Source organism: Streptomyces sp. 8N706 (genome assembly GCF_052245415.1).
GTDB lineage: Bacteria > Actinomycetota > Actinomycetes > Streptomycetales > Streptomycetaceae > Streptomyces.
Genome location: NZ_JBQQBW010000042.1, coordinates 1 through 55,441, shown reverse-complemented (window position 1 = coordinate 55,441; position 55,441 = coordinate 1). Strand labels below are relative to the sequence as shown.

Below are 55,441 nucleotides of genomic sequence, written 5' to 3'. Positions count from 1 at the left end.
GGCTCGTCGGCCGCCGCCCGTCCGCCGGGCAGAGCGACCAGGCGGACCGTGTCTTCCGCAGGGCGGGCCGGGGCCTGGCGTACGAGCCGGGCACGCAGGGCCTGCTCGGCCAGCACCTCGCAGCGGTGCAGCAGCACACGCCGGCCCTCGCCCTCGGCTCCCGCGGCCGGTCCGGCCGGGGCCGCGCAGAGTCCGCGCAGTGCGGCGAGATCCTCGGCGCCGGGGATATAGCCGGCCGACAGGGCGTCCTGGAGCCGCTCCACATAGCCGCCGGCGGCGCCGGGGAGGGCGGCGCGGTAGCGGGCGAGGTCGGCGATGAGAAAGGCGCGCAGCCTCCCGCCCTCACGGACCGCCTCGTCCACGGCTTCGGCGAGCCGGAACAGCTCCTGCACCTCCCCCTCCCGGCCGGGTCCGAGGGGAGCGGAGGCGGGCTGCAGGGCGAGCGCGAGGGCGCGGCGCAGGACGCGCAACTCGTCTGCGCTGAACGCCATGGCACCGCGGGAACCGTAGGGCGTGGGCATGGACCGACTTTAAGTGCTAAGCGGACAAATTTCTCATAGCGCAGCACGTCGGGGGTGTCGGCCGCCCCCTGGGCGGGGCGGGTCGAGCGGAGATCGCTGATGCGGCGCAGGGCTGTGGCGCCCGCGGGCGGCGACGACCCCCGCCGCGGCAGCCCGGCACAGGTGGTTCGCCGCCGAGCCCACAGCGATCGGAGCGACACTGCTGGCGGTCGTACGGGGCGGGCAGCCCTCCGGCCGACCGCTGCCCGGCTAAGGAGCCGCCCGGCGCGGCGGGGCCTGCCGAAAGGCCAACGGGGCGGGGCCTGCCGAAAGGCCAAGGGCGTACTCGGGCTGCCCCGAGGGCCCGCCGGCCGGTCGGAGCGCCGTGGACACCCTGGGCAACAAGCACCCAGACATCCCCAGCCACCTCCTCAGTCACCCCAGCCACCCCAGCCACCCCAGGCACCAACGGTCGGCACGGTCGCCGGACCAGGGCCTAACTGCGGGACACGTTGCGCTGGTAGACCAGGCGGAGCCCGATGAGCGTCAGCCAGGGCTCGTGCTCGTCGATGACCGAGGACTCGCCGAGCACCATCGGCGCGAGGCCGCCGGTGGCGATCACGGTGACCTCGTCCGGGTCATCGGCGAGTTCGCGCGCCATGCGCTCCACGACGCCGTCGACCTGGCCCGCGAAGCCGTAGAGGATGCCGGACTGCATGGCCTCGACGGTGTTCTTGCCGATCACGCTGCGCGGGCGGGCCAGTTCGATCTTGCGCAGCTGGGCACCGCGCACACCCAGGGCGTCCACGGAGATCTCGATACCGGGCGAGATCACACCACCGACGTACTCACCGCGGGCCGAGACCGCGTCGAACGTCGTGGCCGTACCGAAGTCGACGACGACGCACGGGCCGCCGTAGAGCTCGATGGCCGCCAGGGCGTTGATGATCCGGTCGGCCCCGACCTCCTTCGGGTTGTCCATGAGGATCGGGACGCCGGTCTTGACGCCCGGTTCGACGAGGACGGCGGGGACGTCGCCGTAGTAACGGCGGGTGACCTCGCGCAGCTCGTGGAGGACGGAGGGAACCGTCGAACAGATGGAGATGCCGTCGATGCCGTCGCCCAGCTCGTCCCCCAGCAGGGGGTGCATACCCATCAGGCCCTGGAGGAGCACGGCGTGTTCGTCGGCGGTGCGGCGGGCCTCGGTGGAGATGCGCCAGTGCTCGACGATCTCCTCGCCGTCGAACAGGCCGAGGACGGTGTGGGTGTTGCCGACATCGATGGTGAGCAGCATCAGCCCTGCTCCTCGCACAGGTCCAGGCCGATGTCGAGGATCGGCGAGGAGTGGGTGAGCGCGCCGACGGCGAGGTAGTCGACCCCGGTCTCCGCGTAGTCGCGGGCGGTCCGGAGGGTGAGGCGGCCGGAGGACTCCAGACGGGCCCGGCCCGCGACGAGCTCGACGGCCTCGCGCGTCCCCTCCGGGGAGAAGTTGTCGAGCAGGATGAGATCCGCGCCTTCCCGGAGCACGGGCTCGATCTGGTCGAGGCGGTCCACCTCGACCTCGATGGGCACGTCCGGGAACTCTGTCCGTACGGCCTTGAAGGCCGCCGCGACCCCGCCCGCGGCGACGACGTGGTTGTCCTTGATCAGCGCGGCGTCGGACAGCGACATCCGGTGGTTGACGCCGCCGCCGCAGCGGACCGCGTACTTCTCCAGGGAGCGCAGGCCCGGCGTGGTCTTACGGGTGTCGCGGACGGCCGCGCCGGTGCCTTCCAGGACGTCGGCCCACGCGCGCGTGGCGGTGGCGATGCCGGACAGACGGCAGAGCAGGTTGAGGGCGCTGCGCTCGCCGGTGAGGAGGTCGCGGGTGCGGGTACGGACGGACAGCAGCTTCTGGCCGGGCACGACGCGGTCGCCGTCCTCGACGTGCCGCTCGACCTCGAACTCGTCGGTGCAGACGACGGAGAGGATCGCCTCCGCGATGCGCAGGCCCGCCACCGTACCTGCCTCGCGGGCCGTGAAGTCCCCGGTGGCGACGGCGTCCTCGGGGATGGTGGCGACCGTGGTCACGTCCACCCCGTGGTCGAGGTCCTCCTCGATCGCCATATGCGCGATGTCCTCGATCTGGACCGGGTCGAGGCCCGCGTCCACGAGCAGTTCCGCGAGAGAGGGGTCGAGACCGCACTCCATCGGGTCGAGGCCGAAGGCGTCGTCGTCCCCCTCGCAGCCGCAGACGTCACCGCAGCCTCCGCCTCCACTGGACAGGCCGTCGTCGGCCGGGGGGCCGCCGATCTGGAGCAGGGGGAGGTCCACAGGCTGTGGACGGTCGTCGGCGGTGCTCACGTTTTACGACTCCCTCGCGGGGTTGATGGGTCGGTCCGATGGGACAGCGGAGAACGCCGTCCGGCTGCCTGCTGCGGGGTGGTGGCCGGAGCGGGCGTGGGCCTGTCCCGGTCCGCGGTTCCGTCGTCGGCGCCCGGCGGCGGGGTCACCGGCGGGAAGTCTGCCGTTCCTGTGGTGCTGATCACCAGTTCTGCCGACGGAGTGAGCCGCGCCGCCAGGTGGCGGCGCCAGCGCTCGTCGTCGCGGTCGGGGTGGTCCTCGCGCCAGTGGCAGCCGCGGGTCTCCTCGCGCCGGCGGGCCATGGCGACCAGAACCCGCGAGACGAGCAGGAGGTTCGTGGCCTCCCAGGTCTCGACACAGGGTTCGGCGGTCTTCCCGTCCCGGCCCAGGTCTGCCACGGCCTCGGTGTGCAGGGCGTCCAGGGCCAGAGCCGCCGACGCGAGACTGTCGGCGCTGCGGAGGACGCCCGCCCCGTTGGTCATGATCCGCTGGATCACGAAGCGGGACTCCAGGCCGAGGAGGGGTAGGGCCGAGTGCCCGCCGGAGGCGTGACCGGAGCCGCGCTCGCCGGTCGCCGGGACCGTGGCGGGGGTCTCGGAGGCCGCTTCCGGTGCGGAGGACGCCGGGTGATCCGCGTGCTCCGCTCCCGGGCCGCTCCCGGCAGGCGGCGTCTCCCGTGCGGAGGCCGCCGCCCGGTCCGCACCCGCACCCGAAGCACCGTCGGAAGTGATGTCGGCGGCGATGCGCTCGGCGAAGACCAGGCCTTCGAGGAGGGAGTTGGAGGCGAGGCGGTTCGCGCCGTGCACCCCGGTGCAGGCGACTTCGCCGCACGCGTAGAGACCGGGGACGGTCGTACGTCCGCGCAGATCGGTCCGTACGCCACCGGACGCATAGTGCGCGGCGGGCGCGACCGGGATGGGCTCGGTCACCGGGTCGATGCCATGGGCGCGGCAGGCGGCGAGGATGGTGGGGAAGCGGTTCTCCCACATCCGGGCACCGAAGTGACGGGCATCCAGATACATGTGGTCGACGCCCTGCTCCTGCATACGCCGCATGATCCCCTTGGCGACGATGTCGCGGGGGGCCAGCTCGGCCAGCTCGTGCTGACCGCGCATGAAGCGTTCACCGTCCGCGTCGACGAGGTACGCGCCTTCGCCGCGGACGGCCTCGGAGACCAGCGGCTGCTGTCCCTCGGCGTCCCGGCCCAGGTAGAGGACGGTGGGGTGGAACTGGACGAATTCGAGGTCGCTCACCTCGGCTCCGGCACGCAGCGCGAGGGCCACACCGTCTCCGGTGGAGACAGCGGGGTTGGTCGTGGCGGAGAAGACCTGCCCCATGCCCCCGGTGGCGAGGACGACGGCGCGGGCGTGGACGGCCCCGACGCCGTCGCGCTGCCCCTCCCCCATGACGTGCAGGCTGACGCCCGCGGTACGGCCCTCGTCGTCGGTGAGCAGATCCAGGACGAGGGCGTTCTCGACGGTCTCGATCCTCCCCCGTCCCTCGTCGGACGCGTCGGGAGCGGCTCCGGCGTCGCGCACGGCTTCGACGAGCGCCCGGGAGATCTCCGCACCCGTCGCGTCGCCCCCCGCGTGCGCTATCCGGCGCCGGTGGTGGCCCCCTTCACGGGTCAGCGCGATCTCACCGGTCTCCTCGGACGTGTCGAAGTGCGCGCCCGTCGCGATCAACCGCCGTACGGCGTCGGGTCCTTCGGTGACCAGGGTGCGTACGGCCCGCTCGTCACAGAGCCCCGCGCCCGCGACCAGGGTGTCGTCGAGGTGCTGTTCGGGGGTGTCGCCCTCGCCGAGCGCGGCGGCGATGCCTCCCTGTGCCCAGCGGGTGGAGCCGTCGTCGAGCCGCGCCTTCGTCACGACGACGGTCCTCCGGCCGGCGGCGGCACAGCGCAGCGCCGCGGTGAGACCGGCGACACCGGATCCCACGACGACCACATCGGCCTCGATGGCCCAGCCGGGCGCGGGGGCACGCAGGGTGAGCGGATGCGCCTCGGGTGCGGCCGGGGGTATGTGGGCGGCGGTCATCGATCGCTCCAGGAGAAGGCGGGCGCCGCCGCGGTCAGGGGCGCGACGGCCGCCAGGCCTCGCTGCGGGGTGGGGTGAGGCCTCATCGGGCGGCTCCGAACTGCAGACGGACGTTGTCGATCAGGCGCGTCGTACCGACCTTGGCCGCCACCGCCAGCACGGCCTCCCCGCGGAAGTCCGGCGGGACGTCGGTGAAGTCGGCGGCGTCGACCAGCGCCAGATAGTCGACGTCGAGCGGCGGGTCGAGGCGGGCCGCCTCGTCGAGGACGGCCTGCCCGGCGGCGCGTACGGCATCGGGGTCGGCGACGGCCGCGGGGGCGCCGGAACCGTCGGCGCGGGCGGAGCGGTCCACGCCACCTCCCGCGTGCGTGGGTGCGACGGCGCCGCCCGCGTCCGGCTGTGCGACGGCACCGCTCGGGTCCGGCTGTGCGGCGCTCGGGTCGGGCGGTACGAGGTCGTCGCCGCCCCCCTCCTCCGGTACGGCGACGCCGCCCGCGGCGAGCCGTCCCGCCTCACGGGCCGCGAACAGCGCCCGGGACAGTGAGAGCGCCGTTTTCCGCTCCTCCCCGGAGAGGTAGCGGTTGCGGCTGGAGAGCGCGAGGCCGTCCGATTCCCGGACCGTGGGGACGCCGATGATCTCTACGTCCTGATCCAGCCCCAGATCGAGCACCATCCGCCGGATCAGCGTCAGTTGCTGTGCGTCCTTCTCGCCGAAGACGGCGTAGTCGGCGCCGGTGATCCCCAGGAGCCGGTTGACGACGGTGAGCATGCCGTCGAAGTGGCCCGGGCGGGTGGCGCCTTCCCAACGCTCGCCGATCGGGCCCGCGGCGATCCGTACCTGCGGCTGTCCGTGCGGGTAGACGGTGTCGACGGTCGGGGCGAACACCACGTCGGCGCCCGCCGCCCGGCACACCTCCACATCCGCGTCCAGGGTCCGCGGGTAGCGGTCGAAGTCCTCGTTCGGGCCGAACTGGAGCGGATTGACGAAGACGGTCACCACGACCATGCCCGTCTGCCCCGCGCGGCGGCGGGCCTCACGGATCAGCGTGGCGTGGCCCTCGTGCAGGGCGCCCATCGTCATCACCACGACGGTGCGGGTGTTGTCCTCGAACCAGTCGTCCTCGACGTCCTCGAGTTCACGGCGGGTGCGCGCCAGATGGACCTGGCGCTCCTTCACCGCGGCGCGCTTGCCGAACATCTCAGCGACCTCCGTCCGAGAGGACACCCAACAGGTCCTCCGCCAGCTCCGGCTTCAGCATCCCGTGCGCGAGGGCGCGGTCCGCGGTCGTACGGGCCATCGCCAGGTATCCGGCGACGGCCTGGGGCGCGTGCTCGCGCAGCTCCGCGATATGGGCCGCGACCGTGCCGGCGTCACCGCGGGCGACAGGCCCCGTGAGGGCGGCGTCACCGGAGCGCAGAGCGTTGTCCAGCGCGGCGCCGAGGAGCGGGCCCAGCATCCTGTCGGGGGCCTCCACACCGGCTGTACGCAGCAGTTCCATGGACTGGGCGACCAGGGTGACGAGGTGGTTCGCACCGAGTGCGAGGGCCGCGTGGTAGAGCGGGCGGGCCGCCTCCTCGATCCACTCGGGCTCCCCGCCCATCTCGATGACCAGCGCCTCGGCGGCCAGCCGCAGCTCCTCGGGCGCGGTGACCCCGAAGGAGCATCCGGCCAGCCGCTGCACATCGACGGCCGTGCCGGTGAAGGTCATGGCGGGGTGCAGGGCGAGGGGGAGGGCGCCGGCGCGCTGGGCAGGTTCGAGGACGGCGGTGCCGTAACGGCCGGAGGTGTGCACCAGCAGCTGCCCGGGGCGTACGGCGCCGGTCTCGGCCAGCCCTTCGACGAGGCCCGGGAGGGCGTCGTCGGGCACGGTGAGGAGCACCAGCTCGGCATCGGCCAGGACCTGGGCGGGCGGTACGACGGGGACCTCGGGAAGCAGGGCCGCGGCCCGCCGCAGAGAGGCGTCGGAGACCCCGGACACGGCGACCGGGCGATGCCCGGCGAGCTGCAGGGACGCGGCAAGCGCGGGCCCCACACGGCCCGCCCCGACAACGCCGACAGTGAGCCGCGCGGGGCGGTCCTTGGGATCTGGGTGATGTGGTGCGTTCACGCGGGGACGGCCTTCCGTTCCAGTCCGCCAGGGGTACCGGACGTGTCCTGGCCATGCTACGCGAGTGTTTCCGGAGGATTCTGCGCTGTCCACCGCCTGTGGACAGACGCCTCACGGGAGTCCGCCGGCCCCGTGACGGGCGGGCTGGACCGGGAACCGCCGCGGCTGCCTGAGTACGTGGCCCACGCCAAGGTCGTCGCGAAGGCGCTGCGGGACGCCCTGACGGCCGTTTTCCGGATCCCAGCCGGAGCCCCCTCACACCCCTCAGTTCCAGGTGTGGCTGCCCACCGGGCGGAGGTGCTGAACGAAGCCGGGGTGCGGCAGCCGGCGAAGACCGGGACGGCGCTGTGCCGGGTGTGGGGCGACGCACCGGTACCGGCCTCGCGGCGACGGAGGTGACCGTGGCGGCACCCGGGCTGGAATGGACGGCGACGGATGTCGCGGAGGCGGTCACGGGCTTCCTGGAGCGGGATAGCCCCGTTCCTGAAGAGGGCGGCGGTGCAGGGGTGCTGACCGCGGGCGCCCGAGCGCGGAGCCGCTACGGGGCGCCCCCGCCGCCCGCCCGGACGAGCCCCGTCTCGTACGCCAGCACCACCGCCTGCACCCGGTCCCTCAGGTCGAGTTTGGCGAGGATACGGCCCACATGCGTCTTCACCGTGGCCTCGGAGAGGACGAGCCGCGCCGCGATCTCGCCGTTCGACAGGCCCTGCGCGACCAGGAGCAGCACCTCCCGCTCCCGTTCGGTCAGCCTCTTCAGCCCGGTGAGCGCAGGTTCCGAACCGGCGCTCGGAAGCATGGGGCTGAAGCGGTCCAGGAGCCGGCGGGTCGTGCTGGGCGCCACCACGGCGTCCCCGCTGTGCACGGCACGGATCGCGGCCAGCAGCTCGGCCGGCGGCACGTCCTTGAGCATGAAGCCGCTGGCGCCGACCTTCAGTGCGGAGAAGGCGTACTCGTCGAGGTCGAACGTGGTCAGGATCAGAACGCGCGGGGCGCCGGTGCCGTCCCGGCCGGAGCCGGCGCAGATACGGCGGGTCGACTCCACCCCGTCCATCCTCGGCATCCGGACGTCCATGAGGACGACGTCCACAGTCGTGCCGCGCAGCACCTCCAGGGCCTCCGTGCCGTCCCCGGCCTCGGCGACGACCTCCATGTCGGGCTGCGCCTGCAGCACCATGCGGAACCCGGTGCGCAGCAGCACCTGGTCATCGACGAGCATCACGCGGATCGACATCTGCGATGTTTCCCTTTCGTGCCTTCGTGCCTTCGTGGCTGGGCAGTTGAACCGTGGTGGGCCGGTCTTCCGGCCGCGGGTTCGTCCGGGCGGGTCGCCGTTGTCGCCGACGTCGCCGGTGTTCGGTCGTACGGTCATGCGGTCGCGGGCCGACGGGCAGCGCGCCCGCACCCGGACCCGGGTCAGTGGGCCGGCTTCAACGGCAGCACCGCGCTGATCCGGAATCCCCCTCCCGGTCGCGGCCCCGCGTCGAGCCGACCGCCGACCATACCGACGCGCTCCCGCATCCCGATCAGCCCATGGCCGAGGCCGTCCGCGCCGCCCTCCTGGTACAGCTCCTGCTGCGCCCCTCGCCCGTCGTCCTCGACGAGCAGGTCCAGTTCGGCGTCGCCGTAGGTGAGGCGGACGATCGCACCGGCTTCCGGGCCGCCGTGCTTACGGGTGTTGGTGAGCGCCTCCTGCACGATCCGGTACGCGGTCAGCTCGACGCCGCTGGGCAGCGGCCGCGGGCTGCCCTCGACCTTGAAGTCCACGGCGAGCCCCGCGCCCCGCACCTGCTCGATGAGGTCGTCGAGCTGTCCGACGTCGGGCTGCGGCACATAGTCGCCGCCCTCCCCGGGCTCCCCCGTGCGCAGCACCCCGAGCAGCCGCCGCATCTCGGCGAGCGCCTGGCGGCCGGTGCCGGAGATGGTCTCCAGGGCCTGCTTGGCCTGCTCGGGCGCCGCGTCGAGGACGTACGCGGCACCATCCGCCTGCACGACCATCACCGACACATTGTGGGCGACCACATCGTGCAGCTCCCGGGCGATCCGGGCCCGCTCGGCGGCGACGGCCATCTTCGACTGCGCCTCCCGCTCCTTCTCCAGGCGCGCGGCGCGCTCCTCGAGCTGTGCGTAGTACGCGCGGCGGGTGCGGAGCGAGTCGCCGAGCACCCAGGCGAGCGCGAAGGGGACGGTCATGAAGACCGTGGCGACGGTGTGCTCCCAGCCGCTCATATACCCCTCCGACCAGCGGAGGTTGGCGATCGTCGGGGCGGTGAGGCCGCCGATGAGAGCGAAACGGGAGGCCCAGAGGGCACCGTTGGCGGCCGCGGTGTAGATGGCCACCAGCATCGCGAAGTCGGCCGGGAACTTCCCGACGTCCGTGACCAGCTGGGCGACGCCCGCTCCGGCCGCCAGCAGCAGCGCCCTCTCCGGGGCACGGCGGCGCTGGGAGATCACGGTGCACAGCGCGAGCGTGATGACGACCGCCGCGATCCGCTGCCCCCGGCCGAGGCCGTCCTGCAGCATCCACAGGCTGCTGGGCCCGAGCAGGAGGACGGCCCAGAGAGTATCGACCTCCGTCGGATGCCTGCGGAGGAAGGCGTAGAGGCGCTGCACGTCACCCAGCGTAGGTATGGCACATACGTGCAGGGGTCAACCGGAGGGCCGATCCTGCGCCGGAGGCGTACTCCGCAAGGTGGATGGATCCGGCGTACGCCCTCGCCCCTACGGTGGGGGCGTGGTGAGCGACACGGGACGGTGGCGGGGCTGGCGAGAAGCGGCCGAAGAGGCGCTCTACGGCGCGGAGGGCTTCTTCGTACGGGAGCGGCCCGCGAGCCACTTCCGTACCTCCGTGCACGCGTCCCCGCTCTTCGCCTCGGCCGTCGCCGAGCTGCTGCGCCGGGTGGACCGGGCGCTGGGCGGGCCGGACGAGCTGGCGCTGGTGGATGTCGGGGCGGGCCGAGGTGAGCTGCTGGAAGGCGTCCTGGCGGCGGCGGACCGGAACCTGCGCGCACGGCTGCGGCCGTGCGCCGTGGAGCGCTCGGCGCGGCCGGCGGGGCTCGACCGGCGCATCGACTGGCGCGGTGAGCTCCCGGAGGCGGGGTCCGTGACAGGGCTGGTGTTCGCGAACGAGTGGCTGGACAACGTGCCCGTGGACATCGCCGAGACGGGGACGGACGGCACGCTCCGGTATGTGCTGGTCCGGGCGGACGGCGCGGAGACCACGGGCGGGGCCGTCTCGGACGAGGACGCCGCGTGGCTGAACCGCTGGTGGCCGCTGACAGGGGAACCGGGGCTGCGCGCGGAGATCGGCCGCCCGCGGGACGAGGCGTGGGCACGGGCCGTCCGCTGTCTGCACCGCGGTCTCGCCGTCGCCGTCGACTACGCCCACACCCGCGCGGACCGGCCGCCCTTCGGCACGCTGACGGGCTTCCGCGACGGCCGTGAGGTCCGGCCCGTACCGGACGGGTCGTGCGACATAACGGCGCATGTGGCGCTCGACGCGTGTGCGGAGGCGGCGGGAGCCGGGGCGGGTACGGACCCGGACGGGCGGGCGGCGGACTCCCGACCCGCCACGCGCGCGTGGGCACCCGGACCCACCCCGCTGCTGCCCGGTGGCCCCACCGGACCCGCACTGATCACGCAGCGCGATGCCCTCCGGGACCTGGGCGTGGCCGGCGGCCGTCCACCGCTCCTGCTCGCGTCCAGCGACCCCGCCGCCTATCTACGGGCCCTGAGCTCGGCCGGTGAGGCAGCGGAACTCACCGACCCGGCGGGCCTGGGGGCGTTCGGCTGGCTGGTCCAGCCGGTGGGTGTGGCGGGAGAGGACCCGGCGGTTGCCGCGCGGGAGCCGTCGGAGGCGGGTCGCGGCGGAACGGCGGCCGGGCCTGCCGGACAGCGAGATGCGTGATCGATCCCGGTCCGTGGCCGGCCACGGCTGGTGACACGTCTCGACGTAGCCGGGTGGGGTCGTGACCGGACGGAGGCGGTAAGGGACCGCCCTGGTTCGGACCTCGGGGTGGGAGGTACACGGCCGTAACCGACCACCGGCGTGGGTACGGCCGCAACCGACCACCGGCATGGGCGGACCCGGCCGTGGCCCGACCACCGGCGTCGTCAGGACCGGGTCGTCATCGGGTGAGCAGCACTCGCCGGTGCCGTGCTCATCGTGTCGCGGCCTGAGGACAACGGCGTGAGGGCGGAATGATCGGACGCAGCGGCGACCGTACGCAGCGCTGACCGGGCGGCGCCCCACGTGACCAGCACGGTCGTCGGCAGCGGTGGGACGTTCAGGCCTGGTTCTCCGTCAGCCAGCGGTCCGGGAGGGCCTCGCGGCGGCCCGTCCGGGAGCGGTCCGCCTGGGCCTCGGTGATCCCGGCGGCCTCGCCGACGTCACGGAGGCGGGCCGTCACCGTCTTGTTCGCGCCCGTGTCCACATGGACGTCCGCCAGCCCATACCGGCGCGCCCACGGACCCTGAGCGCGCCGTACGCTCTGCACCTTCGCGTGCGGGACCAGGGCCAGCGAACGGCCGAGCAACCCGTGCCGGGCCGCGAAGACCTTCCCGTCGGCCGCGAAGCCGTGGCCGCGCCACCACACCGGCACGCACCAGCGGGCACGCCGCGGCGGCGGCTCCAGTGCGGCCGTCACCGCACGCAGATCGACGCCCGGCAGGACACGGCCGATGATCTCTTCCGCGACGGCCCGTTCGGCGACCGGCAGCAGCACGCCGTTGTCGGAACCGGCCACATCCAGCTCGACACGGACCCACCCGCGCCGGCGCCACAGCAGCGGCTCGACGATCCGTACGGTCTGCACCCGCCCCGGCGGGACCGTCTCGTGCTCGCGGTCGAGCAGCCCGTGGTCGAGCCGGAGGCCGTCCGGGGACTCGCCCACCGTCCAGTCGTACTCCGCGATGTAGCGGCCGGCGCTGCTCGCCCACACCGCGCCCAGGAAGGGCAGTGCGGCCGCGAGGGCCGCCCACAGGCTGTCGCTCACCAGCCACACCACCGGCGGTCCGACGGCCGCCGCCGCCAGGGCGCCCCAGACGCCCGCCATCAGCAGCAGCGACAGGGCGAGGGTCTTCGGGTCGACCCGCACCAGCTGCCGTACGGGCGCCTCGCCCGCGGCCCGCACCGCCTCCGGCGCGATGCCCGCGGCCCGTGCCAGCAGCTCGGCCCGCAGTGCCCGCGCGTCCTTCTCGCTCAGGAAGGCGAGCTCGTCCTTGTCCTCCGTGCCGATGACGTCGAGCTTGAGTTTGGCGACACCGATGAAGCGGGCCAGCAGCGGCTGGGTGACGTCCACGGCCTGCAGACGGTCCAGCCGGATGTGCGCGGAGCGCCGGAAGAGAAGGCCGGTGCGGATACGCAGCTCGGTGTCGGTGACCGCGAAATGGGTGAACCACCAGGACAGGAAGCCATAGGCAGCGGCCGACGGCACCAGCACGGCGAGGCCGGTCAGCGCCGGCCCCACTGACAGCCGACTGATCCACTGGTGGGCCTGGTCCAGGTCGTGGACCGCGAATCCCGCCACGACGGCGACGGGCGCCCAGGCCCGGCGCAGCGGTGTGACCGGGTGCAGCCGCCGCTCCACCGGCTCGGCCGCCACCGGCCGTACCGCCTCCGCCCCCGTCACAGCCCGGCCGATCGGGCCTGGCCGAGCTCCGTGAGACGTTCGCGCAGCCGCGACGCCTCCTCGGGGAGCAGCCCGGGGATACGGGCGTCGCTGGCGGCGGCAGCCGTGTGCAGCTGCACACTCGCCAGCCCGAAGCGCCGTTCGAGCGGCCCGGAGGTGACTTCGACCAGCTGCATCCGTCCGTACGGGACGACGGTCAGCTCCCGCCACAGCACCCCGCGGCTGAGCAGCAGGTCGTCGGCGCGCTCCGCGTACCGCCAGGAGCGCCAGTTGCGCTCCAGCAGCCACCAGCCCCAGCAGCCGAGGGCCAGGAGCGGTACGGCCGCGAGCGCGGCCCAGCCCGGTCCCGCCAGCGGCCAGAGCACCGCCGCGGCCGCCGCGGCGAGCGGCACCAGCGTCCCCACGAGGATCAGCCGCCGCAGCCGCAGCAGTCCCCGGGGCAGCCCGGTCCACACCGCTCCGGTACCCGTCCCCGCATCCGCCCCGGTACGCGTCCCCGTATGCGTACCCGTGTCCGCGCCGAGGCCGCCGCCGGTGTCCGCCTCGGCTTCCCGCCCCGTCCCCGTCCCCGAATCCATGCCACCAGCGTAGGCGGGCGGAGGAGCTGCGAGACTGTTCCCATGACGGAGACGACAGTCGGGATCGGCGGTGCGGCCGAGAGCACGGACATGGTGCTCAACATCGGGCCTCAGCACCCGTCCACGCATGGTGTGCTGCGGCTGCGGCTCGTGCTCGACGGCGAGCGGATCCAGCACGCCGAGCCGGTGATCGGCTATATGCACCGGGGCGCGGAGAAACTGTTCGAGGCCCGCGACTACCGCCAGATCATCATGCTCGCCAACCGCCACGACTGGCTGTCGGCCTTCTCGAACGAACTGGGCGTCGTGCTCGCGGTCGAGCGGATGCTCGGCATGGAGGTGCCGGAGCGCGCCGTATGGACGCGGACGCTGCTCGCCGAGCTGAACCGGGTGCTCAACCATCTGATGTTCCTCGGCTCGTACCCCCTCGAACTGGGCGGAATCACCCCGATCTTCCACGCGTTCACCGAGCGCGAGGAGCTGCAGCACGTCATGGAGGAGATCTCCGGCGGCCGGATGCACTACATGTTCAACCGGGTCGGCGGGCTCAAGGAGGACCTCCCGGCCGGGTGGCTCGGCCGGGCCCGGCAGGCGGTGACCGACTGCCGGTCGCGGATGGACGTGTTCGACCGGCTGGTTCTCGGCAACGAGATCTTCCGGGGGCGCACCCGCGGGGTCGGCGTGCTGTCGCGCGAAACGGTGCACGCCTACGGAGTGAGCGGGCCCATCGCCCGCGCCTCGGGCGTCGACTTCGACCTCCGGCGTGACGAGCCGTATCTCGCGTACGGGGAGCTGCAGGACGTGCTGAGGGTGGCCACCCGGTCCGAGGGCGACTGTCTGGCCCGCTTCGAATGTCTGCTGGACCAGACCCACAACGCGCTGGATCTGGCCGACGCCTGCCTGGACCGGCTCGCGGAGCTGCCGCAGGGTCCGGTCAACCAGCGGCTGCCGAAGGTCCTCAAGGCCCCGGAGGGCCACACGTACGCGTGGACGGAGAACCCGCTCGGCCTGAACGGCTATTACCTGGTGTCGAAGGGCGAGAAGACGCCGTACCGGCTCAAGCTGCGCTCGGCCTCGTACAACAACATCCAGGCACTGACCGAACTGCTGCCGGGGACCTTGGTCGCGGACATGGTCGCGATCCTCGGCTCGCTGTTCTTCGTCGTCGGCGACATCGACAAGTAGTCCACACGGAGGGGACAAGGAGAACGGGGGCGCCGACCCGGAGTCGGACGCCCCCGCGACCCCTGCCTCCTACGAGGTGTGGGCCCGCAGCTCGCGGACGTCGATCTGCTCGGTCTCGTCGTGCTCGGTGAGGTCGATGACCTCACCCGACTCGTCCGCCGCCTCTGATGCGTCCGCCGCACCCGGTTCGTCCTTCTCGACCGGCTCACCCGCCGCACCCGCGTCCTCCGCGCCCTGGCCCGCGTCGCCCTCGGCCACGGCGTCGTCCTCCGGGCCCGCTTCGGCCGAACCGCTCACGTCCTCGCTCCGGTCGGCGTCGTCCACCGGGCGGGCCTCCTCCGCCTTGCTCGCCTCGTGCTCGGCGAGAGCCTCCGCGCCGACGACGTCGGCCAAGTCCTCGTCCGGGCCCGGGGCGGTGGCGGTCGACTCCGGACGCCCGCCCCCGGTCGGCTCTCCGGCGTCGTCCGCCGTCTGCGTACCGAAGAAGTCGAAACCACCCGCGTCGCGCACGGCGGGGCGGCGGAGCGGGGCATACGGCACCACCGCCGCCGCGGCAGGCACCTTGTGGTGCTCCTCGGGCGGGGTGTCCTTCGCGGTGTCGTCATCGGCGGCCGTACGGGAGCGGGCTTCCTTCCCGGCGGCCGCCGCGTGCTTCCCCTTCCGCTCCCCCGCCTCCCGTCGCTCGGCGAGATCGCGGCGGCGGGCCGCCGCGACCGTGCGCTGCGCCTGCTGCCGGGCGCCGTTGCGGACCAGCTCGGTGAGTGCCTTGTCCGCCTTGAGGTACGCGCTGGGCGTGGGAGCGCCGTTGCCGTCGAGAGCGGCCGTGGTGGCGGGCAGCGCCTTGGCCGGCGCGGCGGCCTCCAGTGCGAGCTGCCGACGGCCTTCGAGGGCGCTGGCGCGTTCGGTCTCGGCGGTGGCGTAGCGGCGGAGAAGTTCGGCGTGTTCATTGCGCAGCCGGGCGAGTTCGCCGCGCTTGCCCCGGAGCCTGGCCTCGAGTGCGGTGCGGATCTCGCGCGACTCCTCGAGGTCCGTTTCGAGTTCGGCGATCCGCTCATCGGTGCGCCACTCGTCGCGCGCCCGGGCGTTCTTGAGGTCGGCGACGCGCTTGCCGGCGGCGCGGTCCCAGTTGCGCATCAGGACCGCGCCGACGACAGCGGAGGCGGTCGCGGCCGCTACCAGCACGCGGAGCGCCCAAGGGTCGCCTATCAGCCAGGCAGCGACGGAGCAGGCAACTGACGCGCCGGCGACCGCCGCAGGGGGAAGTAGCCTGTGCAGGGGTGGTGAATGGCGGTGGCGTCCACGTGGCATGGCCAGAAACTTACCGTGCGCCCGGTGTGTCTGGGGACCCGGTGGCCCATCTGTTTTCGGCCGGTTACTTCCCCAGCAATCCCTTCGACTCCAGGTACTCGCCGGCGACATCCGCGGGCTTCTGCCGCTCCGCGTCGACCTTGCGGTTCAACTCGATGAGATCCTCGGTCGTCAGAACCTTCGTGAGCTTGCCGAGAGCCGCCTCGATCTCCTTGTCGCCCGCGTCATCCGCGTTCACCACGGGCAGCACATTGTCGGCGTTCTGCAGGCCCTTGTCGTCCTCCAGCAGCACCAGGCCGAAGTCCTCGAGGGTGGCGTCGGTCGTCGTGGTCAGCACCAGTTGGTCCGTGCCGTCCTTGACCGCCTGCTTGGCGGGCGGAGTGCCGACGCCCTTGGGGTCGACGCCGGTGATGTCGATGCCGTACGTCTTCTCGAGCCCGGGGCGGCAGAAGGGGCGGAGGTCGCACTCGTCACCCGCCGCGAGTTTGATCTTCTGCTTCGACTTCCCCAGGTCGGAGAGGGTTTTGAGATGGTGCTTCCGCGCGAATTCCTCGGTCACCGCGAAGGCGTTCTGATCGACCGCTTCACCTGCCGGGAGGACCTTGAGCCCCTTCGGCGCGGCGAGCTTCTTCAACGCCTCGACGGTCCGGTCCACATCACTGGACGCGACGGGCTTCGCCTTCGGTCCGTTCTTCTTCGCGTTGAGGAATTCGGCAAGCGTAGCGGCGTATTCCGGTACGACGTCGATCTGGCCCTTCTCCAGGGCGGGTTCGTAGAGTTCCCGGTTCTTCAGCGTCTTGATGGTCGTGCCGTATCCGGCGTCCGACAGCAGCTGGGAGTAGAGCTCGGCCAGGAGCGCGGACTCGGTGAAACCGGCCGAACCCACGACCAGCGAGCCCTTCTTGCCTCCGCCGCCCTCCGAGCCGGAGCCGCCCTCCTTGCTCTCCAGGCTCTCGCCGCCGCACCCGGCCAGCCCGGCCGTCAGCGCGGCCACGGCCAGGGCCGCGCCCGCCGCCCGTGTGCCACGCGTGATCCGCGGGGTTCTGCTCATGGGGTTCACCATCCAGCTGGTAGTCGTTCCGTGGGTCGTTCAGGCAACCGTGGCCGGGAGAGCCCTCCGCCGCCGCCTCATGGGGTGGAGAGCCCACTGCGCCAGCGCCAGCAGCGCTTCGACGAGCAGGGCCAGCAGGGCGACCAGAATCGCCCCGGCCACCACCTTCGGGGTGTCGTAGGTGTTGAAGCCCGCCGTGATGATCCTGCCCAGGCCACCGCCGCCGGGCAGCGCGGCGAGCGTCGCCGTCGCGACCACCTGCACCGCCGCCGACCGGACCCCCGTCATGATCAGGGGGAAGGCGAGCGGGAGTTCGACCCGCGTCAGCAGCTGGGCGCCGGACATCCCCATACCCCGCGCGGCCTCCACGACGTCCCGGTCCGCCTCGCGCATCCCGACGTAGGCGTTGGTCAGCAGCGGCGGTACGGCGAACAGCACCAGCGCGATGATCGTCGGCAGATCGCCGTACTTGCCGAGCGGAGTGAGGGTCAGCAGCACGAGCACCGCGAACGTGGGGACCGCACGCCCGGCGTTGGAGATGTTCACCGCCAGCGCCCCGCCCCTGCCCACATGGCCGAGCCAGAGCGCGAGCGGCAGCGCGATCGCACAGGCCAGCGCCAGACACGCGGCGGTCAGCCGGACATGCTCGCCCAGCCGGTACCAGGCGCCGCCCTCCCCTGCCCAGTTGGCGCCCGTGGTCAGCCACGTCCAGGCGTCCGCCATCGCTCCCATACCGCTCAGCCCGCCCTCACCGGACGGATCCGGACCGGGCGTAGGCGGCTACGGCCGGCAGCGCGCCGGCGGCCCGGCGCCCAGGGCGTCAGCAGGCGCTGCAGGCCGAGCAGCAGCACATCCGCCAGCACGGCCAGCACCACGCACAGCACGGAGGCCGTCAGCACCTGCGCCTTGAAGTTGCTCCCCATCCCCTCGTAGATGAGATTGCCCAGGCCGCCGTACCCGACGATCGCTCCGACCGTGGTCAGCGACACCGCCGACACCGTGGCGATCCGCGCACCCGCCATGAGCGCGGGCAGGGCGAGCGGCAGCTCCACGCCGAACAGCAGCCGCCAGGGCCCGTAACCCATCCCGCGGGCGGCCTCCCGCGCCTCCTCGGGCACCGCCTCCAGGCCCGTGAGAATGTTCCGCACCAGCACCGTCAGGGAGTAGAGCACCAGGCCCGTCACCACGACCGAGGCGGAAATACCGAACACCGGCATCAGCAGGGCGAACATCGCGAGCGACGGCACGGTGTAGAGGACCGTGGTCAGCCCGAGGACCGGCCCCGCGAAGACCGGCCGGTGCCGGGCGAGCAGCGCCAGCGGGAAGGCCAGCAGCAGGCCGATGGCGACCGAGGCCGCCGTGATCCCGACGTGCTGGACCGTGGCGTCCAGCAGCTCCTGACTGCGCGTACGGACGTATGTCCCGCACATCCAGTCGTTCGCCGCCAGACAGCTGCGCGCACTCACGTCCGTCCCCCTCTCTCGCCCGGTGGTTCAATGCCTGGCGACCCTATCCCCAAGGACTGACAATCGGTGAGAACTGCCACACCGCCGCAATACGTTCTTCACAGGAACCGGGCCGGTAGCGGCCACAATGGGGAGCCATGATCCGCTTCGAGCACGTCACCAAGAGCTACCCCGACGGCACCACCGCCGTCGACGACCTGTCCTTCGAGGTCACCGAGGGGGAGTTGGTCACGCTCGTCGGACCGTCGGGCTGCGGCAAGACCACCACCATGAAGATGGTGAACCGGCTGATCGAGCCCACCTCAGGACGCATCCTCCTCGACGGCCGTGACATCTCGACGGTCGACCCCGTGAAGCTGCGCCGCCGGATCGGCTACGTCATCCAGCAGGTCGGCCTGTTCCCGCACAAGACGGTGCTGGACAACACGGCGACCGTGCCCCATCTTCTGGGCTGGCACCCCGGGAAGGGCCGTGCGCGCGCGGCCGAACTGCTCGACCTGGTCGGCCTCGACCCCTCCGTCTACGGCGACCGGTACCCCGACCAGCTGTCGGGCGGGCAGCGGCAGCGCGTCGGTGTCGCCCGGGCACTCGCGGCGGACCCGCCCGTCCTGCTGATGGACGAACCGTTCGGAGCCGTCGACCCGGTCGTGCGGGAACACCTCCAGAACGAGTTCCTGAAGCTCCAGGCGACCGTCCGCAAGACCGTGCTCTTCGTGACCCACGACATCGAGGAGGCGGTGCGGCTGGGCGACCGGATCGCGGTCTACGGGCAGGGCCGGATCGAACAGTTGGGCCCGCCTGCTGTGGTACTGGGCGCGCCCGCCACACCGTACGTGGCCGACTTCGTCGGCGCGGACCGTGGCTTGAAGCGGCTGTCGGTGACGACGATCGAGCCGGGCGATCTCGAACAGCCGCCGGTCGTCCACCTCGACGATCCGCTGTCCAAGGCCTCGGGCCGCCTCGCCGCGGACGGTGCGCGCTGGGCGGTGGTCCTGGACGACTCGAACCACCTCCACGGCTGGCTCTCCCGGGACGCGACGGCCTCCGGGACCTCGGGTACGGTCCGCGAACACGCCCGCCGGATGGCGGCCTGGCTGCCGGTCGGCTCGTCGCTGAAACAGGCCTTCAGCACCATGCTCCAGCACGACGCGGGCTGGATCGCCGTCCTCGACGGCGACCGCTTTCTCGGCGTCCTCACCCCGGCCCGGCTCCATGAAGCCCTCCGGCGCTCGATCGACGCGGACGCGAACGCGATTCCCCGCGCGGACGTGGACCTGGAGACGGTGGCGGGGGCGTAGGCCCGGACAGGGCCCGGTTTCCTGGATCAGGGGGCGCTGAGACGATTCGTCAGCCAGTCGAGCGCCGGGGGCACCTCGCGGTTCCAGGTGGTGAAGTTGTGGCCGCCGCTGTCCAGGATCAGCGTCGACACCCGCAGCGGCCGCTTCGCCTTGGCGACGAAGGTCAGGGTGTCCTGGTAGTTGCCCTCGCCCCTCCTGCTGGTGGCGAGCAGCAGCGAGACCGGCGGCATCGGGAGGTGGTCCAGCCGCCACAGCAGGTCGTTCTCCTTCTCCAGCCTCTTGCTGCCGGCGAAGAGGTCCCCGGTGGAGGCGTCGATCGGTGCCTCGTATGTGCCCGAGAGTCCCGCTCCGGCGGAGAACGCCCGGGGATGGCGCATGGTCATCTTGAGTGCGCAGTAACCACCGGTGGAGTTGCCCATCACGCCCCAGCTGCGCGCCTCCTCCCCCACCCGGTAGTGGGACGCGACGGCCCGGCGCAGGTCCCGGGTGAAGAAGGTCTCGCTCTGCGGACCGCCGGGGACGTCCACGCACTCGGTGTCACGGGGCGGCGCGACGGTCGGGCGCATCATGATCAGAACGGTCGGCGGCATCCTGCCCGCGGCGATATGGCGGGCCGCTGTCTGCGGGTAGTGCAGCCGGCTGATCAGATTCTCGGCCGTCCCGGGGAAGCCGGTCAGTACGAGGGCGGCCGGAAACTTCCGGTGCGTGTGAGCCGGTTGGAAGTACTGCGGTGGCAGATACACGTATGCCGTCGCCGCTATTCGGGTGCTCGCGCCGTTGATCTGCACCTTCTCGATCCGGCCCGCCTTCTTCGGGCTGCCTCCTCCCGGCCCGCCCACACGGTGCGCGCCCCGCACCTGGACCGGCCGCACACCGTCCCGGCCGTGGTTCACGACAACACCCATGTCCTGACCGGTTCCGAAAAGATCCGCCCACGAACTGTAGAAACCGAAATAGAGGTTGGCGGCCAGGCCACCCGCCGCGAGGAGCGACAACTGCGTGCCCAGCAGGATGCCGACACGCCCGAGGACGGAAGGTACGCTGCGCCGCGCGAGCCGTGGCCACAGCCAGATGGTCATGGCGAACACCAACACCGCCACGACAACGGCCAGCAGCAGGACCTTCTTGCTGGTGAGACCCATGAAAAGCCTTCTCGAGAGGCGACCGGGCGTCCGTGTCGCGGAGGTGGCGCCTCCCTGAGAGCAGTTCGAGTCTCCTATGGACAGGCTGTCCGGCGCCCGGGAACCCCGGCCCGGAAAGCGGCGTCCTAGAGGGCGCAAATTGTCCGGGAGGCGCGCCCAACGGCCGCAATAGTTCTCGACGGAGCTACGGGAAGCGATGTCTGTCAGGATAGATGGCGAAAAGTCCGATGAGGTTCCGGTGCGTTTCGGACAGGTGCGCCGGATGCTGCGCGGACCCCGCCCCGAGAGAGTGCCCGGCCTGGTCGGCACCGCCTGCACGTTCCTCGGCGTCTTCGATATCGCCGCCGGGGTCTTCCCCCGCTTCCGCCACAGCCGGATGCATGCCGTCGCCGAAGTGCTTCCGGGCGCGCTGGGGCCGTTCGCCGCGGCCATGGCGATCTGCGCGGGCGTGCTGCTGCTCCTCCTCGCGCACGGGCTCAAGCGGCGCAAACAACGGGCCTGGATGGCGACCGTCGTGCTGCTGCCCGTCGGAGCGGTGGGCCAGTTCGTCTACCGGAACTCCCTCGTCGGGGCGTTGCTCTCGCTCGCCCTTCTGGCACTGCTGCTCCGCCACCGACGGCAATTCGCCGCCCTCCCGGACCCCCGAGGCCGCTGGAAGGCACTGGCCAACTTCGCCCTGCTGGGCTCGGGCAGCGTCGCGCTCGGCATGGTGATCGTCAGCTCCCACCCCGGCAAGGTCGTCGGCCGGCCCGGGCTCTTCGATCGTCTGCAGCACGTCCTGTACGGGCTCGTCGGCTTCGAAGGACCGGTCGACTACGCCGGACGCGTCTCCTGGACCGTCGGCTACTCACTGGGGTCCCTCGGCCTGCTCACCGCGGTCACCACCCTCTATCTCGCACTGCGGCCCGAGAACCCGGCCGCCCGGCTGACCCACGAGGACGAGACCCGGCTGCGCGAACTGCTGCGACGACACGGCGGCCGTGACTCCCTCGGCCACTTCGCGCTGCGCCGCGACAAGGGCGTGATCTTCTCTCCCACCGGCAAGGCGGCGGTCTGCTACCGGGTCGTCTCCGGGGTCATGCTCGCCAGCGGCGACCCCATTGGCGACGTCGAAGCCTGGCCCGGGGCCATCGAGCGGTTCATGGAGCACGCGCGCGTGCACTCCTGGACCCCGGCGGTCATGGGGTGCAGCGAGACCGGCGGCGAGGTCTGGACCCGTGAAACCGGCCTGGACGCACTGGAACTGGGCGACGAGGCCGTGGTGGAGGTCGGGGACTTCACCCTGTCCGGCCGCGCCATGCGGAACGTACGGCAGATGGTGAAGCGCATCGAACGGAACGGCTACGAGACGCGGGTGCTGCGGGTCGCCGACCTCTGTCCGGAGGAGCTGGAGCGCATCCAGCAGGCCGCGGCCGACTGGCGGGGCACCGACACCGAGCGCGGCTTCTCGATGGCGCTGGGGCGGATCGGGGACCCGGCGGACGGGGACTGTGTGATCGCCACCGCGCACAAGGCGGACGAGGGCGACGAGCCCGGCCCGTACGCGGACCTGAAGGCCGTACTGCACTTCGTGCCCTGGGGACCGGACGGAATGTCGCTGGACCTGATGCGCCGGGACCGCTCGGCCGACCCCGGCATGAACGAGCTGTTGATCGTGACGGCCCTGCAGGCCGCTCCCGGACTCGGTGTGAAGCGGGTGTCGCTGAACTTCGCGATGTTCCGCTCGGCGCTGGCGCGGGGCGAGCGGCTGGGTGCCGGGCCGGTGCTGCGGGGCTGGCGCGGGCTGCTGGTGTTCCTCTCGCGGTGGTTCCAGATCGAGTCCCTGTACAAGTTCAACGCGAAGTTCCGGCCGGACTGGGAGCCACGGTTCCTGATCTTCCGCAACACCCGTGACCTTCCGCGGATCGGCTTCGCCGCGATGCAGGCCGAGGGCTTTGTCACCCTCGCCCTTCCCCGCCCCTTCGCCCGCCGCTCCGGCGGCGGCCGGGCACGCCCGTGCACCCATCTGTCCGCGGCCCCGGTGCCGGAACGCGAGCCCCAGCCGGCATAGGCCCCTGGCTGCCCGCTGCCCGGGCCGCCCCGCGGCGGACGGCCGGTCCGGAAGGGGCTCGGGGGCTGGAGCGGCCGCGGGCCGTCTCCCCCCGGCGGGCACCGGCGCCCCCGGTGAGGCCTAGGCTGGGGCCCATGAGTACGTTGCGCGGCCGCGTCGCCGGTCTTCCGGAGTGGGACCGCTGTGCGGTGATGGGCGTGGTGAACGTCACGCCCGACTCGTTCTCGGACGGCGGCCGCTGGTTCGACACCGGCGCCGCGGTCAAACGCGGGCTGCAGCTGGCCGCCGGCGGTGCGGATCTGGTCGATGTCGGCGGAGAGTCGACCCGGCCCGGAGCCACCCGGGTCGACGAGGACGAGGAGCTGCGCCGGGTGCTGCCGGTCGTACGGCAGCTGGCCGCCGAGGGTGTCGTGGTCTCCGTGGACACCATGCGCGCCTCCGTCGCCGAACAGGCCGTCGCCGCCGGGGCCGTTCTGGTCAACGATGTGAGCGGCGGACTCGCGGATCCGGCGATGGTGCCGGTGGTGGCGGCGGCCGGAGTGCCGTTCGTGGTGATGCACTGGCGCGGGTTCAGCCAGGACATGAACAGCCTCGCGGTGTACGGGGACGTGGTGGCCGAGGTCGTGGCCGAGCTGCGGGAGCGGATGGACGCCGTGGTCGCCGGGGGCGTCGCCCCCGAGCGGATCGTGATCGACCCCGGTCTCGGCTTCGCGAAGGCCGCCGAGCACGATCTGGCACTCCTCGCGCATCTGCGCGAACTGCACGGCCTGGGGCAGCCGCTGCTGGTGGCCGCCTCACGCAAGCGGTTCCTCGGCCGGGTACTGGCCGGCGGCGAAGGCGACCCGCCACCGGCACGGGAGCGGGACGCGGCGACGGCGGCGGTCTCCGCGATCGCGGCGCGCGAGGGCGCCTGGGCCGTACGGGTCCACGAGGTGCGGGCGACGGCGGACGCGGTACGCGTGGCCCGGGCCATCGAGGGCGCCAAGGGCGGCGCGGAGCACGCCGAGGGGGCCGTGTGAGCGCGGCCCGTACGGACCGCGAGCGGGTCGAGCTGGCCAACACCGCGCTCTATGAAGCCATGGAGCAGGGAGACTTCGAAGCCCTCTCGGAGATGTGGCTGGAGGGAGACATCTCCTGCGTCCACCCGGGATGGCCGGTGCTCCGGGGACACGGCGAGGTCCTGCGCTCCTATGCCGTGATCATGGCGAACACCGACTACATCCAGTTCTTCCTCACCGATGTCGAGGTGTCGGTCCAGGACGACACCGCGCTGGTGACCTGCACGGAGAACATCCTCAGCGGCGGGCCCGCGGAGGAGGACGGAGCCCTGGGCCCGCTGGTCGGCCAGCTGGTCGTCGCGACGAATGTGTTCCGTCGCACAGCGGACGGCTGGAAGCTCTGGTCGCATCATGGGTCGCCGGTGCTGGCGGACACCCAGGACGACGAGGACGGCGAGGGCGAGGAGCCGACGGCCGGTCGCTGAACGTCAGCCGGTGGTGACACGCCACTCGTTCGAGGAGAGTGGGAGACGGGTAGGGGTGGCCACAGGACCGCGGAGCACGCGCGGTCCCGGGCCCGGTAGCAGTCCGGTGGGCCAAAGTCCATAGCCCCCATGGGCGAAGGTTGTCAGGGGTCGCAGGTAGATTCGAGGGCGAGTGGCGTGCCGCCGGCCGGTGCGCACCCCTGGATCCGACGACCGGCGGGAGTGATTCGCGTGGACCGTGTCGCACTGCGCGGCCTGAAGGCCCGTGGTCATCACGGGGTGTTCCAGCAGGAGCGCGAAGAGGGCCAGACCTTCGTCGTCGACCTGGTGCTCGGTCTGGACACCCGCTCCGCGGCGGCCACCGACGACCTCGCGAGGACCGTTCACTACGGGGTCGTGGCGGAAGAGGTCGTGGGCGTGGTGGAGGGCGAGCCGGTCGATCTGATAGAGACGCTGGCGGAACGGATCGCCCAGCAGTGCCTCGAGCACGAGGCGGTGCGGGAGGTCGAGGTGGTGGTGCACAAGCCGGAGGCCCCGATCACCGTGCCGTTCGACGACGTGACCATCACGATCACCCGGAGCCGAGTATGAGCATGAGCACCAGCGACCCGACCGTGCAGCCCGTACCCGCCTCGGTGGTCCAGCAGGTGGACGCCGCCGACACGACGCTCAGCAACCCCAAACGCGCCGTGATCTCGCTCGGCAGCAATCTGGGCAACCGGCTGGAGACCCTGCAGGGCGCGATCGACGCGCTGGAGGACACCCCGGGCGTACGGGTCAAGGCCGTGTCGCCGGTCTACGAAACCCAGCCGTGGGGGGTGGACCCGGATTCGCAGCCCTCGTATTTCAACGCCGTGGTGCTGGTCAAGACGACGCTTCCGCCGTCCTCTCTGCTCGAGCGCGGGCATGCGATCGAGGAGGCGTTCGAGCGCGTACGGGACGAGCGCTGGGGACCGCGGACGATCGATGTCGACATCGTGGCCTATCAGGACGTGATCTCCGACGACCCGGTGCTGACCCTGCCGCACCCCCGCGTACACGAGCGGGCCTTTGTGCTGGTGCCCTGGCACGACGTGGACCCGGAGGCCCAGGTCCCGGGGCGCGGGGCGGTCGCCGAGCTGCTCGCCGGGGTGGGCCGGGCAGGCGTGGTACCGCGCGCCGACCTGGAACTCCGCCTCCCCGAATAGTCGTTAGGCTCCTCGGGTACGGGGCAGGGACGCCATCGCGAGGGGAAGGCCAAGTGAAGCAGCTGCGGGTCAGGGTGCTGTTCGGGCTGTTCGCCGTGGCCGGGGTTCTCGCCTGGGCCGGGGCGCGGCTGTGGGACACCTTCGGCACCCTCCCGAGGGTGCCGGTCGCCGCTCCGATCGTGCTGGGGGTGATCGCGGCCGTGCTCGCCGCGACCGCGCTGTCGCTGCGCGCCCGGCTGAAGGCTCAGCGGGAGCGGCGGCCCGGCGCGAAGGGCGTGGATCCGATGCTGGCCGCCCGTGCTGTCGTCTTCGGCCAGGCCAGCGCGCTGGTGGCGGCGCTGGTGGCCGGGATGTACGGCGGCACGTTCGTCTTCCTGCTGCTGGACGGCCTGGACGCGGGGCCGCGGCGGGACCAGGCGATCTACTCCGGGCTGTCGGTCGTCACGGGCGTGGCGGTCGTGGTGGCGGCCCTCTTCCTGGAACGGGTGTGCCGACTGCCGGAGGACGAGGACGACGGCGGCCCGAAAGCGCCGGCCGTCTAGGCCGTCTGCCCCATCACGCCTGGCCCACGACGCTCCCCCGGACTCCAGCCGCGGGCCCCGCCTTGCGGCGGCAAATGCCGGACAGGACCTGGCGCGGGCGTGGGCGTACAGGGCAACCCGGCCCTGTCCTGGCGGTCCGCGAGGACCCGGGTGGGGATTCATTCCCAGGAGTCGGAGCAGGAGCACCGCCCAGCGGTGGCTGGGGGAGCGCTCAGGACTGTGCGCCCACCACACGAGCCCACAGGACATCGCCGGCGTTCGCCAGCCCGGCACGATTCGCCCGGAGGGACTACCGCGCCATGATCAGGCTCATCGCCTCGGAGCGGGTGGCCGGGTCGCGGAGCTGACCCCGGACCGCGGAGGTGGTGGTCTTGGCCCCGGGCTTGCGGATGCCGCGCATCGACATGCACATGTGCTCGCACTCGATGACGACGATGACGCCGCGCGGCTCCAGGATGTTCATGAGGGAGTCGGCGATCTGTGTGGTCAGCCGCTCCTGCACCTGCGGACGGCGGGCGTAGACGTCCACAAGCCGCGCCAGCTTGGACAGTCCCGTGATCTTCCCGTCCGTGGAGGGGATGTAGCCGACGTGCGCGGCCCCGTGGAACGGCACCAGGTGGTGCTCACAGGTGCTGTACACCTCGATGTCCTTCACCAGGACCAGCTCGTCGTGACCGAGGTCGAACGTGGTCGTCAGCACGTCCTCCGGATCCTGCCAGAGGCCCCCGAATATCTCCTTGTACGCGCGTGCGACACGGGCCGGGGTGTCGATGAGGCCCTCACGGTCCGGGTCCTCGCCGACCGCGATGAGGAGCTCACGGACGGCGTTCTCTGCCCGCTTCTCGTCGAACTCGCCGACGGAGCGCTCGCCGTCCAGCGTCACCGGGTCGGTCATCTGTGCCTCGATCCTCGTGCGTTTCTGCGTCGGGGCATGAGCCAATGCCGCGCCCCCTCAGGTTAGAACCTGAGGGGGCGCGGCATTCATTCCGGGCCCGGGAAGGGCCGCCCGTCAGCTGTCGGAGCCGGGCTCCTCCGGGAGCTCGACCTTGTCCGTCGAGACGGTGCTGGGCGCTGAGCCTCCGGGCTGAGCGCCGTTGGCCATCGTCAGCTCCTTCGGGGAGAGCACCGGCGGCCGTGTGGAGGGCGTACGGCGCGAGGAGCCGGTCCAGGCGGGACGCGCGGGACGCTTCACGACCGTGGAGAAGATCTCCGCGATCTCCTCCTTGCCGAGGGTCTCCTTCTCCAGCAGCTTCAGGACGAGGTTGTCCAGGACGTCGCGGTTCTCGACCAGGATCTCCCAGGCCTCGTTGTGCGCCGTCTCGATGAGCTTCTTGACCTCCTCGTCGACCAGCGCGGCGACCTCCTCGGAGTAGTCGCGCTGGTGAGACATCTCACGACCGAGGAAGGGCTCGGAGTTGTCGGAGCCGAACTTGATCGCGCCGAGCCGCTCGGTCATGCCGTACTGCGTGACCATCGCGCGGGCCGTGGTGGTGGCCTTCTCGATGTCGTTCGCCGCGCCCGTGGTCGGGTCGTGGAAGACGAGCTCCTCCGCCGCGCGGCCGCCCAGCATGTACGCCAGCTGGTCGAGCATCTCGTTGCGGGTGGTGGAGTACTTGTCCTCGTCCGGCAGGACCATCGTGTAGCCCAGAGCACGGCCACGGGACAAGATGGTGATCTTGTGCACCGGGTCGCTGTTCGGAGAGGCCGCCGCGACCAGGGCGTGACCGCCCTCGTGGTACGCGGTGATCTTCTTCTCCTTGTCGCTCATGATCCGGGTCCGCTTCTGCGGACCGGCCACGACGCGGTCGATCGCCTCGTCCAGGAAGTGGTTGTCGATCAGCTTCCGGTCGCTGCGCGCGGTGAGCAGCGCGGCCTCGTTGAGGACGTTGGACAGATCGGCACCGGTGAAGCCGGGGGTGCGTCGGGCGACGGCGCCGAGGTCGACGTCCGGCGCGACCGGCTTGCCCTTCTGGTGGACCTTGAGGATCTCCAGCCGGCCCTGCATATCGGGCCGGTCGACGGCGATCTGCCGGTCGAAGCGGCCGGGGCGCAGCAGCGCCGGGTCGAGGATGTCGGGCCGGTTCGTGGCGGCGATCAGGATGACGCCGCCCTTCACATCGAAGCCGTCCATCTCGACGAGCAGCTGGTTCAGGGTCTGCTCGCGCTCGTCATGGCCGCCGCCGAGGCCCGCGCCGCGGTGCCGGCCGACGGCGTCGATCTCGTCGACGAAGACGATCGCCGGGGCGTTGGCCTTGGCCTGCTCGAAGAGGTCGCGGACACGCGACGCACCGACACCGACGAACATCTCGACGAAGTCGGAGCCGGAGATCGAGTAGAACGGGACGCCCGCCTCGCCGGCGACGGCGCGCGCGAGCAGCGTCTTGCCGGTGCCGGGCGGGCCGTACAGCAGGACACCCTTGGGGATCTTGGCGCCTACGGCTTGGAACTTCGCCGGCTCCTGCAGGAACTCCTTGATCTCGTGGAGCTCCTCGACTGCCTCGTCGGCCCCCGCCACATCGGTGAAGGTCGTCTTCGGGGTGTCCTTGGTGATCAGCTTGGCCTTCGACTTCCCGAAGTTCATCACCCGGGAGCCGCCGCCCTGCATCTGGTTCATCAGGAACAGGAAGACCACGACGATGAGGACGAACGGCAGCAGCGAGAGCAGAACACCGACGAAGGGGTTCTGCTTCGACGGGGACACGGTGTAGCCGTCGGGCAGTGTGCTCTTGTCGCTGTCGTTGGTCTTGGCCTGCAGGTCCTGGGCGAGCTGAGCGCCCTGGTCACCGATATAGCTGGCCTGCAGCTTGTTGCTGCCCTCGACCTTCGTGCCGTCCTTGAGTTCGACCTTGATCTTGTTCTCGTCGCCGGTGGTCAGCTCGGCGGACTGGACCTTGTTGTCGGCGATCGCCTTGACGACCTGGCCGGTGTCCACCGTCTTGTAGCCGCCGGACGAGCCGACGACCTGCATCAACACGACCACGGCGAGGACGGCCAGCACGATCCACATGACCGGCCCACGGAAGTAGCGCTTCACGTCCATCCATACGGGGCGCAGGCGCCCCGTCCCTCCTGCCACAGTGAGGCACGACAGCCCCCAGTCGGAGCTGTCTGTGCGTACGGTGTATTACTCGACCTTTGAAGACTGACCTTCGGACCGTACCCCAGCATTGTCACCCGACGCTGCCCAGGACGGTTAACAAAACCGCCTTCCCATGCTCCAACGGCGGGAAACCGCGACGGGTTCCCGCGCCTTCCCGACGCCGGAGCGAGCGGTCAGCCGCCGTAGACCTGCGGGGCGAGCGTGCCCACGAACGGCAGGTTCCGGTACTTCTCCGCGTAGTCGAGGCCATAGCCCACGACGAACTCGTTGGGGATGTCGAAGCCGACATATTTCACATCGATCGCAACCTTGGCCGCTTCCGGCTTGCGGAGCAGCGTACAGACGTTGAGCGACGCCGGCCCGCGCGAGCTGAGGTTCGACAGCAGCCAGGACAGCGTCAGCCCGGAGTCGATGATGTCCTCGACGATCAGGACGTCCTTGCCCGCGATGTCGGTGTCGAGATCCTTCAGGATCCGGACCACCCCGGAGGACTTGGTGCCCGCCCCGTACGACGACACCGCCATCCAGTCCATGGTGACCGGGGTGGACAGAGCCCGCGCCAGGTCCGCCATCACCATCACCGCGCCCTTGAGCACACCGACGATCAGCAGGTCCTTGCCCGCGTACTCCGCGTCGATCTTCGCTGCCAGCTCGGCCAGCTTCGCGTCGATCTCTTCCTTGGTGATGAGCACCGACTGGAGGTCGGTGCTCATGTCCTTCTCGTCCACCCGCGTCACTCTCGGTTGTCTCGGCCCCGCCGGCGAGCGGCGGGCGCTGCGGCCCGTACGCCTCGGTGTGCGGCCGAAGTTTCGGCTCAGTGTTCGGCGGCGGCCTCGTCGCGTCGCCGAATCACCAGACTGCCACACCGGCGGCGGACCTCCACCCGGCCGGGGAGGTTGATGGCCCCCTGGCCGCGCCATCCGGTGATCAGCCGGTCCACTTCCTCGATGTGCCGGGCGAAGAGGGAGCCGGGCGGGGAGCCCGCGGAGATGGCAGCCCGGCGCAGCACCCGCCGACGGACCGCGGTCGGCAGTGCGTAGAGCTTGGCGGTGTCGAGGGCGGCGAGGCCGTCCCCGCCGTCCGCACGGACGGTCTGTTCGACATCGGAGGCCCACGCGTCGAGGGCGTCGGCGTCGTCACGGGACAGTTGGGCCGTCCGGGCGAGCGCCTCGATCACGCCTTTGCCCAGGGACTTCTCCAGCGCGGGAAGCCCTTCGTGGCGGAGCCGGGAGCGGGTGTAGGCCGGGTCGGTGTTGTGCGGGTCGTCCCAGACCGGGAGCGCCTGGACCAGGCATGCCTTACGGGCGGTCTGCCGGTCGAGCTGGAGGAAGGGGCGCCGGTAGCGGCCGCCCGTGCCGGAGACGGCGGCCATGCCGGACAACGACCGGGTGCCGGAGCCCCGGGCCAGGCCCAGCAGGACGGTTTCGGCTTGATCGTCGCGGGTGTGGCCGAGCAGGATCGCGGCCGCGCCGTGCCGCTCGGCGGCGGCGTCGAGGGCGGCGTAGCGGGCGTCGCGGGCGGCCGCTTCGGGGCCGCCGTGCCGTCCGACGCTCACCGCGACGGCTTCGACCGGGTCGAGGCGCAGGGCCTGCAGGCGTGTGGCGACCTCGGCCGCGCGCAGGCCGGAGCCCGGCTGGAGGCCGTGGTCGATGGTGATGCCGCCCGCGCGGATGTCCAGCTTGGGGGCCTCGAAGGCGAGGGCGGAGGCGAGCGCCATGGAGTCCGCGCCACCGCTGCAGGCGACGAGGACGAGCGGGCCGGACGGCGGCTCGCCCTGAGGGTGGTCGTTGAGGACGTCGTGGAGTACGCGGCGGACCGCCAGGCGTATCGCTGCGACCGCTGGATGGGGACCCATGTCCGGTTCACTTCCTCGGGGCCGGTGCCGTACGGGTGCCGTACGGGCTTCCGTCACGGCAATCAGTCACGGCTCTTCATCACGCTGAGTACGTAGATGGTGACAGAGACGAGCCGTCCACCGAGCATTGCACGCCCACCGATCGCCCACGGTCCCTCGGACGGGTGATTACCGGGGGCATCGCCGGCCCAACTGCCGCGCGGTTCTCACGATTCCGTCCTGCGGTGCACCCGCGCGACCCAGTCCGCGGGTTTGGCGATCTCCGCCTTGGTGGGGAGCGTATTGGGAGAGGTCCAGACCCGGTTGAAGCCGGCCATCCCGACCTGGCTCACCACGGCTCGTACGAACCGCTCCCCGTCACGGTACTGCCGGAGCTTGGCGTCGAGGCCCAGCAGCTTGCGCAGCGCCTGGTCGAGCCGGCCGGCGCCGCTGGCCCTGCGCTTCTGGAACTTCTCGCGGATCTCGGCCACGGAGGGCACGACCTGTGGGCCGACGCCGTCCATCACAAAGTCGGCGTGCCCCTCGAGCAGCGACATCACGGCCGTGAGGCGGGCGAGGATCTCGCGCTGCGCCGGCGTCTGGACCAGCTCGACGATGCTGCGGGCACCGCCGTCGTCCGCTCCGTCGGGCCTGTTGCCCGTGAGCGACTGAGCGGCCTCGCGCAGGCGCTCCAGCAGGGTGCCGGGATCGATCTCGGTCTCACCGAGGAACGACTGGATCTCGCCCTCGATGTGGTCGCGCAGCCAGGGGACGGCCGTGAACTGGGTGCGATGGGTCTCCTCGTGGAGGCACACCCAGAGCCGGAAGTCATGGGGCTGCACGTCGAGCTCCCGCTCGACGTGGACGATATTGGGCGCCACGAGCAGGAGCCTCCCACCGCCGTCCTCCCCCGCGGGCAGGTCACGGGTGGCAGGAGCGAAGGTCTCGTACTGGCCGAGGACCCGTGAGGCGAGGAACGACAGCAGCATCCCGAGCTCCACACCGGTGACCTTGCCGCCGACGGCTCCGAGGACGTTTCCACCAGGGGAGCTGCCACGGCGCTCCTGCATCTTCTCGAGCAGCGGTTTGAGGATTTCGCGGAATCCGGCGACATTCGCCTTGATCCAGTTCGAACGGTCGACCACGAGGATCGGCGTGTCCCGGCTGTCCGAGCCGGGCTCCGCCAAACGGGTGAAGGCCCGCACATGCTCCTGGGAGGCCTTGGCGTGCCGCCGCAGTTCGGCCACGACGGCCCGGGCCTCGTCGCGGCTCACCTCGGGGCCCGGCCGTACGAGCCGGGTCGCCGTCGCCACCGCGAGGTTCCAGTCGACCATCTCCGCACCACCGATGCTCGTCATGACTTCACGGTACGTGCTGGAGGTCGTCGGCGGTGAGGGTTGTGGACGGGCGGAGCGGGGCCGCGGCGGCCCGGGGCACGGCCGGGTCAGCGGCAGCCGCAGTTGGCGACCGCCGAGGCAAGGCGGTCCAGGGCGTTCTGGGCCCCGCGGGCGTCCCTCGTGTCCGAGGTCATGAAGGCGAAGGCGAGCAGTCGGCCGTCCGCGTCCACGACCGTCCCGGCGAGGGTGTTCACGCCCGTCAGGGTGCCGGTCTTGGCGCGGACCATGCCCGTACCCGCCGGTGCGTCCGCGTAGCGGCCGCGCAGGGTGCCGCTGAAGCCCGCCACGGGCAGACCCGTGAGGACCGGCCGCAGCTCCGGCCGCCGCGGGTCGGCGGCCCGGACGAGGAGCTGGGCGAGGAGGGCGGCGGATGCCTTGTCGTCGCGGCTCAGTCCGCTGCCGTCGGTGAACCGGGCGCCGTCGAGCGGAAGGCCGAGCTTCTCGAGCCGGGCCGTCACCGCGCGGTCCGCCCCCTCGAAGCTCACCGGCTCGCCGACGGCGATCGCGGTCTGCCGCGCGAGGGCCTCGGCGATGTCGTTGTCGCTGGCGATGAGCGCCCGCTCGACCAGGGACGAGAGGGGGAGCGACCGGACCACGGCCACCCGCTCGGCCTTGTTGCCCGCGGTGGTGTGGCGCGGGTCGTCCCCGGTGTCGATGCCCCGGTCGCGGAGCAGCCGGGCGAACGTCCTGGCGGCGTCCGCGGCGGGGTCGGGGCTGCGCGGCGCCGGACCGCTCTCGCTGGAGTCGAGGCGGCCCTCGTCGGCCATCAGGGGGGTGACGGGCGCGATGTTCTCGTTGCCGGCGCCGATCGGGTGCAGAGCGGGACCGGTGTAACGGGAGGTGTCGTACGCGACCGTGACCTTCGTCGTACCGCGGTCCTTCAGGGCGCGGGCGGTGTCGTCGGCGAGGGAGCGCAGACTGGCCGGACCGTCCGGGCCCTTGGTCTTGCGGGCCGTGAGCGTCGGGTCCCCGCCGCCGACCAGCACGATTTCCTCGTCGGTCGCTCCGGTGACGACGGCGGTCTCGATGCGGTGGTCCGGCCCGAGCGCGTCGAGCGCCGCCACAGCGGTCGCGATCTTGATGGTGGAGGCCGGTACGGCCGCGGTACCGGCGTCGGAGTCGTAGAGCTGCTTGCCGGTGGTGGCGTCCACGACGGCCGCCGTGCGCAGCGAGCCGAACGCCGGATCCTTGAGGAGCGGGGCGAGGGTGTCGGCGAGCCCGGTCCGGGTCGGCGGGGGTACGGGGTCGGGGGACGGCGACGGACCGGTGGCGGCGCCGAGAGCGGCCAGGACAGCGGCGGCCCTGGGGGCGCTCCCCGCGGCCTTTCCGGCCCGTCCGCCGCGCTGCTCGTCGTGATGCTCGCCACGCGTACGGGTCTGGGCCGCCGCCCGCTGCCGCTCGGCCGTACGCTGGCCGGAGTCCCACGGACCGGCCGCCGTCACCGCACCGGCCGCCACGGCGAGCCCCACCAGGGCCGATACGGCGGGCAGATGCCATGCCGGAAGCGCCCGCCACCGTTCGACGGCCCACCTGAACTGCCACGATCTGGCCTCGGGCACCTCGGACCAGCCCCTTTCGCCATCACACACCTGCGTGAGGGACACTTAATCACCCGAAGTATGTGCTGATCATGGAGGAGCCACCCGTGGAGTTCGACGTCACCATCGAGATCCCGAAGGGTTCGCGGAACAAGTACGAGGTGGACCACGAGACCGGTCGCATCCGCCTGGACCGTCGACTCTTCACATCGACCAGCTACCCGGCCGACTACGGCTTTGTGGAGAACACGCTGGGCGAGGACGGCGACCCGCTGGACGCGCTGGTCATCCTTGATGAGCCCACCTTCCCGGGCTGCCTCATCAAGTGCCGTGCGATCGGCATGTTCCGGATGACCGACGAGGCCGGCGGCGACGACAAGCTGCTGTGCGTACCGGCGTCCGACCCCCGGGTGGAGCACCTCCGCGACATCCACCATGTGTCGGAGTTCGACCGCCTGGAGATCCAGCACTTCTTCGAGGTCTACAAGGACCTGGAGCCCGGTAAGTCCGTGGAGGGTGCGAACTGGGTCGGCCGCGCCGAGGCCGAGGCCGAGGTCGAGGCCTCCATCAAGCGGCTCGAGGCCCAGGGCGGCCAGCACTGAGCCACTGAGCGGCTCTCAGAGTACGGAGGCGGGAACATGTTGGGCGGCATGGCGGGGCATGCGGCATCGTGGCCGGGAAGGCATCTGAAGGCGGGGCGAGGAGGAGCGGAACGACGTGGTCGTGGACCCGAAGCGGAGCGGCATCGCTCCTGAGGCGGAGCCTCAGGAGGACCGTAAGCCGCAGTCGGACGAGGCGCACAGCGCCTTCACACCACCGGAGGGCGTCCCGCTGCCGCCCCCGCCGGAGGAGGATCACCCGACCTCGGAATTCGCCGTGCCCAGTGGGCTGGCGCAGGAGCACCCGACGGAACCGGAGGGCTCGGCGTTCGCCCCTCCCAAGGGGCACGGGACACAGACCAAGCAGCCGACGGGCTTCCCGGCCTTCACTCCGCCGCATGGCATCCCGATGGTCCGGCTGACCAAGGAGACTCCCTGGCAGGACCGGATGCGCACGATGCTGCGCATGCCGCTCGCCGAGCGGCCGGTGCCGGAGCGGGCGGAGAAGCACGAGGACGAGTCGGGGCCCGCCGTACCGCGCGTCCTCGACCTGACGCTCCGTATCGGCGAGCTGCTGCTCGCCGGCGGCGAGGGCGCGGAGGACGTCGAGGCCGCTATGTTCGGGGTCGCGCACGCGTACGGCCTCGACCGCTGCGAGCCGACCGTCACGTTCACCCTGCTGTCGGTGACCTACCAGCCGTCCCTCGTGGACGACCCGGTGACCGCCAGCCGGACCGTACGGCGGCGGGTCACCGACTACACCCGACTGGCCGCCGTCTTCCGGCTGGTCGACGACATCTGCTCGGACGATGTCGAGGTCACGCTGGAGGAGGCGTACCGGCGGCTTGCCGAGATCCGGCGTAATCGGCACCCGTACCCGGGCTGGGCGCTGACGGTGGCCAGCGGTGCCCTGGCGGGAGCGGCGAGCACCCTGGTCGGGGGCACCTGGCTGGTCTTCTTCGCGGCGGCGGTCGGCGCGATGCTCGGCGACCGGCTGGCGTGGCTGGCGTCGGGACGCGGGCTGCCGGAGTTCTACCAGTTCGTCGCCGCAGCGATGCCGCCTGCCGCGGTCGGTGTCGCGGTGAGCCTCGCGCACGCGGAGGTACAGGCCTCGGCGGTGATCACCGGTGGACTGTTCGCGCTGATCCCGGGGCGGGCGCTGGTCGCGGGCGTCCAAGACGGGCTGACGGGGTATTACATCACCGCTTCCGCGCGCCTGCTCGAGGTCTGCTACCTCATCGTCGGGATCGTCTGCGGGGTCCTGACGGTGCTGTACGGGGGTGTGCAGCTGAACGCGACGCTCAACCCGGAGGAGGCGCTGCCCGTCGCCACCCGGCCGGTGACACAGATCCTCGCGGCGATGCTGCTGGCACTCGCCTTCGCGGTGCTGCTGCAGCAGGAACGTCACACCGTGTTGATGGCCACCCTCAACGGCGGCGTCGCCTGGGTCGTCTTCGGTGCGCTGCACTACACGAGCGAAGTGAACGCGGTGGCGTCGACGACGGTGGCGGCGGGACTCGTCGGCCTCTTCGGGCAGCTGCTGTCGCGGTACCGGTACGCGTCGGCGCTGCCGTACGTCACGGCGGCGATCGGGCCGCTGCTGCCGGGTAGCGCGACGTACTTCGGGCTGCTCTCCGTGGCCCAGGGCAACCTCGACATGGGCCTGGGCTCACTGACGAAGGCGGCAGCGCTGGCGCTGGCCATCGCGATCGGGGTGAACCTGGGAGGTGAGATCGCCCGTCTCGCCATCAAGGTCCCGGGCGCGGCGGACGCGTCGGCCCGCCGCGCGGCCAAGCGCACCCGCGGCTTCTGACGCCCCCTCCCGCCGAACGGGACCGGGCGGGCGTACCACCCGGGCCGGTGTTTCCGGCGAGGACCGAGGCGGGCGCGGACGGCCAATGGGCCAGGCCCGACGCCGATATGGGCGGCCTCTGGGCCAGGCCCGGCGCGGGCCGGGGCGGGGTCCCGGCGAGGTGCGGGCACGAGCGGGGCCGGGAGCACTCGGGCTGCGAGGTGCGGGCACGGGCGGGCCCCGGCGAACTGCGAGCGGCGAGGTACGGGCACGGGCGGGCCCCGGCGAACTGCGGGCGGCGAGGTACGGGCCCCAGTGAGGCGCAGGCACCAGCGGGGCCCGGTGCGCTCGGGCGGGGCCCCGTGCGCCCGGGTGGCGTCGGAGCGTCTCGGCGAGGTCACGGCAGCAGCGAGATCAGCACACAGTGAAGGGCCTGGAAGGCCGGCGTCCGGCGTTTGCGCGCCCGGGAGATCAACGTGTGGCGTGAAAGCCGGAGGAATCAACCTGAGTCTGGCGGCCAGGGAGGCCAACGCTTGGTGTGCCCGCCCGGAGCATCAGCGCTTGGCGTGGCGGCCGCGCTGGGACGCCGTCTGGCTCTCGCCCGGCTCCTGCGGGGCCGTCGGCTCGGCCTTCCTGGACTGACGGCGCGCACGGAGGTACTCGATCACGATCGGGATCACCGACAGCAGCACGATCGCCACCAGGATCATCTCGATGTGCTGGTGCACGAAATCGACCTGGCCGAGCGCCGCGCCGAGCAGCGTGACACCCGCGCCCCACAGCGCGCCGCCGATGACGTTGAACGTGATGAAAGAGCGGTAGTTCATCCGGCTCACGCCGGCGATGATCGGCGTGAAAGTACGGATGATCGGCACAAAGCGGGCCAGGATCAGGGACTTCGGACCGTGCTTCTCGAAGAACTCGTGGGCCTTCTCGACGTTCTCCTGCTTGAAGAGCCGGGAGTCGGGCCGCCGGAAGAGCGCCGGGCCCACCTTGCGGCCGAAGAGATAGCCGACCTGGTCACCGATGATGGCGGCGGCGACGATGAGCGTGCACACCAGCCAGAGCGGGTGGTGCAGCTTGTCGGTGACCACCAGCAGACCGGTGGTGAAGAGCAGCGAGTCGCCCGGCAGGAAGAAACCGATGAGCAGGCCGGACTCGGCGAAGACGATCGTCATGACGCCGAGCAGACCGAAGTTCTGGATCAGAAAGTCCGGGTCCAGCCAGCTGGGGCCGAGCGCGAGGGTGGTCACGTTGACAGGCTCCTGGGTCGAGGGCGCAGGCTCAAGCGGGGCCCGGGCACAGGTATGGGGCTGCGTGCTGCGTGCTGCGTGCTGCGTGCTGCGTGCTGCGTGCTGCCCAAAGCTATCAACGCGAGCACGGGCCCTTCGGTTCCAGTACGCCCCACGGCGCCCTACCCGGCCTCTGCGGGCATACGTCCGTCTCGCCGGGCACGGCCACCACCTCTGCCGGCACGCCCCGGACCTCCGGCGGCATACGCCGGACAGCGCAACGTACGGTCCCCCGGGTGCGCCCCTCCTCCCGGCACGTGATCCTTTCGGCAGGAGGTGGGTGCGATGAGCATCGACGAGTTCGGAGGCGGCCAAGCTCCCCAGTCCGATGTCCTGGTGGTGACGACCAATGACGTACCGGGCTACCACGTACAGCAGGTGATCGGCGAGGTCTTCGGCCTCACGGTGCGGTCCCGACACCTCGGCAGTCAGATCGGTGCGGGCCTGAAGTCGATGATCGGCGGCGAGCTGAGAGGGCTGACCAAGACTCTGGTGGAGACCCGCAACCAGGCCATGGAACGGCTGGTCGAGCAGGCCCGGGCGAGGGGCGGGAACGCCGTGCTGATGATGCGCTTCGATGTGACCGAGGCCGCGGATGTGGGCACCGAGGTGTGCGCGTACGGCACCGCGGTCGTCCTGGCGCCGCAGTCATGACCCCGTGAGGCCATGCGCCGGCCCCGGCGGGCACATGGCCTGAGGGGGTCGTGCGCGGGCCCCGGCGCGCGCAGCCGGGGCCCCCGTTGTCATATGTTCCGGACCGCGTTGGCGAGGATCGCCTCGCGCAGATAGCCGGCCAGCCCGGGTTTGATCCGCTCGAAGGTCTCGGTGAAGCGCTCGTCCGCGACGTACATCTCACCGAGACAGGTGTGGATCTCATAGGTGCAGTCGTAGTAGTTCCGGCTGATCTGCAGGCGGTGCTCCTCCGCGAGGTCCATCGCCTCCGGGGAGTCCGGCGCGGCACCGGCTTCCAGGAGGGCGACGAAGGCGTTGCTGTTCTCGGCGCCCTCCGCTTTGATCCGCAGCCAGTCGTCCTTGGTGTACGAGGCGGTCCTGCGCTGCGACTCCCGGTAGGCGTCGGAGCCGCCCCAGCGACGCTCGGCCTCGTCCGCATACCGGTCCGGGTCGGCGTCGCCGAAGACCTCGAACTTCTCCTCGGGTGTGAGGTTGATCCCCATCTTCCGTGCCTCCATGGCGTGTTCGACGGCGACGGCCATCCTTTGCAGCCTGGCGATCCGGGCGGACAGCAGCTCGTGCTGTCGCCGCAGGTGTTCCCGCGGATCGGCGTCCGGGTCGTCGAGCAGGACCGCCACCTCCTCGAGGGGGAAGCCGAGCTCCCGGTAGAACAGGATCTGCTGCAGCCGGTCGAGGTCGACGTCGTCATAACGCCGATGGCCCGCCCGGCTGCGGGCGCTCGGGGAGAGCAGCCCGATCTCGTCGTAGTGGTGCAGGGTGCGCACCGTGATACCGGCGAAACCTGCGACCTGTCCTACGGAGTAGCTCATCGCCTCCGCTCCTCTCTGCGTGCGCTCCATAGCCTGAGACCTCACGCCACGTGAGATGCAACCCCCGAGTTTCTCAAGCATTTGTTCCTATTTGTACGGACATGGTGTGGCCGTGGTACCGGAAGCCTCCGCTCAGCGCACCGCCATCGGCCCACGATCGCTGTTGCCGCTGCTCCTTCCGGCGCTGGTGGTCGGGGTCGCGGCCGCCCTGCTTCTGCTCGGGGTGAGCGAACTCTCCGCGGCACTTGAGGACGTGCTGTGGAAGACGCTGCCGGAGGCACTGGGGTTCGGCCGCTGGTCGGCGGGCTGGATGATCACCACCCTGACCGCCACCGGCCTGGCCGTGGGCCTGGTGGTGTGGAAGGTACCCGGCCACGCGGGCCAGGACCCGGCCACGACCGGCTGGTGGACCCGCCGGTCCCGCCCAGGGTGGTGCCGGGGCTGCTGCTCGCATCGGCCCTCGCCCTTTCGGGCGGGGTGAGCCTGGGGCCGGAGAACCCGATCACCGCTGCCAATATCGCGCTCGCCTACTGGCTCGGCACCAAGGCGTTCCCCGGCTCCCTGGCCGAGCTGTGGATCGCGCTGGCAGCCGCGGGCACGATCGGGGCGCTGTTCGGTACGCCTGTCGCGGCGGCGCTCATCCTCACCGAGAGCCTCGTCGGCCGACCGGCCACCGGTCCGGGGAGAGTGTCGCTGTGGGACCAGTTGTTCGCTCCCCTGGTCGCCGGTAGCGCGGGCGGGCTCACCACGGTGCTCATCGCCGACCCGGCCTTCGATATGAACCTCCCCGGCTTTCCGGGGCCCGGATACACCGACATCCTGGGCGCACTGGTCGTCGCATCGGCCGGCGCGGTGCTGGGCATGGCGGCCGTGTACGCGTTTCCGCAGGCGCACCGTGTCTTCCAGCGGCTGAGGCATCCTGTCGCGATGACCACGGCCGGTGGATTGCTGGGGCTGCTCGGTGCACTGGGCGGACACCTGACCCTGTTCAAGGGACTGGGCCAGGTGAAGGAGCTGACCGCAGACCCGGGTTCATGGTCCGCCGGAAGACTCGCCCTGATGGCGGGGGTCAAGGCCGCCGCCCTGGTGGTCGCTGCCGCCTGCGGCTTCCGCGGCGGACGGATCTTCCCCGCGGTGTTCGCGGGGGTCGCCCCAGGGGGTTGTTCGCCCATGCGGTCGTACCGCAGGTCCATATCATCCTCGCCGTGGTGTGCGCCGTGCTCGGCGTCCTGATGGCCTTCACCCGCCAGGGATGGCTGAGCCTCTTCACGGCAGCCGTTCTGGCGTCGGACGTCACTGTCCTGCCCGTGCTGTGCCTGGCCTCACTCCCCGCGTGGCTGCTGGTCAGCGGACATCCGCTGATGCAACTGCGCGAGGACGGCGGTCCGCTGCGCTGACGGAGCCGCCCCATACGGCAACCAGCCCACCCAGGCGGGCAATATGCCCTGCTCACCCGTATCGTCACGAAAGGGCCGGGCTCGGCACCGAAGGCTGAAAGGGCAACGTCCGTATGTCGCTGCACAAGGGACCGGGAACCGCCCAGGCGGGACGGAAAGGACTGTCGGTCAACCCCTTCTTCGGACCGGCCGATCCCGTGGGCGGAGTGACCGCCGCACCTCCCCGCCACCGGCTGCCGGACGGCCCGATGCCTTCCGCATCCGTCTATCAGCTGGTCCACGACGAACTGATGCTCGACGGCAACGCCCGTCTCAATCTCGCCACCTTCGTCACCACATGGATGGAGTCGCAGGCCGGCGAGCTGATGTCCGAGTGCCGAGACAAGAACATGGTCGACAAGGACGAGTACCCGCGCACCGCCGAGCTGGAGCACCGGTGTGTGGCGATCCTGGCCGATCTGTGGAACGCCCCCGACCCGAGCACCACCGTGGGCTGTTCCACCACGGGGTCGAGCGAGGCGTGCATGCTCGCCGGAATGGCCCTCAAACGCCGCTGGGCCCAGCGGAACGCCGACCGCTACCCCCGGGCAGCCAGACCCAATCTGGTGATGGGCATCAACGTCCAGGTGTGCTGGGACAAGTTCTGCAACTTCTGGGAAGTCGAGGCGCGCCAAGTCCCCATGGAGGGCGACCGCTTCCACATCGATCCGCAAGCGGCCGCCGATCTCTGCGACGAGAACACCATCGGGGTGGTGGCCATCCTCGGTTCGACCTTCGACGGTTCCTACGAACCGGTGGCGGAGTTGTGCTCGGCACTGGACACGCTTCAGGAGCACACCGGCCTGGATGTGCCGGTGCATGTGGACGGTGCCTCGGGCGCGATGATCGCCCCGTTCCTGGACACCGATCTGGTGTGGGACTTCAGACTGCCGCGCGTCGCCTCGATCAACACCTCCGGTCACAAATACGGGCTGGTGTACCCGGGGGTGGGCTGGGCGCTCTGGCGGACGGCCGACAACCTTCCGGAAGAACTCGTCTTCCGGGTCAACTACCTGGGCGGCGACATGCCCACCTTCGCGCTCAACTTCTCCCGCCCGGGCGCCCAGGTCGCCGCCCAGTACTACATCTTTCTGCGGCTCGGCCGGGACGGCTTCCGAGCCGTCCAGCGGAGCGCGCGGGATGTCGCCCGGTCGCTGGCCGAACGGATCGAGGCCATCGGCGACTTCCGGTTGCTGACCCGCGGCGAGGACCTCCCGGTGTTCGCCTTCACCACGGCCGCGGACATCCGGTCCTACGACGTCTTCGACGTGTCCCGGCGGATGCGGGAACGCGGCTGGCTGGTGCCCGCCTACACCTTCCCGCCGCACCGGGAGGACCTGTCCGTCCTGAGGGTGGTGTGCCGTAACGGCTTCACCCCGGATCTCGCCGAGATGTTCCTGGAAGACCTCCGCGGGCTGCTCCCCGAACTCCGGCGCCAGACGGCGCCGCTGCAGCGTCCCGATTCCGTCGCGACCGCGTTCCATCATTAGTCCCTCCCCCGTACGCGGCGCCCTCCTCGGGCGCCCTGTACCTGTGTTACACCGCAGGCAGCCGTGAGGTTCCGCCCAGGGCCTCAAGGCGACGGCGCCACGTCAGCAGCCCCACACGCCCCGGACGCTCTCACCCCTCACGCGTTCAGCCCTGCTCCCGCGTTCAGTCCATCCGAGCGGTAGGCCCCCCTCACGCGCTCAGCCCTGCTCCCGCCTTCAGTCCATCCGAGCGGTAGGCCCCTCTCACGCGCTCAGTTCGTCCGAGCGGCCGTCTCCGCGGCTCTCTCGCGTCACGGATGCAGCCGCCGCCGGCGCCACGCCCGGCGCGATGCGGCGGAACCCGGTGCGGTGGGCACCACGGGGCGAACCCGGTCCGCAGGCGGCGCCACGAGCGGTGCGCGATGCGGCGGAACCGCGTCCGGCGGGTCCCGTTACCTCACGCCGGGGGGCCGCCGACGGGAAGAACAACACGAGCAGCGGCGTCGGCCGGACCACCGCAATCACCGGACCACCGCAATCAGCTGCCGCCCGGCCAGGGGGGAACGTGATTACTCGGGAGCCCCGGTCGCATAGGGGTTCTCCACACCCTCCGGGAGAACACCCACGAACGGCTCCCCCTCCCCCGCGAAGGTGTACGCGCCGCCCTCGATCCTCTCGATCAGCCCGCGCGTCCACGCTGCGCCGGTGTCCGCGGAGTGCAGCCACATGTTCATGAGCTCGCCGATGTGCCCGATCGATTCGGGCCCCTCGTCGGGCGTGTAGTAGTCGGTGACCGTGGAGCGCCACTCCTCGAGGCCCCGGACCCTCTGCCGGAGGAGCTCCACGGCCTCCTCGCGGGGAAGGTCGACGATGAAGCCGATACCGGCGGACAGCACATCGATCTTCTGGTCGTGCCGGGACAGGGCCTCCCGCAGCAGATGGAAGTACTCCTTCTCCCCCGCCTCCGTGAGTTCGTACTCGGTACGCGGCGGACCGCCGGCGGTACTCGGCGCCACCTCATGGGCGAACAGCACGCCCTGTTTCGCCATCTGCTTCAGGGCGTGGTAGATCGAGCCGGGCTTGGCGTTGGACCACTCATGGGCGCCCCAGTACTCCAGGTCGTTGCGCACCTGGTAGCCATGAGCCCGCCCGTGCTGGCGGACCGCTCCCAGCACCAGCAGCCGGATCGCTGACATCGCCCGTATCTCCCCATCAGCCCATTGCCGTACGGCGCCACCCTAGGCCGTACCGGGCACCTCCCGCCCGGCCGCGCACGACGCCTCCCCGTGGGCGGACGTGCGTACGGCACGCCCTGTCCGGGCGATCTTCTCGGGCCCGCGGCGCCGGGGGCACCTTCCAGCCACCGCTGGGAGGGCCCCCAGCAAAAGGCCGGGGAGTGCCCTCTGCATCCGACCCCGCGGGCCGATCCTCGAGGACCGGCCCGGACGCCCCGCACGGACGCGCTCGACCAGGGTCCGCCTGCCCAGAACGGTCAGGCGGGCATGACGGTGGGACACGAAGACCTCCGTTGTGTGCTGAAGATTCGACACCTCCACCACACCGGAGGTCTTCGCTATTGATCAAGCCCACCCAATGTCCACAACGCTCGTGGGCAATACACCTAGACACCGGCCTCCGCGACGAGTTCGAACGCCGTCTTCCCATCGAGGGACTCGCGGATGATGTCCGCGTGGCCCGCGTGCCGCGCGATCTCCTCGACCAGATGCAGCACCAGCCAGCGCATCGACACCTGGCCGCCCGGAGGGAACCAGGGGGCTTCCGGGAGCGGGAAGGTGTCGTCCAGGCTCGGCACCGAGCGGATGAACTCCTCGGTCTCGCGAGCGGTCTTCTCCCAGGCGGCGAGCGTTCCGGCGACCGTCTCGTCCCCCACCAGGCGGAAGCTGTCGGCCCAGGTCTCCGGGGTCCGCTGGATCGCCGGGGGCAGCTGCTGCGCCATCCGGAGCCAGCCGAGCTCGGTCTCCGCGACATGCTTGAGCAGCCCGGACAGGGAGAGCTCACTGGCGCTCGGCCTGCTCGCGGCCTGCTCCTCGGTCAGGCCGAGTACGGACCGGCGGACGGCTCCGCGCTGTGCCTCGGCGAACGCCAGCAGCGCACCTCGCTCGTCGCCGCGGGCCTCTGCCTGAACGTGAGTGACCATGATGTCCGCCTCCGGGATTCCTGCGCCGTCCTGACACCGACGAAGCTACGGCCCCTTGCGGTCAGGTCCTGTCCTCAAGGGGCCGCGGCGCACGGAAGGGGTGGCACATCCGGGAGATCTAGAAGGGGAACCCGCTGCGGCCGTGCTGGATGGAGATCCACTTCTGCTTGGTGAACGCCTCGACCATGGACTCGCCGTTCAGCCGCCCGAGCCCCGAGTGCTTCTCGCCGCCGAACGCCACGATCGGCTCGTCGTGGACGGTGCTGTCATTGATGTGGATCATGCCGGTCTCGATGCGCTGAGCCACACGGACACCGCGCTCGACATCGCCCGTGTGCACCGCGCCGCTCAGGCCGTACGGGGTGTCGTTGGCGATCCGTACCGCCTCGTCCTCCCCGTCGAAGGGCACGACCAGAGCCACCGGCCCGAAGATCTCCTGACGGAGGACGGGTGAATCGGCCGCCAGCCCGGTGAGCACCGACGGCGCCACCAGGTTGCCCTCGGTGGTGCCGCGCACCAGCGCGGTCGCCCCCGCTTCCACCGTCTGCTCGACGAGCGACGAGACCGCCTCGGCCTGCGATGAGTTGATCAGCGGGCCGATATGGGTCTCCGGGTCCGCCGGGTCGCCCACCTTCAGGGTCCTGACCTTGGCGACGAACTTCTCGGTGAACTCCCGCTCGATGCTGCGGTCCACCAGTACGCGGTTCGCCGCCATGCAGACCTGGCCCTGGTGCACGAATCGGCTGAACACCGCGGCGTCCACCGCATAGTCGAGATCGGCGTCGTCCAGCACGATGAGCGCGCTGTTGCCGCCCAGTTCCAGGACGGCGTGCTTGAAGTTCGCGGCGCACACGGTGGCGACGTGTCGGCCCACCTTGTCCGAGCCGGTGAAGGAGATGACCTTGGGCACCGGGTGCTCGATCAGTGCGTCGCCGATCTCCGCGATATCGGTGATCACGACGTTCAGCAGACCGGCGGGCAGGCCCGCGTCCTCGAACACCTTGGCCACCAGGCCGCCGCCGACCACCGGTGTGTTCTGGTGCGGCTTGAGGACCACGGCGTTGCCGAGGGCCAGCGCGGGTGCCACCGACTTGATCGACAGCAGGAAGGGGAAGTTGAAGGGGCTGATGACGCCGACGACCCCGACCGGCAGCCGGTAGAGGCGGTTCTCCTTGCCGTCGACCGGCGAGGGCAGGATGCGGCCCTCGGGACGTAGCGCAAGCTGCATCGCCTCGCGCAGAAACTCCTGGGCGAGATGGAGCTCGAACGCCGCCTTCAGCCGGGTGCCGCCCAGCTCCGCGATGATCGCCTCGGTGAGCTCCTGCTCACGGTCCTGGATGATGCGCAGGGCGCGCTCGAACACCAGACGGCGCGTGTACGGGTTGGTGGCGCCCCAGGCGGGCTGCGCGCGCTCCGCCGCCCTGTACGCCTGGTCCACCTCCTCCACGGTAGCCACGGTGATGGAGGCCAGCTTCTCCCCGTCGTACGGATTGAAGTCGATGATGTCCCAGGAGCCGTTGCCGGTCTTCCACTCACCGTCTATGTACTGGTGGGCCAGGTCTGTGAAGTACGACATGCCATCCCTGTCTGGAGGACGGGGCGCCGGTCGAACGCCCGCAGAAACAGATCTTGTGACGGGCCGTCATAGTAGCGATGAATCAGGCGCGTTGGGCGAGCCGGGCCAGCAATTCGCGGCTACGCCCCGGGGTGAGACCGTCTTTGTGCAGCCGCTCCATCGCCCGCTCGTACTGGGCGACTTCATCACGTTTGTCGAGATAGAGCGCGCTGGTGAGCTGCTCCAGATAGACGACGTCGGGCAGATCGGACTCGGGGAAGCTGAGCATGGTGAAGGCACCGCTCTCGCCCGCATGGCCGCCGAAGTCGAACGGCATGACCTGGAGCGTCACATTGGGCCGCTCGGAGATCTCGATGAGGTGCCGCAGCTGGCCGCGCATGACCTTGCTGCCGCCGTAGGGGCGGTGCAGAGCGGCCTCGTCGAGTACGACGTGGAAGTCGGGTGCGCGTTCGGAGACCAGCAGCTTCTGCCGCTCCAGGCGCAGGGCGACGCGCCGTTCGACCTCACCGCGCGGGGCCTCGGGCTGGCCCCGGGTGACGACCGCGTGGACGTACTCCTCGGTCTGCAGCAGCCCGTGCACGAACTGCACCTCGTAGCTGCGGATGCCGGAGGCGGCGCCTTCGAGGCCGACGTACGTCTGGAACCATCCCGGCAGCACATCGCCGTAACTGTGCCACCACCCGGTCACATTGGCCTCCCGGGCGAGGCTCAGCAGGGCGTCCCGCTCGGCTCCGTCGACAACCCCATAGAGGGTCAAGAGGTCCTCGACATCCCGCGCCTTGAAGCTCACCCGGCCCAACTCCATGCGGCTGATCTTCGATTCGGAGGCGCGGATCGAGTAACCGGCGGCCTCACGCGTGACGCCACGGGACTCCCGGAGCCGCCTGAGCTGGGATCCGAGCAGGATGCGGCGCACCACGGAACCACTCGATCCCCCCGCTCCGCCCGTTCCTCCCCCGGCCTCCGCTGGGAGGTGCCCCCTGTCCGGCTGCACTGTGCCCATGTCCCGACTGCCGCTCTCCGTTGGTGATGTGCTCCGACCGTCGGCCGCAGTCTGCCATCTCCGGGCTCCGTTGCGTGCCTGTCCGGTTACAGAGACAAGAAGTTGCCCGCAGAGGCTAGGAATCCGGCCGCAGGGAGAATTACGGCGGAACCACCCCGGGGAACCCCAAGACGGGCGCGTGCACGTGCATCTGCCCTTGCATCTGCCGTGCGCATTGGGAACGATGGTGCACGAGCACCAGAACGCCGCCTTGACCGATTCCTATAGGGCCAGGAGTGCCTCGCATGGGGACCGAAGGATCGACCTTGCTCGAGCCGTTACGGCAGGGCCCCCTCCCAATCGACCCCACATCCGTGTCGAGTTCCGTCTCCTGTTCACTGACGGCGCGCTACGAATCGGTCAAAGGGGCCCGGCAGTTCACCGAGGCCGCCCTGTGCCGGTGGGATCTGAGCGAGCAGTTCGACGATGTGGCGCTCGTGGTCTCGGAACTGGTGACCAACGCCCTGCGCCACGGGCTTCCCGAGGACTCGGCCGCGGCACCGCAGCCACCGGTCCGTCTCCATCTGATGCGCTGGACCTCACGTCTGGTCTGCGCCGTACGGGATCCCAGCGACGAGAGCCCGGTCGCCGGCGACGTCTCCCCCACCGACCCGGACGGCTCGGCCGAATCGGGGCGCGGCCTGTATCTCGTCGAGGCGTTCAGCGACAACTGGGGCTGGCACCCGCTCGCCGGGACCTTGCGGGGCAAGGTCGTCTGGGCACTGTTCAGGCTGCCGGGCGCGGCAGCCCGGAGCGCCATCGCCGTATAACGGTCGCACAGTGCGCCGTACCGCCCCCGGAGAATCCGCGGGAATCAGTCGGCCACGAGGTGGTCGAACTCCCCGTCCTTGGCCCCGAGCAGCATGGCCTCCACCTCCGCGGAGGTGTAGATGAGCGCGGGGCCGTCCGGAAACCGCGAATTGCGGACGGCCACGCCACCGCTCGGCAGCTTGGCGAACTCCACACACGCACCCTGGGAGTTGCTGCGCCCGCTCTTCCGCCATACGACCCCCTGAAGGTCCGTTGCCGCCATGCCGTTGTACGCGTGGTGCACAGGACTCTCCCGGGAAGTACAGAAGTCAACTGCCCCGGATCATAGCGGCGTTCACATGCGACTGCATGCGCGAATGCACGTGCACGGCTCGTGGTGGACACACTCCGCACCGTGCACCGGGCATCTACTTCGCCGAGGAATAAGGCAACAGAGCCATCTCCCGGGCATTCTTGATGGCGCGGGCGATCTGCCGCTGCTGCTGGGCCGTGACGCGAGTCACGCGGCGGCTACGGATCTTGCCCCGATCGGAGATGAACTTCCGCAACAGGTCGGTGTCCTTGTAGTCGACATAGGTGACGCCGGCCGCGTCCAATGGGTTGGGCCGGGGCTTCGCATTCCTGCGGACGTCGGGACGGCGGGCCATGGAACAACCGGGCCTTTCTTTCGAAGGTATTCAGGAAACAGGGTCGAGAAGGGCATCGAAGGCGGGCGGCAGCCGCTTCCACGCCTCGCGCCCGGCCTCGTACTCGACGTCGGTGAGCAGGCAGGATTCCAGGAGTTCGAACAGCCCCTCGCGGTCGAGTCCGGGCGAGGTGAAGACGAGGTGCTGGGCGCGGTCGCCGTGCTCGGAATCCCAGTCGAGGGCGGCCGCCGCCCTCCGTATCGGCGGCACCATCTCCCACGCCGCGTCGGGGAGCGAGGCGAGCCAGGGACCGGCGTTCTCCACGCACAGGGCCCCGCCCGCCGCGTCCCAGGAGAGCAGCGTGTCCGGCCGGTCGGCCAGCCAGAAGCGGCCCCGGCTCCGGGCGGCCGCACAGGTCAGGTCCTCCAGCGCCGCGTACAGCCGCTCCGGATGGAAGGGCCGGGTGCGGTGCCATACGGCCGTGATGACACCGTGTTCGTCGGCCTCCTGGGGCAGCAGCGCGCACGCCGGGTGCCGGCGGGCGGCCGCGGCCTCCACATCGAAGCCCTCGAAAGCGGCCGCCGCCAGTTCGCCGGAGCCGACCGCCACCTGCCGGGCCGTGGGATGGAGCTGTGCCAGCAGCGCGAGGTCCGCCGGGTCGGTCTCCCCGTCGCCGCCCGAGCCATCGGCCGGGTCACCGGCGGAGGGGGCGAGGGCGAGCACGGTCGGGTACTCCAGTTGCCGGGCCCAGGTGTCCGCGACCGTGCGCTGATCGCTCGCGGCCGCCGCGAGTCCCACGTCCGTCAGATCGTCACCGCAGCTCAGATACGGCACCAGCAGCGCGGGATCCACCGCGGTGATCACCCCTGTGAGCTCCAGGACCTCACCGCTGAGCGCGGCCACCACCTCGGCCATGGCCTTGGGTTCGACGGAGTCCCACAGTTCGACGACGGCCAGCCGGCACAGTCCACTGCCGGAGAGCCGCTCCAGCTCGGGTACGAGATCCTCCCGCAGGGCGCAGCACGCACAGTCGTTGACCAGCGGAGCCTCGCCCGTATCGAGGACGCCGCCGTTGTCGCGGACCGTACGCCGGACCGTACCCGCGGCGGCCGACGCCAGATCGTGGTGGAGCGCCACACTGCCGGGCACCGTGCGCAGCAGCTGCTCGACCGCGGTCCGGCGGGCGTCGGCGTGCAGTCCGCCCACCAGCACCACCGGGAGCCGGCCCGGTTCGTCAGGGGCCTCCATCAGCGGACCTCACGGTTCCCGTAGCGGCGCTCGAAACGCTCGACCCGTCCGGCGGTGTCCAGCACGCGGACCTTGCCCGTGTAGAAGGGGTGGCTCGCCGAGGAGATCTCGACGTCGATGACGGGATAGGTGTTGCCGTCCTCCCACTCCACCGTCTTCTCGCTCGTCGCGGTGGACCGGGTGAGGAAGGCGAAGTCCGCCGCTGCGTCACGGAAGACGACGTGGTGGTACGGGGGGTGGATTCCGGGCTTCATGTGCTTCCTCCTCAGCGCTCTTCGCGGAACGTCACGTGGCGGCCGACGACCGGGTCGTACTTGCGCAGCTGGAGCCGGTCGGGGTCGTTACGGCGGTTCTTGCGGGTCACGTAGGTGTAGCCGGTTCCGGCCGTGGACCGGAGCTTGATCACCGGGCGTAGTTCGTTGCGGGCCATGGGGGTTACTATACAGAAATGGTTTCCATTTTCATTAGGAGGGGTGAGCCTTGTCGGCCCACTGCCAGCTGACCGGCCGCAAGCCGGGCTTCGGCAACCACGTGTCCCACTCGCACCGCCGCACCAAGCGGCGCTTCGACCCGAACATCCAGCGCAAGCGCTACTGGCTGCCCAGCGAGGGCCGCCACGTCCGGCTCACCCTGAGCGCCAAGGGCATCAAGACGGTGGACGCGCTGGGCATCGAGAAAGCCGTGGCCCGCATCCGGGCCCGGGGAGAGCGGATCTGATGGCGAAGAAGAGCAAGATCGCGAAGAACGACAAGCGGCGGGCGGTCGTCGCCCGGTACGCGGCACGGCGGGCCCTGCTGAAGGCCGTCATCAGCGCACCGGGAACGCCGGACGATGAACGCCGTGCAGCGCAGCGGGAGTTGCGCCGTCAGCCCCGTGACGCAAGCGCCACACGTGTGCGCAACCGCGACTCCGTCGACGGGCGTCCCCGTGGCCATCTGCGCACCTTCGGCCTCTCCCGGGTCCGCTTCCGTGAGCAGGCGCACGCCGGATACCTGCCGGGCGTACGCAAGTCCAGCTGGTAGCACTGGTGGCTTCGCCGCCGCCCTCCGACGGGGAGCCCCAGAAGGTCGAATGGCGGGCGCCGAGTCGTACACCGAGGCGGCCGGTGGCACGCTTCCCGGCCGACGTGCCGACCGATCCGAGGAACTCGGCTCCCTGAGTCGTCACGGAATCACGGAAGCGCACCGCAAGCCCGCAGGCCCGTACGAGCCGGCCTGCGGGCCTGTGCGTTCAGGAGCGGGGGGCGCGGTCCGGAGCGGAGATGCCGCAGCGTCGCCGGAGCCGAGGACCGCTGCGCAGGGCCGGAGGGGCCGGGTCGTACGATCGATCACCGTGACGCGCACCGGAGTTCCCTTCAGGGCCTACGCCGCCCGGCCGTGCACCCTTGTCGTCTGCCGGGGGTGCTGCTGCGGTGATCCGCGCAAGCACCCCGGAGTCGACCACCAGGGGCAGTTGGACCGGTTGGAGGCGGCGGCCGCCGGTTCGGGCGGGCGGCTTGCGGTACGCACCACCGACTGCCTGGGGCCGTGCGAGTACGCGAACGTCGTCGTGGTGCAGCCGTCCGGCGCAGGGCGTCGCAAGGGCGGACGGGCCACGTGGGTCGGCTGGGCCGCGGACGACCACTGCACCGACGACATACTGGCCTGGGCCGCCGCGGGCGGACCGGGCGAAGCGGAGCCGCCGGCCACCCTCGCCCTGCAGTTCGTCCGGCCGCCGAACGCCTCGCGCGCCCGCCGCTGAGCCCGGCGGCCGGTCAGCCGCCGTCCCTGTCCCGGTCCTTGTGCTTGTCCGTGTCCTTTCTGTCCGGCGGGGTGGCCTCTCTGTCCAGCGGGGAGGTGTCCGCGTAGCATCGCCGCCCGTCCCGGAGAGGTCAGCGCCTTCTCGGCGTCGTCCGCCGCCGTACGGGCCAGTCCACGGGGCCGGACCGGCTCCAGCTCGGCCCGCTCCAGGGCGTCGTCCCAGGCGGCCCGCGCGTCCAGGCCGGCGAGGAGTACCTTGCGGACGTCCGCCCACCGTCGGCCCGCCGGGTCCGCGTAGGCGCCGACCACCGCGGCGGCGTACCGCCCGGTCGCCGCGAGCCAGTCCGCCGGCCGGTCGCGCAGCTGTGGGGTCTCCCAGGCCGGACAGAGAGCGTACGCCACCATGGCGAGCGCGCCCCGAGCAGGGTGAGCAGCTTGGGGTGGGGCGGCCGGCTGCGGGCCGTTGGCGAGACCTTCAGCAGGCCCGGCGCCGAGGGTGCGTCGCAGGGCCGCCGCCGTCCCGGGGGCGGCGGGGGTCAGCCGCGGTGGTCGCGCAGGGTGGCGCGGTCGGCCGCGGACGTGCCCTCCTGCCGGCCTTGCGCGTCGCGTGCGCCGCGGATCGCATGGCGGGTGGTGGCCGGGAACATGCGTTCCGTGGTGTCCGCGACCGCGACGTCCCGGGCCGCGAGCGCCGGGAGCATCCGGTCGCCGAACTCGCTCGTCGACTCGCTGACCACCTGCTCGGTCGCCGCGGTGAGCCGCTGCCGTATCCGGCTCGCGTAGGCGATCAGGAACGACTGCCGGAAGGTCTTCGTCCGCTTGCGGCCTGCGGACCGCTGGCGCGCCTCGGCCCGGTTCATCGCCGCTGTCGCCTGCACCAGCAGCGAGGTGTGGAGCAGCTCGACGGCCTCCAGGTCCGCCTCGAAGCCGACGACCGTCGAGAAGCCCAACTCCCCGCTCCACACGGCACGGCAGCGGTTGGCCTCCGCGACGGCGTCCAGCAGCAGCGCCTTCGTTGCCTCGTACGGAGGGTCGACGCCGATCCGGCAGGCCGAGGGGAGCTCCGCGTGGCCCGGGGCGACGCCCGCCGCGAGGAGAGCCTCGTCGATGCTGTGGCGGGCCATCAGCTGCTGGGCCTTTCCGGTGAGCGCCTCCGCCTCCTCCGGGTAGTCGGTCGCCTCGGCCTTGGCGAGCAGGCCGCGGATCCGGTTCAGCATGCGCGGCTCGTCGGGGGAGGCGGAAGCCGGTACGGGCCGGGCGGCCTCACCGGGAACCGGGCCCACGGGTTCGATTTTCGGCAGCCGGAAGAGCAGCCGGAGCAGCTCCAGCAGCGAGCCCGCCAGCGTGAACCGGTCCAGCGACTCCCGGCCGCCCAACTCCTCCAGGAAACGGTCGTCGCTGCCCCACCACACGTCGGCGCCCAGCTCCCGCAGCTGCGCGAGCCGGCGTGCGTCCAGCGTTCCGGGCCCATACCGCCGGGCCTCGGCGGCGATCAGGTCGATGACCAGTCGCACGCGCCGCGGATCCTCCGGGGCGGAACGCCGGACCGTACGGACCACGTCGGCCGGCTGCCAGCCCCGCTCCCACGTCTGCCGTACGAGCCCTTCCGCGCGCCGCAGCAGCGCCCGGCCGACCGCGGGCCACTGCCCGGCGTCCGCGGCGAGGAGCGAGGCCCCGGTGTCCAGCGCGTCCTCGGCCTCGTCGTCCGCCGCGTACAACGCGCGCCCGAGCGCGCCCTGGACCACTTGGTCCGGCCCCTGGTCGCCCTGCTTCCGCCTGCCCACTCCGCCCAGGTTAGAGAGCCCGTCGGACAGCGGCCGTGGCCGCCCTCCGGTGTCAGTCCTTCTCCGTCCGCACGGAGTCGGTGCGCAGGGAGTCGGTACCTGCGGACTCGGTGCGCACGGAGCCGGTACGCACGGATTCAGTACGCGCGGAATCAGTACGCGCGGAATCAGTACGCCCAGGCTCCTCACGCGCCGTTTCCGTACTCCGCCGCTCGCCGCGCCCCGGCGCGTCCGCCAGCACCTCCGCCGTCGGGCCGCTCTCGATCACATGCCCGTCGTGCATCACCAGCACGGTCCCGGTGCGCTCCGCCACCAGCCGTAGATCGTGGCTCACCAGCAGCAGCGCCAGCCCCTGTGCCGCGCGCAGCCCCATCAGGAGGTCCATCACCGCGTCCGCCGTCTCCCGGTCGAGCGCTGAGGTCACCTCGTCGCAGACCAGGACGTTCGGGTCGGCGGCCAGCGCGCGGGCGATGGAGACACGCTGACGCTGTCCGCCGGAGAGCTCATGCGGGTAGCGGTCGGCGTGCCCGGCCTCCAGTCCGACCCGGTCCAGCAGCTCGGCGACCCGGCCGGGCACGGCCTCCCGCCCGCAGCGGCGGTGCAGGCGCAACGGGCGGGCGAGGGCGTCGGAGACCTTCACCGCGGGGTTGAGCGCGCCCATCGGGTCCTGCGGTACGAGCTGGACGCGGCGGCGCTGCTCCCGGCTGCGGGCGCGTATGCCGGGGGGCAGCGGGACGCCGTCCATCAGCACGGAGCCCCCGGACCGCCGTTGCAGTCCGACCACGGTGCGCAGCAGGGTCGTCTTCCCCGCCCCCGAGGCGCCGACCACGCCCACGGAGGCACCGTGCGGCACGTCGAGGTCCACGCCGTACAGCACCTGGGTCCCGCGCCGGCCGAGGTGAGCGGTCAGCCCGCGCGCCGACAGCCCCTCCGGGACCGGGGCTCCGGCATCGGCGCGCCCCGTCTCCTCCAGTCCGGTACGGCCCCTGTCCCGGCCGCCGTCCGCGGACGGCACGGGCACCGGTAGCGCGAGGTCCGGCCTCCGTGCCGGGCTGCCCGCCGGGGCCAGCTCCACCACCTCGTCGGCCAGCCGCCCGACCAGATCGGGGTCGTGGCAGGACAGCACCACCGCGAGCCGGTGTTCGGCGGCCAGATGGCGCAGCAGATCGGCGATCTCGTCCCGGAGGGCCGAGTCGAGGCCCGCGGTCGGCTCGTCCAGGAGGAGGACCCGCGGCCGGCGGGCGATCGCCCGCGCCAGTGCGACCCGCCGCTGCTGTCCGCCGGAGAGCTCGCGCGGACGGCGCTTGAGCAGTTCGGGAGCGGCAGGCAGCCGTACCTCGTCCAGCAGGGCCAGGAGATCGGCGCGCGAGCCGTCCCGGGCGGTCTCGGCGAGCAGCCTGCCCACACGCATACGGGGGTTGAGGCCCGAACCGGGGTCCTGCCCCAGATAGGCGACGCGGTGCCGGCGCAGCTCCCGCAGCTCCGACGAGGCGCAGGCCAGGACGTCCAGGCCGAGTACGTCCACCGTGCCCGCCGTGCGGGAGGTCCCGGCGGGCAGCAGTCCGGTGACGGCGCGCAGCAGCGTGGTCTTTCCGGAGCCCGAGGGTCCGGTGAGGGCGAGGACACGGCCGGGCATGGCCTCCAGAGCGCCGTCGGCCAGCAGCGTACTGCCGCCGGCAGCGGTCACCGTCAGCCCGGCGACCCGTACGGCCGGTCCGGCGTCCGGATCCGTGTCCGGGGTCGTACCGCCGCCGTACAGGGCCTTGTTGTGGGTCACAGCACCGACACCGCCTTCCGTCCGGTCCGCGGCGCGAGCGCGTCGGCTGCAAGGTTGACACTCATGGCGAGAAGTCCGATCGCGATCCCGGGGGCCACGACGGCCCAGGGGTTGAGCAGGATGCCCGCCCCGTTCTCACGGATCATCAGGGCCCAGTCGGCGGCCGGGGGCTGCGGCCCCACCTGGAGAAAGCCCGCGGTGGCGACGAGGTACACGGCGGCGACGAAGCGGAGCCCGAAGAGCACGAGCAGGGTGGAGCGGAGGTTGGGGAGCACTTCACGCACCACGAGGCGCCACAGACGTTCCCCGCCGGCCACCGCCGCCTCGACATAGCCCGTGGCGGCGACGGGTGCGGCCGCTCCGGCCACGAGCCGTACCGCGTACGGGACTCCCAGGGCCACCGCGGCCGTGATCACCGCGGGCCGCCCGCCGTCCGGCCAGGACAGGGTGATGAGGAGGATGCCCAGGACGGCGGGCAGCAGCATCAGCACATCGGCGGTCCGCTCGACGACCCGTCCGAAGGCGGGCCGCAGCGCCCCGGCCGTCCCCAGTACGGCCGCGAGACCGGTGACGATGAGGGCGACGACGAGAGACGTACCGATCAACTCCCGCCCTCCGGCGAGCAGTCTGCTGCATACATCCCGTCCGAGCTGGTCACCGCCGAGCAGCGCCCCGTCCGTCCCGGGCGGGGCGTACGGCGCGGTGACGGGCTCGTCGACTCCGTGCGGCGCGATCCAGGGGCCGACGGCGGCGAGGGACACGAGGAGGACCGCGGGCACGGTCCGCACGACGGTCCGCCGGACGCCGGCCCCGCCGCCACGCGCGCGTGCGCCCGGCCCGACCGCCGGGACGGGGCC

52 protein-coding genes and 2 pseudogenes (1 of these 54 cut by a window edge) are annotated in these 55,441 nt (G+C 71.5%); 19 read left to right on the top strand and 35 right to left on the bottom strand.

The window, feature by feature from the left end:
* The 6 genes from ACTWQE_RS18025 to ACTWQE_RS18000 form a co-directional block, all read right to left on the bottom strand.
* Window positions 1–521 carry the 5' portion of a hypothetical protein gene (locus ACTWQE_RS18025; protein WP_443329974.1) on the bottom strand. Its footprint begins 295 nt before the window's first position, so 521 of the gene's 816 nt are visible here — the first part of the coding sequence; the start codon lies at window positions 519–521; its stop codon lies off the left edge, out of view.
* Window positions 522–996: 475 nt separating this feature from the next.
* Window positions 997–1,794: a type III pantothenate kinase gene (locus ACTWQE_RS18020; protein ID WP_443329973.1), complete on the bottom strand. Its 798-nt coding sequence runs from the start codon at window positions 1,792–1,794 to the stop codon at window positions 997–999.
* The gene (nadC, locus tag ACTWQE_RS18015; protein WP_443329972.1) at window positions 1,794–2,843 is read right to left on the bottom strand and encodes a carboxylating nicotinate-nucleotide diphosphorylase; all 1,050 of its coding nucleotides are present in this window, start codon (window positions 2,841–2,843) and stop codon (window positions 1,794–1,796) included. Before nadC ends, ACTWQE_RS18020 begins: the two co-directional genes overlap by 1 nt.
* On the bottom strand, window positions 2,840–4,879 hold the full coding sequence (locus ACTWQE_RS18010) for an L-aspartate oxidase (RefSeq protein WP_443329971.1): 2,040 nt from the start codon (window positions 4,877–4,879) through the stop codon (window positions 2,840–2,842). The genes nadC and ACTWQE_RS18010 overlap by 4 nt, the downstream gene beginning before the upstream one ends.
* 82 nt (window positions 4,880–4,961) lie before the next feature.
* On the bottom strand, window positions 4,962–6,077 hold the full coding sequence (gene panC / locus ACTWQE_RS18005; RefSeq protein WP_443329988.1) for a pantoate--beta-alanine ligase: 1,116 nt from the start codon (window positions 6,075–6,077) through the stop codon (window positions 4,962–4,964).
* 1 nt (window position 6,078) lies between these two features.
* On the bottom strand, window positions 6,079–6,987 hold the full coding sequence (locus ACTWQE_RS18000; protein WP_443329970.1) for a Rossmann-like and DUF2520 domain-containing protein: 909 nt from the start codon (window positions 6,985–6,987) through the stop codon (window positions 6,079–6,081).
* Window positions 6,988–7,128: 141 nt separating this feature from the next.
* On the opposite strand from ACTWQE_RS18000, the pseudogene ACTWQE_RS17995 reads away from it, so the two are divergent.
* A pseudogene (locus tag ACTWQE_RS17995) lies at window positions 7,129–7,457 on the top strand (threonine aldolase); the annotation flags it as partial.
* Window positions 7,458–7,525: 68 nt separating this feature from the next.
* Here ACTWQE_RS17995 and ACTWQE_RS17990 read toward each other — a convergent pair.
* Both ACTWQE_RS17990 and ACTWQE_RS17985 read right to left on the bottom strand, forming a co-directional pair.
* Complete coding sequence (locus tag ACTWQE_RS17990) at window positions 7,526–8,218, bottom strand: response regulator (RefSeq protein ID WP_443329969.1); 693 nt, start codon at window positions 8,216–8,218, stop codon at window positions 7,526–7,528.
* A gap of 182 nt (window positions 8,219–8,400) precedes the next feature.
* Complete coding sequence (locus ACTWQE_RS17985; protein ID WP_443329968.1) at window positions 8,401–9,597, bottom strand: sensor histidine kinase; 1,197 nt, start codon at window positions 9,595–9,597, stop codon at window positions 8,401–8,403.
* Between the two features lie 124 nt (window positions 9,598–9,721).
* On the opposite strand from ACTWQE_RS17985, the gene ACTWQE_RS17980 reads away from it, so the two are divergent.
* Window positions 9,722–10,891, top strand: a complete 1,170-nt coding sequence (locus ACTWQE_RS17980) for an SAM-dependent methyltransferase (RefSeq protein ID WP_443329987.1) — start codon at window positions 9,722–9,724, stop codon at window positions 10,889–10,891.
* Window positions 10,892–11,270: 379 nt separating this feature from the next.
* Here the strand turns inward: ACTWQE_RS17980 and ACTWQE_RS17975 are convergent, their stop codons facing one another.
* Both ACTWQE_RS17975 and ACTWQE_RS17970 read right to left on the bottom strand, forming a co-directional pair.
* Window positions 11,271–12,614 carry a PH domain-containing protein gene (locus ACTWQE_RS17975; RefSeq protein WP_443329967.1) on the bottom strand — a complete coding sequence of 448 codons (1,344 nt, stop codon included), beginning with the start codon at window positions 12,612–12,614 and terminating at the stop codon, window positions 11,271–11,273.
* Complete coding sequence (locus ACTWQE_RS17970; RefSeq protein WP_443329966.1) at window positions 12,611–13,192, bottom strand: PH domain-containing protein; 582 nt, start codon at window positions 13,190–13,192, stop codon at window positions 12,611–12,613. The genes ACTWQE_RS17975 and ACTWQE_RS17970 overlap by 4 nt, the downstream gene beginning before the upstream one ends.
* 42 nt (window positions 13,193–13,234) lie before the next feature.
* Between ACTWQE_RS17970 and ACTWQE_RS17965 the strand changes: the two genes are divergently transcribed.
* Window positions 13,235–14,377, top strand: a complete 1,143-nt coding sequence (locus ACTWQE_RS17965; protein WP_443329965.1) for an NADH-quinone oxidoreductase subunit D — start codon at window positions 13,235–13,237, stop codon at window positions 14,375–14,377.
* 69 nt (window positions 14,378–14,446) lie between these two features.
* Here the strand turns inward: ACTWQE_RS17965 and ACTWQE_RS17960 are convergent, their stop codons facing one another.
* The 4 genes from ACTWQE_RS17960 to ACTWQE_RS17945 form a co-directional block, all read right to left on the bottom strand.
* Window positions 14,447–15,559 carry a hypothetical protein gene (locus ACTWQE_RS17960; RefSeq protein WP_443329964.1) on the bottom strand — a complete coding sequence of 371 codons (1,113 nt, stop codon included), beginning with the start codon at window positions 15,557–15,559 and terminating at the stop codon, window positions 14,447–14,449.
* Window positions 15,560–15,749: 190 nt separating this feature from the next.
* Window positions 15,750–16,736: an ABC transporter substrate-binding protein gene (locus ACTWQE_RS17955; RefSeq protein WP_443329963.1), complete on the bottom strand. Its 987-nt coding sequence runs from the start codon at window positions 16,734–16,736 to the stop codon at window positions 15,750–15,752.
* Between the two features lie 39 nt (window positions 16,737–16,775).
* Window positions 16,776–17,468 carry an ABC transporter permease gene (locus ACTWQE_RS17950; protein WP_443329962.1) on the bottom strand — a complete coding sequence of 231 codons (693 nt, stop codon included), beginning with the start codon at window positions 17,466–17,468 and terminating at the stop codon, window positions 16,776–16,778.
* Between the two features lie 5 nt (window positions 17,469–17,473).
* Window positions 17,474–18,166, bottom strand: coding sequence for an ABC transporter permease (locus ACTWQE_RS17945; protein ID WP_443329986.1), 693 nt, complete (start codon window positions 18,164–18,166; stop codon window positions 17,474–17,476).
* A 173-nt stretch (window positions 18,167–18,339) separates the two neighbouring features.
* Between ACTWQE_RS17945 and ACTWQE_RS17940 the strand changes: the two genes are divergently transcribed.
* Entirely contained in the window at window positions 18,340–19,500 is a 1,161-nt protein-coding gene (locus tag ACTWQE_RS17940) for an ABC transporter ATP-binding protein (protein ID WP_443329961.1), read from the top strand.
* Between the two features lie 26 nt (window positions 19,501–19,526).
* On the opposite strand, the gene ACTWQE_RS17935 is transcribed toward ACTWQE_RS17940, so the two are convergent.
* Window positions 19,527–20,642, bottom strand: coding sequence for an alpha/beta hydrolase (locus ACTWQE_RS17935; protein ID WP_443329960.1), 1,116 nt, complete (start codon window positions 20,640–20,642; stop codon window positions 19,527–19,529).
* A gap of 196 nt (window positions 20,643–20,838) precedes the next feature.
* Here ACTWQE_RS17935 and ACTWQE_RS17930 point away from each other — a divergent pair, with 196 nt between their 5' ends.
* The 6 genes from ACTWQE_RS17930 (at window position 20,839) to ACTWQE_RS17905 (ending at window position 25,904) form a co-directional block, all read left to right on the top strand.
* Window positions 20,839–22,692, top strand: a complete 1,854-nt coding sequence (locus ACTWQE_RS17930) for a phosphatidylglycerol lysyltransferase domain-containing protein (RefSeq protein ID WP_443329959.1) — start codon at window positions 20,839–20,841, stop codon at window positions 22,690–22,692.
* Between the two features lie 134 nt (window positions 22,693–22,826).
* On the top strand, window positions 22,827–23,711 hold the full coding sequence (folP, locus tag ACTWQE_RS17925; RefSeq protein WP_443329958.1) for a dihydropteroate synthase: 885 nt from the start codon (window positions 22,827–22,829) through the stop codon (window positions 23,709–23,711).
* The gene (locus tag ACTWQE_RS17920) at window positions 23,708–24,175 is read left to right on the top strand and encodes a nuclear transport factor 2 family protein (protein WP_443329957.1); all 468 of its coding nucleotides are present in this window, start codon (window positions 23,708–23,710) and stop codon (window positions 24,173–24,175) included. Before folP ends, ACTWQE_RS17920 begins: the two co-directional genes overlap by 4 nt.
* A 231-nt stretch (window positions 24,176–24,406) precedes the next feature.
* On the top strand, window positions 24,407–24,766 hold the full coding sequence (gene folB / locus ACTWQE_RS17915) for a dihydroneopterin aldolase (protein WP_443329956.1): 360 nt from the start codon (window positions 24,407–24,409) through the stop codon (window positions 24,764–24,766).
* A 2-nt stretch (window positions 24,767–24,768) separates the two neighbouring features.
* Window positions 24,769–25,362, top strand: a complete 594-nt coding sequence (folK, locus tag ACTWQE_RS17910; RefSeq protein ID WP_443329985.1) for a 2-amino-4-hydroxy-6-hydroxymethyldihydropteridine diphosphokinase — start codon at window positions 24,769–24,771, stop codon at window positions 25,360–25,362.
* A 53-nt stretch (window positions 25,363–25,415) separates the two neighbouring features.
* Window positions 25,416–25,904: a DUF3180 domain-containing protein gene (locus tag ACTWQE_RS17905; RefSeq protein ID WP_443329955.1), complete on the top strand. Its 489-nt coding sequence runs from the start codon at window positions 25,416–25,418 to the stop codon at window positions 25,902–25,904.
* A gap of 289 nt (window positions 25,905–26,193) precedes the next feature.
* On the opposite strand, the gene folE is transcribed toward ACTWQE_RS17905, so the two are convergent.
* From folE to dacB, 6 genes are all read right to left on the bottom strand, one after another.
* Window positions 26,194–26,799 carry a GTP cyclohydrolase I FolE gene (folE, locus tag ACTWQE_RS17900; protein ID WP_443329954.1) on the bottom strand — a complete coding sequence of 202 codons (606 nt, stop codon included), beginning with the start codon at window positions 26,797–26,799 and terminating at the stop codon, window positions 26,194–26,196.
* A 114-nt stretch (window positions 26,800–26,913) separates the two neighbouring features.
* Complete coding sequence (ftsH, locus tag ACTWQE_RS17895) at window positions 26,914–28,944, bottom strand: ATP-dependent zinc metalloprotease FtsH (RefSeq protein ID WP_443329984.1); 2,031 nt, start codon at window positions 28,942–28,944, stop codon at window positions 26,914–26,916.
* Between the two features lie 233 nt (window positions 28,945–29,177).
* Entirely contained in the window at window positions 29,178–29,717 is a 540-nt protein-coding gene (gene hpt / locus ACTWQE_RS17890) for a hypoxanthine phosphoribosyltransferase (protein ID WP_443329983.1), read from the bottom strand.
* A gap of 101 nt (window positions 29,718–29,818) precedes the next feature.
* Window positions 29,819–30,859 carry a tRNA lysidine(34) synthetase TilS gene (tilS, locus tag ACTWQE_RS17885; protein WP_443329953.1) on the bottom strand — a complete coding sequence of 347 codons (1,041 nt, stop codon included), beginning with the start codon at window positions 30,857–30,859 and terminating at the stop codon, window positions 29,819–29,821.
* A 206-nt stretch (window positions 30,860–31,065) separates the two neighbouring features.
* Window positions 31,066–32,196, bottom strand: a complete 1,131-nt coding sequence (locus ACTWQE_RS17880) for a zinc-dependent metalloprotease (RefSeq protein WP_443329952.1) — start codon at window positions 32,194–32,196, stop codon at window positions 31,066–31,068.
* 86 nt (window positions 32,197–32,282) lie between these two features.
* A complete protein-coding gene (gene dacB, locus ACTWQE_RS17875) occupies window positions 32,283–33,794 on the bottom strand; it encodes a D-alanyl-D-alanine carboxypeptidase/D-alanyl-D-alanine endopeptidase (RefSeq protein WP_443329951.1) in 1,512 nt (503 codons plus the stop codon).
* 86 nt (window positions 33,795–33,880) lie between these two features.
* Here dacB and ACTWQE_RS17870 point away from each other — a divergent pair, with 86 nt between their 5' ends.
* A complete protein-coding gene (locus ACTWQE_RS17870; RefSeq protein ID WP_443329982.1) occupies window positions 33,881–34,375 on the top strand; it encodes an inorganic diphosphatase in 495 nt (164 codons plus the stop codon).
* Window positions 34,376–34,490: 115 nt separating this feature from the next.
* Window positions 34,491–36,185, top strand: a complete 1,695-nt coding sequence (locus tag ACTWQE_RS17865; protein WP_443329950.1) for a threonine/serine ThrE exporter family protein — start codon at window positions 34,491–34,493, stop codon at window positions 36,183–36,185.
* A 533-nt stretch (window positions 36,186–36,718) separates the two neighbouring features.
* On the opposite strand, the gene ACTWQE_RS17860 is transcribed toward ACTWQE_RS17865, so the two are convergent.
* The gene (locus tag ACTWQE_RS17860) at window positions 36,719–37,417 is read right to left on the bottom strand and encodes a DedA family protein (RefSeq protein WP_443329949.1); all 699 of its coding nucleotides are present in this window, start codon (window positions 37,415–37,417) and stop codon (window positions 36,719–36,721) included.
* A 324-nt stretch (window positions 37,418–37,741) separates the two neighbouring features.
* Here ACTWQE_RS17860 and ACTWQE_RS17855 point away from each other — a divergent pair, with 324 nt between their 5' ends.
* Entirely contained in the window at window positions 37,742–38,110 is a 369-nt protein-coding gene (locus tag ACTWQE_RS17855; RefSeq protein WP_443329948.1) for a YbjQ family protein, read from the top strand.
* Window positions 38,111–38,199: 89 nt separating this feature from the next.
* Here the strand turns inward: ACTWQE_RS17855 and ACTWQE_RS17850 are convergent, their stop codons facing one another.
* Entirely contained in the window at window positions 38,200–38,958 is a 759-nt protein-coding gene (locus ACTWQE_RS17850) for a MerR family transcriptional regulator (RefSeq protein ID WP_443329947.1), read from the bottom strand.
* A 55-nt stretch (window positions 38,959–39,013) separates the two neighbouring features.
* On the opposite strand from ACTWQE_RS17850, the pseudogene ACTWQE_RS17845 reads away from it, so the two are divergent.
* Together ACTWQE_RS17845 and ACTWQE_RS17840 are read left to right on the top strand one after the other, a co-directional pair.
* A pseudogene (locus ACTWQE_RS17845) lies at window positions 39,014–40,355 on the top strand (ion channel protein).
* 113 nt (window positions 40,356–40,468) lie between these two features.
* Complete coding sequence (locus ACTWQE_RS17840; RefSeq protein ID WP_443329946.1) at window positions 40,469–41,884, top strand: glutamate decarboxylase; 1,416 nt, start codon at window positions 40,469–40,471, stop codon at window positions 41,882–41,884.
* Between the two features lie 548 nt (window positions 41,885–42,432).
* On the opposite strand, the gene ACTWQE_RS17835 is transcribed toward ACTWQE_RS17840, so the two are convergent.
* From ACTWQE_RS17835 to ACTWQE_RS17820, 4 genes are all read right to left on the bottom strand, one after another.
* Window positions 42,433–43,059, bottom strand: coding sequence for a PadR family transcriptional regulator (locus tag ACTWQE_RS17835; protein WP_443329945.1), 627 nt, complete (start codon window positions 43,057–43,059; stop codon window positions 42,433–42,435).
* A 425-nt stretch (window positions 43,060–43,484) separates the two neighbouring features.
* Window positions 43,485–44,021 carry a DinB family protein gene (locus ACTWQE_RS17830; RefSeq protein ID WP_443329944.1) on the bottom strand — a complete coding sequence of 179 codons (537 nt, stop codon included), beginning with the start codon at window positions 44,019–44,021 and terminating at the stop codon, window positions 43,485–43,487.
* A 118-nt stretch (window positions 44,022–44,139) separates the two neighbouring features.
* On the bottom strand, window positions 44,140–45,597 hold the full coding sequence (locus ACTWQE_RS17825) for an aldehyde dehydrogenase family protein (RefSeq protein ID WP_443329943.1): 1,458 nt from the start codon (window positions 45,595–45,597) through the stop codon (window positions 44,140–44,142).
* A gap of 82 nt (window positions 45,598–45,679) precedes the next feature.
* Window positions 45,680–46,516 carry a helix-turn-helix domain-containing protein gene (locus ACTWQE_RS17820; RefSeq protein WP_443329942.1) on the bottom strand — a complete coding sequence of 279 codons (837 nt, stop codon included), beginning with the start codon at window positions 46,514–46,516 and terminating at the stop codon, window positions 45,680–45,682.
* Between the two features lie 368 nt (window positions 46,517–46,884).
* Here ACTWQE_RS17820 and ACTWQE_RS17815 point away from each other — a divergent pair, with 368 nt between their 5' ends.
* Entirely contained in the window at window positions 46,885–47,409 is a 525-nt protein-coding gene (locus tag ACTWQE_RS17815; RefSeq protein WP_443329941.1) for an ATP-binding protein, read from the top strand.
* A 44-nt stretch (window positions 47,410–47,453) separates the two neighbouring features.
* Here ACTWQE_RS17815 and ACTWQE_RS17810 read toward each other — a convergent pair whose 3' ends face one another.
* The 5 genes from ACTWQE_RS17810 to rpmG form a co-directional block, all read right to left on the bottom strand.
* On the bottom strand, window positions 47,454–47,693 hold the full coding sequence (locus ACTWQE_RS17810) for a DUF397 domain-containing protein (RefSeq protein WP_443329940.1): 240 nt from the start codon (window positions 47,691–47,693) through the stop codon (window positions 47,454–47,456).
* Window positions 47,694–47,817: 124 nt separating this feature from the next.
* Entirely contained in the window at window positions 47,818–48,057 is a 240-nt protein-coding gene (gene rpsR / locus ACTWQE_RS17805) for a 30S ribosomal protein S18 (protein WP_443329939.1), read from the bottom strand.
* Between the two features lie 30 nt (window positions 48,058–48,087).
* Window positions 48,088–49,284, bottom strand: a complete 1,197-nt coding sequence (locus ACTWQE_RS17800) for a CobW family GTP-binding protein (RefSeq protein ID WP_443329938.1) — start codon at window positions 49,282–49,284, stop codon at window positions 48,088–48,090.
* Window positions 49,284–49,538, bottom strand: coding sequence for a type B 50S ribosomal protein L31 (locus ACTWQE_RS17795; protein WP_443329937.1), 255 nt, complete (start codon window positions 49,536–49,538; stop codon window positions 49,284–49,286). Before ACTWQE_RS17795 ends, ACTWQE_RS17800 begins: the two co-directional genes overlap by 1 nt.
* Before the next feature lie 11 nt (window positions 49,539–49,549).
* Window positions 49,550–49,714, bottom strand: a complete 165-nt coding sequence (rpmG, locus tag ACTWQE_RS17790) for a 50S ribosomal protein L33 (protein ID WP_443329936.1) — start codon at window positions 49,712–49,714, stop codon at window positions 49,550–49,552.
* A gap of 50 nt (window positions 49,715–49,764) precedes the next feature.
* On the opposite strand from rpmG, the gene rpmB reads away from it, so the two are divergent.
* The 3 genes from rpmB to ACTWQE_RS17775 all read left to right on the top strand — a co-directional run bounded on the left by rpmB (window position 49,765) and on the right by ACTWQE_RS17775 (window position 51,024).
* A complete protein-coding gene (gene rpmB, locus ACTWQE_RS17785) occupies window positions 49,765–50,001 on the top strand; it encodes a 50S ribosomal protein L28 (protein WP_443329935.1) in 237 nt (78 codons plus the stop codon).
* Entirely contained in the window at window positions 50,001–50,306 is a 306-nt protein-coding gene (gene rpsN / locus ACTWQE_RS17780; RefSeq protein ID WP_443329934.1) for a 30S ribosomal protein S14, read from the top strand. The genes rpmB and rpsN overlap by 1 nt, the downstream gene beginning before the upstream one ends.
* 304 nt (window positions 50,307–50,610) lie before the next feature.
* Complete coding sequence (locus ACTWQE_RS17775; RefSeq protein WP_443329981.1) at window positions 50,611–51,024, top strand: (2Fe-2S) ferredoxin domain-containing protein; 414 nt, start codon at window positions 50,611–50,613, stop codon at window positions 51,022–51,024.
* A gap of 535 nt (window positions 51,025–51,559) precedes the next feature.
* Here the strand turns inward: ACTWQE_RS17775 and ACTWQE_RS17770 are convergent.
* The 3 genes from ACTWQE_RS17770 to ACTWQE_RS17760 are packed head-to-tail and all read right to left on the bottom strand — an operon-like array spanning window position 51,560 to window position 55,372.
* A complete protein-coding gene (locus tag ACTWQE_RS17770; protein WP_443329933.1) occupies window positions 51,560–52,807 on the bottom strand; it encodes a DUF2786 domain-containing protein in 1,248 nt (415 codons plus the stop codon).
* A gap of 52 nt (window positions 52,808–52,859) precedes the next feature.
* Complete coding sequence (locus ACTWQE_RS17765; RefSeq protein WP_443329932.1) at window positions 52,860–54,584, bottom strand: ABC transporter ATP-binding protein; 1,725 nt, start codon at window positions 54,582–54,584, stop codon at window positions 52,860–52,862.
* A complete protein-coding gene (locus ACTWQE_RS17760; RefSeq protein WP_443329980.1) occupies window positions 54,581–55,372 on the bottom strand; it encodes an ABC transporter permease in 792 nt (263 codons plus the stop codon). Before ACTWQE_RS17760 ends, ACTWQE_RS17765 begins: the two co-directional genes overlap by 4 nt.
* Window positions 55,373–55,441 lie beyond the last annotated feature (69 nt).

What these genes read in the sequence shown, in the direction of transcription:
- folE (WP_443329954.1), bottom strand. Translation starts at nt 26,799, where the DNA reads ATGACCGACCCGGTGACGCTGGACGGCGAGCGCTCCGTCGGCGAGTTC.
- ACTWQE_RS17855 (WP_443329948.1), top strand. Translation starts at nt 37,742, where the DNA reads ATGAGCATCGACGAGTTCGGAGGCGGCCAAGCTCCCCAGTCCGATGTC.
- rpsR (WP_443329939.1), bottom strand. Translation starts at nt 48,057, where the DNA reads ATGGCCCGCCGTCCCGACGTCCGCAGGAATGCGAAGCCCCGGCCCAAC.
- ACTWQE_RS17930 (WP_443329959.1), top strand. Translation starts at nt 20,839, where the DNA reads ATGTCTGTCAGGATAGATGGCGAAAAGTCCGATGAGGTTCCGGTGCGT.
- ACTWQE_RS17880 (WP_443329952.1), bottom strand. Translation starts at nt 32,196, where the DNA reads ATGACGAGCATCGGTGGTGCGGAGATGGTCGACTGGAACCTCGCGGTG.
- rpmG (WP_443329936.1), bottom strand. Translation starts at nt 49,714, where the DNA reads ATGGCCCGCAACGAACTACGCCCGGTGATCAAGCTCCGGTCCACGGCC.
- tilS (WP_443329953.1), bottom strand. Translation starts at nt 30,859, where the DNA reads ATGGGTCCCCATCCAGCGGTCGCAGCGATACGCCTGGCGGTCCGCCGC.
- ACTWQE_RS17830 (WP_443329944.1), bottom strand. Translation starts at nt 44,021, where the DNA reads ATGGTCACTCACGTTCAGGCAGAGGCCCGCGGCGACGAGCGAGGTGCG.
- ACTWQE_RS17815 (WP_443329941.1), top strand. Translation starts at nt 46,885, where the DNA reads ATGGGGACCGAAGGATCGACCTTGCTCGAGCCGTTACGGCAGGGCCCC.
- ACTWQE_RS17825 (WP_443329943.1), bottom strand. Translation starts at nt 45,597, where the DNA reads ATGTCGTACTTCACAGACCTGGCCCACCAGTACATAGACGGTGAGTGG.
- ACTWQE_RS17970 (WP_443329966.1), bottom strand. Translation starts at nt 13,192, where the DNA reads ATGGATTCGGGGACGGGGACGGGGCGGGAAGCCGAGGCGGACACCGGC.
- ACTWQE_RS17990 (WP_443329969.1), bottom strand. Translation starts at nt 8,218, where the DNA reads ATGTCGATCCGCGTGATGCTCGTCGATGACCAGGTGCTGCTGCGCACC.
- rpsN (WP_443329934.1), top strand. Translation starts at nt 50,001, where the DNA reads ATGGCGAAGAAGAGCAAGATCGCGAAGAACGACAAGCGGCGGGCGGTC.
- ACTWQE_RS17935 (WP_443329960.1), bottom strand. Translation starts at nt 20,642, where the DNA reads ATGGGTCTCACCAGCAAGAAGGTCCTGCTGCTGGCCGTTGTCGTGGCG.
- ACTWQE_RS17840 (WP_443329946.1), top strand. Translation starts at nt 40,469, where the DNA reads ATGTCGCTGCACAAGGGACCGGGAACCGCCCAGGCGGGACGGAAAGGA.
- ACTWQE_RS17835 (WP_443329945.1), bottom strand. Translation starts at nt 43,059, where the DNA reads ATGTCAGCGATCCGGCTGCTGGTGCTGGGAGCGGTCCGCCAGCACGGG.
- folK (WP_443329985.1), top strand. Translation starts at nt 24,769, where the DNA reads ATGAGCACCAGCGACCCGACCGTGCAGCCCGTACCCGCCTCGGTGGTC.
- ACTWQE_RS17850 (WP_443329947.1), bottom strand. Translation starts at nt 38,958, where the DNA reads ATGAGCTACTCCGTAGGACAGGTCGCAGGTTTCGCCGGTATCACGGTG.
- ACTWQE_RS17955 (WP_443329963.1), bottom strand. Translation starts at nt 16,736, where the DNA reads ATGAGCAGAACCCCGCGGATCACGCGTGGCACACGGGCGGCGGGCGCG.
- ACTWQE_RS17940 (WP_443329961.1), top strand. Translation starts at nt 18,340, where the DNA reads ATGATCCGCTTCGAGCACGTCACCAAGAGCTACCCCGACGGCACCACC.
- ACTWQE_RS18020 (WP_443329973.1), bottom strand. Translation starts at nt 1,794, where the DNA reads ATGCTGCTCACCATCGATGTCGGCAACACCCACACCGTCCTCGGCCTG.
- ACTWQE_RS17965 (WP_443329965.1), top strand. Translation starts at nt 13,235, where the DNA reads ATGACGGAGACGACAGTCGGGATCGGCGGTGCGGCCGAGAGCACGGAC.
- panC (WP_443329988.1), bottom strand. Translation starts at nt 6,077, where the DNA reads ATGTTCGGCAAGCGCGCCGCGGTGAAGGAGCGCCAGGTCCATCTGGCG.
- ACTWQE_RS17800 (WP_443329938.1), bottom strand. Translation starts at nt 49,284, where the DNA reads ATGGAGGCCCCTGACGAACCGGGCCGGCTCCCGGTGGTGCTGGTGGGC.
- ACTWQE_RS17950 (WP_443329962.1), bottom strand. Translation starts at nt 17,468, where the DNA reads ATGGGAGCGATGGCGGACGCCTGGACGTGGCTGACCACGGGCGCCAAC.
- ACTWQE_RS17945 (WP_443329986.1), bottom strand. Translation starts at nt 18,166, where the DNA reads ATGTGCGGGACATACGTCCGTACGCGCAGTCAGGAGCTGCTGGACGCC.
- folP (WP_443329958.1), top strand. Translation starts at nt 22,827, where the DNA reads ATGAGTACGTTGCGCGGCCGCGTCGCCGGTCTTCCGGAGTGGGACCGC.
- ACTWQE_RS18010 (WP_443329971.1), bottom strand. Translation starts at nt 4,879, where the DNA reads ATGACCGCCGCCCACATACCCCCGGCCGCACCCGAGGCGCATCCGCTC.
- ACTWQE_RS17795 (WP_443329937.1), bottom strand. Translation starts at nt 49,538, where the DNA reads ATGAAGCCCGGAATCCACCCCCCGTACCACCACGTCGTCTTCCGTGAC.
- ftsH (WP_443329984.1), bottom strand. Translation starts at nt 28,944, where the DNA reads ATGGACGTGAAGCGCTACTTCCGTGGGCCGGTCATGTGGATCGTGCTG.
- hpt (WP_443329983.1), bottom strand. Translation starts at nt 29,717, where the DNA reads ATGAGCACCGACCTCCAGTCGGTGCTCATCACCAAGGAAGAGATCGAC.